Origin of the sequence: Evansella sp. AB-P1, assembly GCF_029688925.1 — a bacterium.
In the GTDB taxonomy this organism is placed as follows: domain Bacteria; phylum Bacillota; class Bacilli; order Bacillales; family Salisediminibacteriaceae; genus Evansella.
In genome coordinates, this window is sequence record NZ_JARUKY010000005.1 from 173,015 (window position 1) to 230,685 (window position 57,671).

General features: G+C 35.0%; 44 protein-coding genes (2 of these 44 running past the window's edge). 6 read left to right on the forward strand and 38 right to left on the reverse strand.

The genetic code is table 11. The features are described from left to right. The 15 genes from QA612_RS06845 to QA612_RS06915 all read right to left on the reverse strand — a co-directional run. A protein-coding gene (locus QA612_RS06845) for an SLC13 family permease (protein WP_278283034.1) crosses the window boundary here: on the reverse strand, window positions 1-1,745 show its 5' portion. 28 nt of this gene lie to the left of the window's left edge; the window shows 1,745 of its 1,773 coding nt (coding positions 1-1,745); the start codon lies at window positions 1,743-1,745; its stop codon lies off the left edge, out of view. A gap of 24 nt (window positions 1,746-1,769) precedes the next feature. Next, window positions 1,770-2,960: a sulfate adenylyltransferase gene (gene sat / locus QA612_RS06850; protein ID WP_481804417.1), complete on the reverse strand. Its 1,191-nt coding sequence runs from the start codon at window positions 2,958-2,960 to the stop codon at window positions 1,770-1,772. Window positions 2,961-2,973: 13 nt separating this feature from the next. Further along, the gene (locus tag QA612_RS06855; RefSeq protein WP_278283035.1) at window positions 2,974-4,365 is read right to left on the reverse strand and encodes a sulfatase family protein; all 1,392 of its coding nucleotides are present in this window, start codon (window positions 4,363-4,365) and stop codon (window positions 2,974-2,976) included. A gap of 100 nt (window positions 4,366-4,465) precedes the next feature. Next, a complete protein-coding gene (locus QA612_RS06860; RefSeq protein WP_278283036.1) occupies window positions 4,466-5,428 on the reverse strand; it encodes an AraC family transcriptional regulator in 963 nt (320 codons plus the stop codon). 44 nt (window positions 5,429-5,472) lie between these two features. Next, window positions 5,473-5,796, reverse strand: coding sequence for a hypothetical protein (locus QA612_RS06865; protein WP_278283037.1), 324 nt, complete (start codon window positions 5,794-5,796; stop codon window positions 5,473-5,475). A gap of 71 nt (window positions 5,797-5,867) precedes the next feature. Next, window positions 5,868-6,887: an ABC transporter ATP-binding protein gene (locus tag QA612_RS06870; RefSeq protein ID WP_278283038.1), complete on the reverse strand. Its 1,020-nt coding sequence runs from the start codon at window positions 6,885-6,887 to the stop codon at window positions 5,868-5,870. A 7-nt stretch (window positions 6,888-6,894) separates the two neighbouring features. Beyond that, a complete protein-coding gene (locus QA612_RS06875) occupies window positions 6,895-7,959 on the reverse strand; it encodes an ABC transporter ATP-binding protein (RefSeq protein ID WP_278283039.1) in 1,065 nt (354 codons plus the stop codon). 14 nt (window positions 7,960-7,973) lie between these two features. Next, window positions 7,974-9,146 carry an ABC transporter permease gene (locus tag QA612_RS06880; protein WP_278283040.1) on the reverse strand — a complete coding sequence of 391 codons (1,173 nt, stop codon included), beginning with the start codon at window positions 9,144-9,146 and terminating at the stop codon, window positions 7,974-7,976. Beyond that, entirely contained in the window at window positions 9,143-10,144 is a 1,002-nt protein-coding gene (locus QA612_RS06885) for an ABC transporter permease (RefSeq protein WP_278283041.1), read from the reverse strand. Before QA612_RS06885 ends, QA612_RS06880 begins: the two co-directional genes overlap by 4 nt. Before the next feature lie 79 nt (window positions 10,145-10,223). Next, on the reverse strand, window positions 10,224-12,167 hold the full coding sequence (locus tag QA612_RS06890) for an ABC transporter substrate-binding protein (RefSeq protein WP_278283042.1): 1,944 nt from the start codon (window positions 12,165-12,167) through the stop codon (window positions 10,224-10,226). 209 nt (window positions 12,168-12,376) lie between these two features. Beyond that, window positions 12,377-13,756 carry a sulfatase family protein gene (locus QA612_RS06895; protein ID WP_278283043.1) on the reverse strand — a complete coding sequence of 460 codons (1,380 nt, stop codon included), beginning with the start codon at window positions 13,754-13,756 and terminating at the stop codon, window positions 12,377-12,379. A 74-nt stretch (window positions 13,757-13,830) separates the two neighbouring features. Further along, on the reverse strand, window positions 13,831-14,820 hold the full coding sequence (locus QA612_RS06900; RefSeq protein ID WP_278283044.1) for a Gfo/Idh/MocA family protein: 990 nt from the start codon (window positions 14,818-14,820) through the stop codon (window positions 13,831-13,833). 26 nt (window positions 14,821-14,846) lie between these two features. Next, the gene (locus QA612_RS06905) at window positions 14,847-15,218 is read right to left on the reverse strand and encodes a sensory rhodopsin transducer (RefSeq protein ID WP_278283045.1); all 372 of its coding nucleotides are present in this window, start codon (window positions 15,216-15,218) and stop codon (window positions 14,847-14,849) included. Then, a complete protein-coding gene (locus tag QA612_RS06910) occupies window positions 15,215-16,237 on the reverse strand; it encodes a Gfo/Idh/MocA family protein (RefSeq protein ID WP_278283046.1) in 1,023 nt (340 codons plus the stop codon). The genes QA612_RS06905 and QA612_RS06910 overlap by 4 nt, the downstream gene beginning before the upstream one ends. A gap of 24 nt (window positions 16,238-16,261) precedes the next feature. Then, the gene (locus tag QA612_RS06915) at window positions 16,262-17,092 is read right to left on the reverse strand and encodes a sugar phosphate isomerase/epimerase family protein (RefSeq protein WP_278283047.1); all 831 of its coding nucleotides are present in this window, start codon (window positions 17,090-17,092) and stop codon (window positions 16,262-16,264) included. A 429-nt stretch (window positions 17,093-17,521) separates the two neighbouring features. Here QA612_RS06915 and QA612_RS06920 point away from each other — a divergent pair, with 429 nt between their 5' ends. Further along, window positions 17,522-17,881 carry a cupredoxin domain-containing protein gene (locus QA612_RS06920; protein WP_278283048.1) on the forward strand — a complete coding sequence of 120 codons (360 nt, stop codon included), beginning with the start codon at window positions 17,522-17,524 and terminating at the stop codon, window positions 17,879-17,881. A gap of 42 nt (window positions 17,882-17,923) precedes the next feature. Here the strand turns inward: QA612_RS06920 and QA612_RS06925 are convergent, their stop codons facing one another. The 8 genes from QA612_RS06925 to QA612_RS06960 form a co-directional block, all read right to left on the reverse strand. Further along, entirely contained in the window at window positions 17,924-18,121 is a 198-nt protein-coding gene (locus QA612_RS06925) for a hypothetical protein (protein WP_278283049.1), read from the reverse strand. Window positions 18,122-18,378: 257 nt separating this feature from the next. After that, entirely contained in the window at window positions 18,379-19,086 is a 708-nt protein-coding gene (locus QA612_RS06930) for a hypothetical protein (RefSeq protein ID WP_278283050.1), read from the reverse strand. Between the two features lie 208 nt (window positions 19,087-19,294). Next, window positions 19,295-20,464 (reverse strand): mandelate racemase/muconate lactonizing enzyme family protein, encoded by a 1,170-nt coding sequence (locus QA612_RS06935; protein WP_278283051.1) that lies wholly within the window; start codon window positions 20,462-20,464, stop codon window positions 19,295-19,297. A 187-nt stretch (window positions 20,465-20,651) separates the two neighbouring features. Then, a complete protein-coding gene (gene gucD, locus QA612_RS06940; protein WP_278283052.1) occupies window positions 20,652-22,109 on the reverse strand; it encodes an alpha-ketoglutaric semialdehyde dehydrogenase GucD in 1,458 nt (485 codons plus the stop codon). A 48-nt stretch (window positions 22,110-22,157) separates the two neighbouring features. Further along, entirely contained in the window at window positions 22,158-23,075 is a 918-nt protein-coding gene (locus QA612_RS06945) for a dihydrodipicolinate synthase family protein (RefSeq protein WP_278283053.1), read from the reverse strand. 150 nt (window positions 23,076-23,225) lie between these two features. Continuing rightward, window positions 23,226-24,203: a hydroxyacid dehydrogenase gene (locus QA612_RS06950; protein WP_278283054.1), complete on the reverse strand. Its 978-nt coding sequence runs from the start codon at window positions 24,201-24,203 to the stop codon at window positions 23,226-23,228. Between the two features lie 2 nt (window positions 24,204-24,205). Further along, window positions 24,206-24,892: a GntR family transcriptional regulator gene (locus QA612_RS06955; protein WP_278283055.1), complete on the reverse strand. Its 687-nt coding sequence runs from the start codon at window positions 24,890-24,892 to the stop codon at window positions 24,206-24,208. A gap of 113 nt (window positions 24,893-25,005) precedes the next feature. Beyond that, window positions 25,006-26,022: a bile acid:sodium symporter family protein gene (locus tag QA612_RS06960; RefSeq protein WP_278283056.1), complete on the reverse strand. Its 1,017-nt coding sequence runs from the start codon at window positions 26,020-26,022 to the stop codon at window positions 25,006-25,008. A 400-nt stretch (window positions 26,023-26,422) separates the two neighbouring features. Between QA612_RS06960 and QA612_RS06965 the strand changes: the two genes are divergently transcribed. The 3 genes from QA612_RS06965 to QA612_RS06975 all read left to right on the forward strand — a co-directional run bounded on the left by QA612_RS06965 (window position 26,423) and on the right by QA612_RS06975 (window position 28,273). After that, a complete protein-coding gene (locus QA612_RS06965) occupies window positions 26,423-27,265 on the forward strand; it encodes a fumarate hydratase (RefSeq protein WP_278283057.1) in 843 nt (280 codons plus the stop codon). Window positions 27,266-27,287: 22 nt separating this feature from the next. Further along, complete coding sequence (locus QA612_RS06970) at window positions 27,288-27,842, forward strand: Fe-S-containing hydro-lyase (protein WP_278283058.1); 555 nt, start codon at window positions 27,288-27,290, stop codon at window positions 27,840-27,842. Between the two features lie 182 nt (window positions 27,843-28,024). After that, window positions 28,025-28,273 carry a DNA alkylation repair protein gene (locus QA612_RS06975; protein ID WP_278283059.1) on the forward strand — a complete coding sequence of 83 codons (249 nt, stop codon included), beginning with the start codon at window positions 28,025-28,027 and terminating at the stop codon, window positions 28,271-28,273. Window positions 28,274-28,392: 119 nt separating this feature from the next. Here QA612_RS06975 and speD read toward each other — a convergent pair whose 3' ends face one another. The 11 genes from speD to QA612_RS07030 all read right to left on the reverse strand — a co-directional run bounded on the left by speD (window position 28,393) and on the right by QA612_RS07030 (window position 37,127). Further along, window positions 28,393-29,202 carry an adenosylmethionine decarboxylase gene (speD, locus tag QA612_RS06980; RefSeq protein WP_278283060.1) on the reverse strand — a complete coding sequence of 270 codons (810 nt, stop codon included), beginning with the start codon at window positions 29,200-29,202 and terminating at the stop codon, window positions 28,393-28,395. A 234-nt stretch (window positions 29,203-29,436) separates the two neighbouring features. Beyond that, window positions 29,437-30,183, reverse strand: coding sequence for a hypothetical protein (locus QA612_RS06985; RefSeq protein ID WP_278283061.1), 747 nt, complete (start codon window positions 30,181-30,183; stop codon window positions 29,437-29,439). After that, window positions 30,183-30,917, reverse strand: a complete 735-nt coding sequence (locus QA612_RS06990; RefSeq protein ID WP_278283062.1) for a hypothetical protein — start codon at window positions 30,915-30,917, stop codon at window positions 30,183-30,185. Before QA612_RS06990 ends, QA612_RS06985 begins: the two co-directional genes overlap by 1 nt. Beyond that, window positions 30,898-31,800, reverse strand: coding sequence for an ABC transporter ATP-binding protein (locus QA612_RS06995; RefSeq protein ID WP_278283063.1), 903 nt, complete (start codon window positions 31,798-31,800; stop codon window positions 30,898-30,900). The genes QA612_RS06990 and QA612_RS06995 overlap by 20 nt, the downstream gene beginning before the upstream one ends. Then, window positions 31,800-32,183: a GntR family transcriptional regulator gene (locus QA612_RS07000; protein ID WP_278283064.1), complete on the reverse strand. Its 384-nt coding sequence runs from the start codon at window positions 32,181-32,183 to the stop codon at window positions 31,800-31,802. Before QA612_RS07000 ends, QA612_RS06995 begins: the two co-directional genes overlap by 1 nt. Window positions 32,184-32,360: 177 nt before the next feature. Further along, window positions 32,361-32,879, reverse strand: coding sequence for a hypothetical protein (locus QA612_RS07005; RefSeq protein ID WP_278283065.1), 519 nt, complete (start codon window positions 32,877-32,879; stop codon window positions 32,361-32,363). 158 nt (window positions 32,880-33,037) lie between these two features. Beyond that, entirely contained in the window at window positions 33,038-34,492 is a 1,455-nt protein-coding gene (locus tag QA612_RS07010; protein WP_481804418.1) for a YVTN family beta-propeller repeat protein, read from the reverse strand. 173 nt (window positions 34,493-34,665) lie between these two features. Continuing rightward, window positions 34,666-34,899, reverse strand: a complete 234-nt coding sequence (locus QA612_RS07015; protein ID WP_278283067.1) for a hypothetical protein — start codon at window positions 34,897-34,899, stop codon at window positions 34,666-34,668. 37 nt (window positions 34,900-34,936) lie between these two features. Then, window positions 34,937-35,164 (reverse strand): hypothetical protein, encoded by a 228-nt coding sequence (locus QA612_RS07020; protein ID WP_278283068.1) that lies wholly within the window; start codon window positions 35,162-35,164, stop codon window positions 34,937-34,939. 27 nt (window positions 35,165-35,191) lie between these two features. Then, window positions 35,192-35,392, reverse strand: a complete 201-nt coding sequence (locus tag QA612_RS07025; RefSeq protein WP_278283069.1) for a DUF2933 domain-containing protein — start codon at window positions 35,390-35,392, stop codon at window positions 35,192-35,194. Between the two features lie 451 nt (window positions 35,393-35,843). Then, the gene (locus QA612_RS07030) at window positions 35,844-37,127 is read right to left on the reverse strand and encodes an aspartate aminotransferase type Ic (RefSeq protein ID WP_278283070.1); all 1,284 of its coding nucleotides are present in this window, start codon (window positions 37,125-37,127) and stop codon (window positions 35,844-35,846) included. 299 nt (window positions 37,128-37,426) lie between these two features. On the opposite strand from QA612_RS07030, the gene QA612_RS07035 reads away from it, so the two are divergent. Further along, window positions 37,427-38,236, forward strand: a complete 810-nt coding sequence (locus QA612_RS07035) for a Cof-type HAD-IIB family hydrolase (RefSeq protein ID WP_278283071.1) — start codon at window positions 37,427-37,429, stop codon at window positions 38,234-38,236. A gap of 51 nt (window positions 38,237-38,287) precedes the next feature. On the opposite strand, the gene QA612_RS07040 is transcribed toward QA612_RS07035, so the two are convergent. Then, window positions 38,288-38,794 (reverse strand): DUF6199 family natural product biosynthesis protein, encoded by a 507-nt coding sequence (locus tag QA612_RS07040; RefSeq protein WP_278283072.1) that lies wholly within the window; start codon window positions 38,792-38,794, stop codon window positions 38,288-38,290. Window positions 38,795-39,595: 801 nt separating this feature from the next. On the opposite strand from QA612_RS07040, the gene QA612_RS07045 reads away from it, so the two are divergent. Further along, on the forward strand, window positions 39,596-40,057 hold the full coding sequence (locus QA612_RS07045) for a hypothetical protein (RefSeq protein ID WP_278283073.1): 462 nt from the start codon (window positions 39,596-39,598) through the stop codon (window positions 40,055-40,057). Between the two features lie 245 nt (window positions 40,058-40,302). On the opposite strand, the gene QA612_RS07050 is transcribed toward QA612_RS07045, so the two are convergent. From QA612_RS07050 to QA612_RS07060, 3 genes are all read right to left on the reverse strand, one after another. After that, on the reverse strand, window positions 40,303-45,891 hold the full coding sequence (locus QA612_RS07050; RefSeq protein ID WP_278283074.1) for a bacterial Ig-like domain-containing protein: 5,589 nt from the start codon (window positions 45,889-45,891) through the stop codon (window positions 40,303-40,305). 880 nt (window positions 45,892-46,771) lie between these two features. Continuing rightward, the gene (locus tag QA612_RS07055) at window positions 46,772-52,300 is read right to left on the reverse strand and encodes a bacterial Ig-like domain-containing protein (protein ID WP_278283075.1); all 5,529 of its coding nucleotides are present in this window, start codon (window positions 52,298-52,300) and stop codon (window positions 46,772-46,774) included. A gap of 808 nt (window positions 52,301-53,108) precedes the next feature. After that, window positions 53,109-57,671: the 3' portion of a bacterial Ig-like domain-containing protein gene (locus QA612_RS07060; RefSeq protein ID WP_278283076.1), read on the reverse strand. It continues 435 nt past the right edge of the window; only the last 4,563 of its 4,998 coding nucleotides appear in the window; the start codon falls outside the window, past its right edge; its stop codon occupies window positions 53,109-53,111.

Here is a 57,671-nt window from a genome sequence, read left to right on the forward strand (position 1 = left end):
ATCGTTAACAAAAAATAAATGATACTCAAAGGGAAACCCGCTTTTAAATAATCTGAAAAACGGTATCTACCAGGTCCATAAACAATTAAGTTGGTTTGATAGCCAATCGGAGTCATAAAACTGGCTGATGCAGCAATTGCTATTGCGACGAAGAAACCAAATGGATCCACACTTAGATGTGTTGCAGTTGCAAATGCAATTGGAAACATCATCACAACAGCTGCATTGTTCGTTATCATTTCTGTAAATATAGCAGTCAATAAATATACACCTGCCACTGCGCCTATTATCCCGAAAAATTGCGTAAATTGAATGAGATAATTAGCTAAAAAGAATGCTGTTCCAGTTTTGTCCATAGCAACTCCAATACCAATAGAGCTTGCAATAAGGAGTAAAACATCAAAATGAACGAAATTTTTAGCTTGATCTAATGAAACTGTTTTGGATAATACTAACGCGATAACTCCTAGCACAGCAGCTTTAAAAATGGAAAGAATATTGAATGTTGCTAAAAGAACAATGCATAGTAAAACGAGGATAGAAAGATAAGCTTTTTTTGGCTGATTCACTGGTATGTTTTCAACCGTAGAAATAATGTAAAAATCGTTTGTATTTTCACCTCTTTTAATAAAATCATCACCTGCTAACAGCAATAAACTGTCACCAGGCTTTAACATAATGTTTCCAATTTTACTTTGAATCCGTTCTTGGTTTCGATGTACCGCAATGACCGCAGCATCAAACTTACTTCTAAACTGATTTTCCTTTACAGATTTATAAATTAATGTTGAATGATGTGATACTACCGCTTCAACCAAATTATAGTTACCATTTTTCACATCATTTAAATTTAATTCAGAACCTGTTTCCAACCTTAATCCTTGCATATTTTCTAATTGAAAGATGGTTGAAATAACTCCTGTAAAGATAAGGGTATCATGGGCTCTAATTTTCTGACGAGACGTAACCGGGTAAATTCGTTCTCGATCTCGTATGATTTCTACTAAATAAACCCCTTCTAAATTTCTAAGTCCAGCTTCTTTTATAGATTTTCCAATGTGAGGGAAACTAGCTTCTATATATGCTTCTGCAAAATACTCTTTCTTATTTTCTGTAAAAGTCTCCTTTATTGATTTAGTAGAAGGAAGTATTCGGTGACCTAACGTACTCATATACAAGATACCAAGTACACATGCAGGTATCGCAACTATTGCTAATTGAAACATCGAAAAGCCTGGCATTCCTAAATCTAGCATTAATCCATGTACTAAAAGATTAGTAGATGTTCCAATTAACGTAATCGTCCCCCCAAAGATAGCTGCATACGACAGGGGAAGTAATAGTTTAGAAGGAGATAAATTATATTTTTCACACCATTTTTTAACAACAGGAGTTAGCATTACTACAATAGGTGTATTATTTAAAAAAGCAGAGAACCCGGCTACTGGAAACATCATTTTCATCAAAACTCCTGTTGTTTTCATCCCTTTTCCTAATAACAGTTGAATAAAATGAAATAGAAAGTTACTTTGTTGAATAGCACCTGCGATAATAAATAATAATCCAACTGTCAACATTCCTTCGTTTGAAAAACCTTTTAAAGCCTCAGCTGGAGTCAATATGCCTGCAAATAAAAAGATGGCTAGAGCACAAAAAACGATAAAATCGGGACGAAAAAAATCTTTTACTAGGCAAACAAACATGAAAAATAATACAACCATCACGATTACCATATCTATCGTCATCGATTAACTCCCCTAATCAACGTTTCAGCTCTTTTCTTTCATCCCTTTAATGAGAATTTCAGCTACTTCTGGACGAGTAAATTCAACTGGAGGAACCTCTCCATTTCGCAGCATTTCTCTTACTTTCGTTCCACTTAAAACAACCCAATCTCTTTTATCATGTGGACAAGTCTTCGCGGATGCCATATTCCCGCACCTTTTACAATAAAAACTATGTTCAAAAAATAATGGTTGTATTCCTAATTCTGTGGAACTAAAATTGCTGAATATCTTCTGTGCATCATACGTTCCATAATAATCTCCCACTCCAGCATGATCTCGACCAACAATAAAGTGTGTACATCCATAGTTCTTTCTAACTATGGCATGAAACACAGCTTCCCTTGGACCTGCATAACGCATAGCAGCTGGAAATATAACGAGTCGGACCCGGTTTTGAGGATAATAGTTTTCAATTAATTTTTGATAGCTTTCCATCCGGATATGAGCAGGAATGTCGTCACTTTTCGTATCCCCAACTAATGGATTCAACAATAGACCATCGACGATTTCCATTGCTGATTTTTGAATATATTCATGGGCACGATGAACTGGGTTTCTCGTTTGAAATCCTACGATCGTCTTCCATCCTAAGTTAGCAAACATCTTTCTTGTTTCTTTAGGGTCCAAATAAAAGTTTTCAAATGGTTCATGGGACGGTCTAATTAATAGTTTAATAGCCCCTCCTACATATACATCCCCTTTGTTATAAATATTTTGGACACCTGGATGCTTCCTATCGTTTGTCAAATACACTTGCTCTGCTTCTAGTTTTTTATCATAAGTAAATTTATCTTGAACATGTAAAATCCCGTATACTTTCCCATTCTCACATATGAGGGCAATTTCTTCTCCAACTTCAAATGTCGATGCTTTTTCATCATTTACAGGGAGTGTAATTGGGATACTCCATACTGTTCCATCAGATAGTCTCATGTGTTCACGAACAGAAACATAGTCTTGTTCTGTCATGAAACCAGTTAGTGGACTAAATGCTCCAATCGCAATTAGTTCTAAATCTGACAAACTCCACGATGACAGTTCAAGCTTTTTCATCTGCTTACTTTTATTTAATAACTCTGTTCTTTCTCCCCCAGTAATAACACGATTAACTAGATTTCCCCCATGAGGCGAAATTGAAGATACGAATTGTTGAGCTGATATTGTAATTGTCATAACCTCCCCTCCATTATTTCGCTATTTTTTGATCAAATAACGCATCAAACTTTTCTCTACTAGGATTTTTTCTCCATTCGTCCCATGTTAATCCTACCTGTGATAAAATAACTTCGATTCGTTTACGAAATGGTAGTCCTTGCTTTTGTAGAACTTCCATCATTGGGTCTTTCCTATCTTGTAACTTTTCATCCACCCAACATTCAAGGTCTCTCTTTAATAAGTTTGTAATAGAAGGTTCTTGTTCTGCAATATTGACTGTTTCTTTAGGGTCATTTTTTAAATCGTATAGTTCAACTGGTGGCCTTGTAAAAAGACCAGAATCTATATTCTGAATAAACTTATAATCGTGTGTTCGTAAACCACGACTTGCCTGCCATGCACATTCACTTAAATAAATCTTCTCTTGCGTTCCATCTTCCTTACCATGAATAGAAGGCCACAAACTTTTACCATCTAGTTTTGACGGCTTATCAATTTGAAGTGCATCTAACACTGTTGGCATCATATCCACTTGCTGGACAAATCCTTTCACTCGTTTATTCGCTGGAATATGTCCAGGGAAACGCATTATCATCGGAATATGGACATTGTTATCATACAATCCACAATGGTCCCAGTAAATTTGATGCTCCGTTAGACTTTCTCCATGATCTCCAAATAATACGAACATCGTGTCGTCAACAATCCCTAATTCTTCTAAGTATTGGTCTAGTTCCTTAATTAAATCATCTAAATATCGAATTTCAGCATCATATAATGCATTGACATATTCTGCATCTGTAACAGGACCAAGTAAATCAAAATGGTGACGTTTGAAAAATGGATAAGCTAAATGGTTATAAGCAGGTTCCATACTTTTATTTGCTGGATTATACGGATTTTTGTGTTCAGGATAAAACTCAGGTATATACTTTTTAGGTGGTAAATAAGGTGTGTGTGGATCCCAGTAATGTAAAAATAAAAAGAAATCTTCCTGATGATGTTCTTTTAACCAAGTCTTTGCCATCTTATTAATTGTTGCCCCATCAATCCAACGGCGTTTTCCACGTGCATTCATATAATAACGATAGCCTCTAGCAAACCACTCTTTTAAATGATACAAGTTATCAACTGCTGCTGTAGTATAACCAGACTCATTTAACATCGTTGGTAGCCAATCAACAGGCTTTGGTAAATAGCTTAAATCAGACCCATGGGAAACAACTCCAGTTGTCAATCCAACTTTCCCAGTAAAAATATCCGTATGGGCTACTTCAGTTGGGACATCTGCTGCAAAGGCTTTCTCAAAAACTACTCCCTGAGATGCAATCTGGTCTATATATGGACTAGTATTATGACGATAGCCGTAACACCCTAAATGATCGGCCCTTAACGTATCAACTGATATAAATATGACCTTCATCTATTGTCACACACCTTTAATTTTGAATTTTGAAACTTTCATTCACGTAAAGTTTTATAATTCCATCTTATTTCAATTCACTTTGTTAAACATTGTTGTTTCAGACATTCTCATGGTCAATTACGTCATCAAATTCCACCCCATGATGAATCAGCTTTATATTAAGGTTTTGCTTCACATATCTTCGGAATTTTCCAGGGGGATATCCGACATACCTTGTAAATAATCTACTGAAAAAAGCTGGATCATCGTACCCTACTTTCACTGCTACTGTAATTACTTTATCGTTAGAACAAACAAGCATTTTTTTTGCTCGTTCAATTCGAATATGCTGAATAACTTCTATCACTGATTTGTTTAATTCTTGTTTAAATATACGGTTTAATTGACGAGAGCTTATATTAAAAATTTTCGAAATATTTTCCACTGTCAACTTTTGATCAAAGTGTCTTTCTAAATAACCACATATACGTTTTACTAATAGTTGTGAATTTTTAAAGGCTTCTGTTGAATCAGGAATGTCAGTATGCTTTTCTTGATAAAGACGGGAAAGTAATACGAGTAATTCAACTAACTGTAACTTAATTAAAGTAGAATAGCTCGTTTGGCGATGATTGATCTCTTTCAACATTTTTTCTAATATGGATACAATTTCTTCACTATCTTCACTTACGTTTAAACGATGATGAAATCGTTTTTTTTCGTCTAAAAATGGATGAACATAGAAATAATCCATAGATTGAGAGATTCCAAGTTTACTTAACCATGATTCATTGATTAATGAAGAGGAAAACAAACAATTGATGATTTCGATCTCATCATTTTCTTGTATGTTATAACTGTGTCGTTCTCCAGGATTAATAATAAAAACATCCCCTGCAGTAATTAAGTAACGTTGTCCTTCAAACATATGCTCTGCTTTTCCACCTACCACATACACTAATTCAATGAATTCATGACTATGAAGAGGTGGTACATCATCTTTCGTATGCATCTTTTTCATGATATAAAAAGGAAATGCTTCATCATTCAAATACTTGCTGTTAGGTATTCGAGTAGCCAACAAAATCACCTCACACAGTGAATTATTTATTTGTACTGACTAACCTATGAACACTCTCTTGATAGATCTTCTTCCCATCTTTGACGAACGATTTGTAATTGACTTAATACGACACGGCGTGTTTTTTCATCCTCTACTAGGTTCGTTTGTTTTAAATACCTTTCTAAATGTTTTAGTTTAGCCAAGTATTTGTTTAAAGCTTTCGTTCTTAATTTAATAATTTTATGCTCAGGTGCACCTAGCTCCTCTAAATTTCTTATTTTTTTATCGTAAGGTTTAGACCAGCTTAAGGGAACTTCTCCAGAACTTGTAATTACCTCTAGACTTTCATGATTTTCTCCAACAAATTTCTTTAATAGCACATTCATATACCATATACTTCCTATAGATAAAAATAGTATAAATAACACGGAAAGCACCATGACAATAACAATATTCATCATTGAAGATCAGCCTTTCCTTCTAAATCTAACTCCTCTACAAAATGACAAGCTGCGAAATGACCTGGAGCCACTTCTCTTAATTCTGGTGTGTCGACTTTACATCTATCCTCCGCGTATTTGCACCTTGGATGAAAGTAGCAACCTGATGGAGGATTTGCGGGATTGGCTACCTCTCCTTTTAAAATAATTCTCTCCTTCTTTACTCTAGGATCTGCTATCGGTTTAGCAGATAATAATGCTTCTGTATAAGGGTGTTTAGGGTTTGCGAATAAATTTTCTGTCGTTGTCATCTCCACCATCTTCCCTACATACATCACACCTACACGATCAGAAATGTGCTCAATAACACCTAGATCATGGGATATAAACAAATAGCTTAAGTTCAATTGATGTTGTAGCTGCTTTAATAGATTCAAAATTTGTGCCTGTACGGAAACATCCAATGCTGAAACAGCTTCATCACAGACAATTAATTTTGGATCCAACGCTAATGCCCTAGCAATCCCAATTCGCTGTCGTTGACCGCCACTAAAAGCGTGGGGATAACGTTCTAAGTGTTTGCTATTCAGTCCAACTAACTCCATCAATTCTTTCACACGTTTTTCCAGCTTCTGTCCCCGAGCAATGTTGTAACATGTTAATGGTTCCCCAACGATATTCAATACCGTCATTCGAGGATTTAATGATGAATAGGGGTCTTGAAAAATCATCTGTATATCTTTTCTAATATTTCGAAGTTCATGTCGATCTAGTTCTGTAATATCAACAATCTCTCCATCTCTACGTTTAAAGCGCGCAGCACCATTCGATGGCTCTACAGCACGGAGTAGGCACCGGCCTAAGGTGGTTTTACCACAACCAGATTCACCAACTAAACCGAAAGTTTCCCCTTCATATATTTTCAAATTCACATCATCCACTGCTCTCACTTGGCCAACAACTCGCTTGAAAAACCCTTTTTTAATTGGGAAGTTTTTTTGAAATGACTCTACTTCTAATAATTGATTTTCCTCCATGATCGCCTCACCCCTCCTCTTCTATTTCGTCCCACCGGACACAACGAACGTCGTGCTTTTCATTAACAGATGTTAATTGAATATCATTATCGTTACATACACCATCAACTGCGTACTTACATCTCGTATAAAATCTACAACCTTCAGGAAGATTAATAGGAGTAGGCACAGTCCCTTTAATAGATTCTAATTTTTCGTGACGATTTGCTGTTGAAGGAATCGACTTTAATAACGCTTTCGTATAAGGATGTAATGGGTTATGGAAGAGTGTGTCTACATCTGTATACTCCACCACTTCACCTAAATACATCACAGCAACTTCATCTGCTATTTCTGCAATCACCCCTAAATCGTGGGTAATGAAAATAACGGAAGTATTTAAACTATCCTTTAACTCATTGATTAGCTGCAGCACTTGGGCTTGCACGGTTACATCTAAAGCCGTTGTAGGTTCATCCGCAATTAGTATAGAAGGTTTACAGGATAACGCCATAGCAATCATCGCCCGCTGTCGCATTCCACCAGATAATTGATGAGGATATTCATCAAAGCGTTGCTCTGGATTGGACATCCCTACTTTCCTTAATGACTCGATTGCAATCTTTTTTGCTTCTTCCTTGTTTACGTTACTATGAAGTAAAATTGCTTCGGATACTTGATTTCCAATCGTATAGATAGGAGAAAATGCCTTCATTGGCTCTTGAAATATCATTGCTATTTCGCCACCTCGTATATCCCGCATTTCGGGACTATTCAGTGGTAAACCTATCACATTCACAATTTTATCGTCTTTCCCTTTTCGCCTTCTTTTAAGGAGAACTTCCCCTCCTAATTTTGCATGAGGAGGAACAATTCTCATGATTGTTTGTGCGGATAGACTTTTTCCACTACCACTTTCTCCAACTATTCCTAATGTCTTTCCTTGACGTAGTGAAAAACTTACACCTTCTACCGCTTTTAGTAGTCCTTCTTCTAAATCGAAGTGTGTCTTTAAATCTTTTACCTGGAGTACGATGTCACTAGTTAATTGATTATTAGTGGTAGTTACATCTATATTCATTTTATCTTCCAATTACAATCACCCCTTTACTTATATGGATCCGCTGCATCACGAATCCCATCACCTAAGAAATTAAACATCAGAACTGCATAGACTACAAATGCAGCAGGCCATAATAGCCAAGGATGATGAGCTAACGATTCAAAAGACTGAGCACTTTGGAGTAGTACTCCCCAACTTACGACAGGTGGTTGCAATCCTAATCCTAAAAAGCTTAGGGCTGTTTCACCGAGAATGACTGTTGGAATCGTAATCGTAACACTAACGATAATGTAACTCGCAAATCCCGGTAACAAGTGTTTTCCGATGATCCGACTGTTTGTAGCCCCAGAGAGTCGAGCAGCCATAATAAAATCTTCTTCCCTAAGTGACAATACTTTTCCTCGAATAACGCGGGCTAACTCTGTCCAACCAATTGCTGAGAATATAAGAACCATCCCTAAATACATTTGTATCGACGACCAATCTCGTGGTAAAGATGCAGCGAGTGCCATCCATAACGGAATCGTCGGAATACAAAGTATTAAATCAATTAAACGTTGAATTGCAGTATCAATTCTACCTCCTATATAGCCAGATATACCTCCTAATACTAGTCCGATGATAAGGGTAAAAATAATCCCTACAAACCCGAAGGATAGTGATACTCTAGATGCATAGAGAGCACGGGTAAATACATCTCTTCCTAGTTGATCAGACCCCATTAAAAACAATGGAACACTAGAATCTTCTAAGCCAAACAAATGAATATTTGTTTCAAATAACCCATAAAAACTATAAGTCTCTCCTCTTGTAAAGAATTGAATGTAATGTCGTTCAGATGTATCAGGTTCAAACGTTCTTCGAAACGTTTGAGGGTCTGTCACTTGCTCCATGTCGTAAACAAATGGTCTAAAGCTAAAGCCTCCATCACTGTCGTAAAAATGTATTTTTTGAGGTGGGGCATATCTGTAATCAGACCATCGTTCACCTGGTGTCGTTGGACTTATAAAAGGACTTAGGATAGCTATAAAAATTAACAATAATAACAACGGACCTGCTATCATCGCTGCTTTATGTTTTTTAAACTTCCACCAAATGAGCTGCCATTGTGTAGCAACTTGGTAATTCTCTTCTTGTTTCATCTCATCTTTCTTTTCTTTATTCTCAGGTGGGGGTGTTACACCAGGCATTTGCTGTTTATTTGGTTCTATTTTCATTCTTCTACACCCCCAAAACGAATTCTAGGATCAAGCCAAGCGAGTAATATATCGGATATTAACGTTCCTATGACAGTAAGGACACTAATGATTAACAAGAAACCACCAGCTAAATACATATCTTGAAACTCTAGTGCCCGTAGAAGCATAGGCCCTGTTGTTGGTAGATTTAAAACGATAGAAACAATAATTTCACCACCAATTATCGTAGGTAATGTCCAACCTATTGTACTAATTAATGGATTGATTGCTACTCTAACTGGGTATTTAAATAATAACTTTTTCTCTGATACCCCTTTTGCACGAGCAGTAATGACATATTGCTTTTGTAATTCATCTAATAACATCGCACGTGTCACACGAATTAACGCTGCTGTGGACGCTGTACCAACTACAACGACAGGAAGCCATAACCTTGGTAACATATCTAAAAACTTCGCAAAACTCCACGGTTCTCCAATAAACTCCGGAGAAAATAATCCTGTTAATGAAACTCCTGTTGTTGTAAATACTGCAAACAAGATTATAAGAGCAATGAGGAAGTTAGGAATTGCTAAACCAATAAAACCGATGAATGTAAAAATATAATCAAACACTGAGTATTGTCTTACAGCAGAAAAAATTCCAATTGGAAGTGCCACTGCCCAAGTGAATAGTAGTGTTAATGACGCAATAAGCATCGTAATACCAATACGTCCGCTAATAACTTCAGAAACTGGTGCTGCCCAGTTAAAAGAACGACCAAGATCACCATGAAAAATAATATTTTGAACCCAAGAAGCGTACTGAACAAAAAATGGCTGATCCAAGCCATACCGATCTCGCAAATGCTGAATATGACTTTCCGACACAGCAATACCTGCATTCTCCAATTCGCTTACATATGTTGTAATAAAATCACCAGGAGGTAATTGAATAACGAAAAAAACTAAAATACTGACAACAAATAATAAGGGTATCAATTGCAACAATCGATAACCGATAAATTTTAGTAACACGGCAATACCCCCCTCCTTCTCAGATAAGAAATATTCGGGCAATGGACGTTGCCGTTGCCCGATCAAAACTTCTAATTTACTACTGTCTAAAGAATACTTGCTCTAAACTAGCATTCACTGAGATTGCAGTTGCTCCACTTTCATCCTCAGGAATATTTCCTAAGTTTGCATTCACAATTAACGGCTGTTGTGCATTGGATACTAAATCGATATATAACACATGTTCTCCAATTAATTCTTGCATTTGAGCATCCACATCAACAGCTTCTTCTACTGGTACAGTAAATAATTTATCTAAGAGTCGATGGTACTCTTTCATAAACTCAGGCGGTTCTTCACCAATCGTTCCACCAGATTCATAGTAGTCACCCCATAATCTACCCCATTCATCACCACTATCTGGGTAGTACCACAGTGGTGTTGATTGCCAAACCATCGTTGCAAAAACTTCATTTGCAGCCCTTCTTGATTCCCGTAGATCATAATCAATTGTACGCATATTGACATTGAGATCTAATGCCCCCCAATATTCCAGCATTAATTCACCAATTGGTATAAATTCAGGTGAATTGTCGGAAAAGTCAAGATCAATTCTGAAATCTTCCCCAGAAGGTGTTTTTCTGTAGCCATCTGAGCCAACTTCCATTCCCATTTCGTCTAACAGACTGTTGGCAAGGTCCACATCATATTCGTGATCTGTAATAGTTGATGGTTCTGCAAAACCATAGTACATGGCGTCTACAATTTCTTCTCTATCGACCGCATGACTCAATGCTTTTCTAAAAGTAACATCTTGAACAACTTCTCTCCAAGATTCATCCTCATTTGTCATATTTAACATAATAGTAGCTGGAGATAAATGCATGTTCATCAACTTTGCTCTAAAACCATGTTGTTCCTCATTTTCACGGTACATTGGCATATTATCGATAGAAGTCCATTCACGGACAAAATCTGCTCCTCCAGAAATCGTTTCTAATACGATGGTTTGTTGGTCTTCAATAAGAATACTGTGTACTTCATCGATATATGGAAGTTGATTTCCAGCAGAATCCACCTTAAAGTAATAAGGGTTTCGACTAAAGACACGCATTCCATCGTTAATTTCTTCTAATACCCATGGATACAGAACAGGGAGTCCCAAACCATCACGACTACCTAAATCTCTAAACCGAACATCTTTAATACTGAAAAGCTGCACCCACTCGCCATCACCTAAGCCTTCTTCTTCAAGGAACTCTGCCATTTCCTCCACTGGAGTATAATCAGCATGGAATTGCTTTAAATAATGGGACGGTTTAAGAAGTTCAGTATATCCTCTCCATCCATTTGTCATTGCAATTCGAGCAATAAAACCACCATAGGATTCATTGAAAGAAATTTTAAATGAATAATCATCAAGTACTTCAAATTGCATCGGTTCTCCTTCAGCTTCCCCTCGATCTCGAAATACAATTGGGAAAGTTGGAGTAATTTCTTCATTAAACATGACATCTTCTATCGCAAATTGAACATCCTCAACTGTTACATACTCTCCATCAGACCAGCGAAGTCCTTCTCTCATATAAAAAGTAAACTCCGTTTGATCTTCATTTACTTCGAAATCTTTTAAAATATTTGGAGTAAATTCTTCAGCCTCTAATCCAGGCGTATTAATGAGTGGTTCATTTGCTGCTATAAAATATTCCGGGTTATCATCCACCCTGTTCGTCAACATTCTCAGTTCCCCACCGTATTGACCAATCTCAAAGTCAAGTAAGTGATCTGGAAATTCATTCACTACCTTTGGTTCTTTCGGTAGCCTTTCTTCTACCGATGGTAAGTCCATACCACTTAAATATGGTGATTCACCAAACTCCGAATCTGAATCATCATTTTGACTATTATTATTTGAATCATTTACTACATCGTTATTATTATCTTCTAAATCCGTTGCAGCATCTTCTTCAAAACAACCTATTAATAGAATAGAGAGGAATGGTAGTAACAAGAAACTAAAAAATAAAAACCTCTTACTTTTCAACGGAAATACCTCCATTTCAGTTTTATTACGTTTTAATATATTTAATAATTCTAAATATTCAATCTACTTTAAATCCATTTTATTCCTAATAGGAAACTTTTTCAATTAAAGCGTTTACAATAAGAAAAGGATAGAGTGCCTTAAGCTAGACAGCTTTCGTGGATACACCCTTATACATCTCCTTACAGTTTTGATAGATTTCTCAAACTCTACTTACTCTGAAGCTTTTTAGCAGTATTACGAGAACCGATATACAGGGAGTCATATGCTTGCTGGGATGTTTTCATTTCCACCCCCTTACCGTGCCAATCTGTGTTGGTATAAACAGGATTGATACGGTCAGTTTCATGCTCTCGTCTTTCAATATGCTTATACATTCTATTTTTTAATATTTCTACTACTTCTGGTTCTTCATCTGCTATATTATTAAGTTCTTTTGGATCATTGATTAAGTTATATAGTTCAACAGGAGGCTTAAAATGTAAATCAGGTTCTAAAGCAACAATGAGTTTCCATTCTGGTGTTCTCCAACCATGTTTTCTCATCCAAGTTGCTTCTGTTAAATAGTACTCGCTTTGCTCTTCTACTTTTTCATTTTTAAATAATGATGTTAAGTTTCTCCCATTAAATTCGATGTCTGTATCAATTCCGATAATATCTAGAATCGTAGGCATAACATCCTTAATATCGGTACAATTATCATACCTTTTCCCTTCTGGTACCTTACCAGGGAATCGAAAGACTAACGGAATTTTTAAATTACAATCATATAGACCATGATGGTCATAATAGCATTCGTGTTCATTTAATGTTTCACCGTGATCTGAAGTAATTACAACTAAAGTTTCTTCTTCTATTCCCAATGCTTCAACTTTTGTCAAAATGTTTTGAATACACGCATCCATGTAAGCGATTGCCCCATCATATTGAGCATCAATGTATTCAGAATCTGTACAACCGTCAGGAAACCATGATTTAAAGTAGTCTGCAAAAGGTTTAAAATTATATACCTCTTCTAAAGATTTATTATTTGGGTCACATTCGTCCTTTCCATAAAATACCCTTTCAAACGGCCCAGGTGGTAAATAAGGTGAATGTGGGTCCATATGACGCATAAATAAGAAAAATGGTTTGTTTTCTTCTTTCGCCAATCTTTCTAATTCAGGAATAGCTACCTTATTTAAACTTTCAGCCTTTGGACTTCGACCTGTTTGTTCGTCTATTCCCCAGCCTTCATAATCTAAATAGTTTTGAAAGCCTCTTGCTGAGGGATTTCCTGTAAATCCAATACAAGTAGTATTGTAGCCTTCATCCCCTAACACTTCTGCTAAAGTAGTGACATGATTCCCTAATGGACCTTTATGTCTTAGGGCAACCACATCTGTCCCAAAACAATCCATTCCTGTTAGCATACAGGCATATCCAGGAGTCGTTGGTATACTTGGTGAAATATGATTTTCAAATACAACGCCACCTTTTGCATATTTATCAATATTTGGAGTTGTTTGACGTTCATATCCATGTAGACTCATATGTTCACTCCATAAACTATCAATGCCGAAAAGCAAAACATTAGGCTTTTTTCCCATTTAATATCCTCCTACAATTGTTGTTATTTTATTTAGAATTTTCAGACTAATAACCTCAAAAAAATTTATGATTATTATATTTCTATTATTTTCCCTGTCTCCCAAGATTCAATTGCAGCTTCGATAATTCGTTGGGCCCTCAGTGCATCTTCCCCTGAACCATCTATTTCTGTATAAGGTGTTTTTGCATCTAACTGATCTACCCAAGCATCAATTCTACTTTTAAATGTTTCACCAAATGATCTCATGCCACCTAAATAACTATATTTTTCCGTTTCAATACTATCTCTTGAATAGTAAGTAAGCTGTTCACAAGCGTCTTCTAAGACGAAGCGTCCTTTAGAACCCACAACTTCACACTGCTCTAACCCATAACTTCCTCCTGCATCATAACTCCCTACTAAACTACCTATCATGCCATTTTTAAAATAAAGGAGTACTTGTGCATTTGACCAAATTTCTCTTCCTTCACCCTTCATCATAAAAGCCGCTACTTTCGAAACATCACCCGCAAAGTATCTAATGACATCAAAGGAATGTGGATGCAAAGCACGCATATGGAACCACGGAGAAGATTCTGCCGGATTATTAATCCACATCCGCATATTAATCATGTGCAGCTTTCCTAATCTCCCAGCTTCTACCCATTCTTTAGCACGCAAAGCCGCTGGAGTAAATCGATGATTCAAGTTAATAGCATATGGGAGCTCTTTCGTACGAGCTAGTTCTACCATTTTTTCCCCTTCTTCAATACTATTAGAGATAGGTTTTTCACCTAAAACAGGAATTCCAGCTTCTAATAACTCCATTGTTGGTTCAAAATGCTCACTGCCATTCTCTTCTCCCTTTGTACACATACTACATGTATCTAATTCAATGCCGCTAGATAACATTTCTCGAACACTGTAAAATGCTTCCCCTCCGTATTTTTTTGTTGCAGCATCAGCCTTTTCCTTATCGATATCACAAATTGCAACGATTTCAGTTTTGTCATTTTCTTTATACACTTGGGCATGTCGACTACCGATGTTACCTACACCTACAATACCTACTTTTAAAACCATGCTATTCCTCCTTTCAAGTTTATCCTTTATATATCTTCTGCTGGATATGCCATTGTCGTAAATAATGCTAATGCTTGTTGAGAAGTGTCTAGCCGACTATGTTGGACAACTAAAGGAACATTACTATCTAGCTTGATCGCATACGGTACACCTCTAGGGATTATTTGATTATTTTTATCCTTGAGCTTATCTAAACGGATATGATGTGTCCGTTGAGAGCCACAGGAAGTAACAAATTCCTCCATTGGTTCACGATCTTCAAAATAGAATGTAAGTCGAATATCGGCTTCATCATTCGTTAAATTAAGTACGCAAACTGCTTCGTGACTCACTTCGTCACCAGTACTTTTCGGTTGTAAAAATCCATCTGGGATAATCCAGCTTTTTTTTCCAATCATATTTTTTCTGTCACCTCTCTAACTTCAGACAAATCTACTACTGCACCGTTTGCTTTTTGAGATAAAATAGCAGCTTCAATCACTTCTTGAACAGCTAAAGCTTCTGTTCCAGATGCTATAATGTTTTCTGGAGGAATTCCTTGTTTAATTTCATCTATAAAGTGATAAATTCTATTTCTAAATGTTTCTCGAAATGTTGCAACCCCACTCATTATAGAATTACGTAACGTCAGAATCTCATCACTTTCGTGGGGATAAAAGGTAAATTTTTCATAAATATTATCAATCTCAAAACGCCCTTTATCACCTGCAACTTCACAATATTCAATTGGGTGTAATTTAGACATATCGTAGCTACCTGTCAAATGACCTACTGCACCATTTTCAAATTCAACATTAATTGATACCGTTGACCAAATATTTCTACCAGGTGCTTTCGTCATAAATGATTGAACTCTTCGAACATCTCCTGCAAAATAGGACATGACATCAACTGAATGGGGGTGCAAAGCTCTCATATGAAACCATGGTGTCTGATCTTTAGGACTTTTTATCGTGAGCTTCATATTTACAAACAAGAGATTTCCTAACTCCCCTTTTTCAATTAATTCTTTCCCTTTATAAGCTGCTGGTACGAATCGATGATTCATATTACAACCTAACCGAACACCATATGCTTTTGCATGTTGAACCATATCTCGTGCTTCCTGAAGACTATTAGATAATGGCTTTTCTACAAGCACATCTTTCCCTGCAGTAATGGCTAGCATTGCTGGTTCATAATGATGACTACCATTTTCTACCCCTGAAGTTGCGATGCTTACTACATGTATCTCCTCTTTTTCAAGTAATGTTGATAAATCGGTATAGGAAGAAACATTAAATGTTTCACCAACCCTGTTTGCCCGTTCTTCATCTAAATCACATACAGAAACGAGTTGTACATCAGGATGTTCATCATAGAAACGACAATGGTGATAGCCAATTTTATTTACTCCTACAACTGCCACTTTAATCATTGGATTCATCATCCTCTACCAAAATTAATGACTTTTTACTTTCTTACTTTTTGCTTCTTGGAATAAACGGTTTAAGTAACCATGACTTTCTCCAGCAATTGCCGCAACTTGAGGAAGGGTATACTCTTTTGCTCCAATGATTTCTAACACTGTTGCACCGTCATATCCAATGTCTACAGTCTTTTGTACCACTTGAGCTAATGGTACTGTTCCACGTCCTGCGGTTTGGAATTCAGGTGGTGCAATTTTTAACTGTTCCACAATCGTATCTCGAATGTGCATATGAATAATATGGTCTTTTAACACTTCCATTGCTTCAATTGGATCATCACCGACACGCCCAACATGCGTTGCATCAAAATTGATTCCTAAACCTGGATGCTTTACTTCTTCTAATAAACGTAAAGTTGTTCTCGTGTTGTAAATACTTTTTCCATAATGAATTTTTAATGCAAATTTAATTCCACAATCGTAAGCTGACTGACTCAATACTTCAATTGCGCGAAGAGACGCTTCCATTTGTTCTTCATCATTTGATTTCCCAGCACTACTGAGAGTAACCATTGGTATTCCCAACTTGGAAGCCCTTTCAAAAACACGTTTTGTTCGTTCTCTCTTTTCCTCTACTAAAATATCTGTCGCAGCTTCCACACAATAAAGGTCTAACTCAGCTTCTTCTACCATTGATTTAATATCCTTTAATTCTTGATCATTTGCCTTATCACTTAAGTGAACTACCATACTTTCAATGGATGATAATTCTACACCTGTATATCCAGTGAATTTAATATGTTCGATTGCCGTTTTCAAATCATAGCCAGCAAAAAGTACTGTATTTACTCCTAATTTTATCATGCTACTCATCTCCTCCAATTTATTTTAAAATTGTACTTTAGGATGGTGAATCTTTCGTCTCCCTCCTGTTGTCTTTAATTTTATATGACGAATCTGCCTAAAACACAGTCAATTTGGACATAAATATGTCCGTTTCAGACTTTTTAGAATTTTCTAAATATATGAAGGTGGATAAGCTAAGGAAAGAAAAGCATCCTTTGAATTGAAGAGTAACTAGTTTCTCACATGTGTAAAGAAAGGTTAGTTTAGTTGGAAGATAGGACTGTTTCCCTGAAAAGACAATAATTTAAAATGAGTTTGAGTATTATATTATTATAAATATGTTAAAAATTTTGAAAGAGGTGATGTACCTCACTTCCTCCTTTCTTTTTCTCCTTTACGATATAGTTAGAAATTAAAATTTGATTACATTAAAGAGGAGGAAGAAAAATGAAAGTAAAAGTATCCATAATATTGCTAGCCCTATTCATGTTGTTATTAACCGCTTGTGGTGGTGACAATGAAAACTCTGCTGGTGGTGGAGGTAGTGATGATGCTACTGAAATAAATGTTGCTTCTTACAATTGGGAGTTTGATCAAGAAACGTATACAGCATCAGCAGGAGAAATTACAATCAATCATACAAATGAGGATGGGTTTCACGGAATTGGTATTGAAGGTACAGATTTTTCTATTAATGGAGATGGATCTGCAACAGTCAATTTAGAGCCTGGTGAATACACAATATATTGCAATATTCCTTGTGGCCAAGGCCATGATGATATGGTAGCAACGTTAATTGTAGAATAAGAAAAAAAGGATCAACCTACTATTCACTAGAGGTTGATCCTTTTACATGATATAAAAATATACAATTGTAAATATTAAGGCTGGGACAAAGGTAACGACGTAAATTAAAGATAACAATATCATTCTTTTCTTCGTTGTCTTCGTATATGTTTTGTCTTCTGGACGTACCCCAATGATGATCGTAGTAATTAAGGCTAGTAAACAAATAATTCCACTTACAATAATTAATATCAAATACATTTATGTATACCTCGATTCTTATTTTAGAAATATATTACTAAAGCATAAAATAAGTAAAATAGATTTTTCTATAATAACATTATTGATAATTCTTACTATATATAACTTAGAAAGTCTACGCAACTAATTAAGATTAACGAAAAAAGGTGTAGTCACTTAAGGTTTTTTGTTTCTTTGGATGAACCATTCTAAGCTACTACACCATTATAAAAACGTTCTCTGTCCTTCCGTCTATACGGAAAAAAATTTTCATTTCATTACTTTTTAATAACCTGTTCGGTTCTTTCTATTTTATCCTGTAGTCTACTTACATCTTGCCGTAAATCATAAATTAAATTAGTAAGATTCTTTTGTTCTGCTAATTGATTATTTTCCAGTTCAAAATTAAATTCTCTCATTTTGAATAAAAGATCAGCTTGAATTTTATCGTTTTCGAGGTGAATTCCACTATTTTCATTTACTTCCTTTTTCGTTTCATCTATTCTTCCAGCTAACTTCTTCATTTCTACTTCAAGGTCATCCTGTAGTGTTTGTAAACGTTCATATACACCTTCTAAGAGTAACGTTAATATTTCATGTTCGTTTGCTATGTTTATGTTATTCGTGTCTTGAGCAGCTTGAAGTTCGTGTATACTTGTTCTTAAATCCTCATACTCTTTTCTGAAGGTAATATACTGATTTTTTTGTTCTTCTTGTACAAACTCTTTTAATTGTACAATGGAATCATTATGATTATCGTTGAATTCGTATAACTGTTGTACGATTCTTTTTATTCTTTCTCCAAGATCACTAGCTGTGACATTTAAATCCATTACATTTTCAGAAATACCTTTATTCGTATTTTCTAGGTTTGATATAGACTTTAGTATTTTATTCTCATAATAAAGGGACTGATTTGGATTATTAATAATCTTCTTCCTTTTGAATAGTCCTGGAACAGCCTTAAAAAAAATGTTGTTTTTCATATTCCATACCCCACATCGTTTATTTTTTCCTATGAAAAGCAATGCAATATTACTATATGAGGAATATAGGTGAATTGACATCGTTCATTCGTGTATATGGGCAACACAAAAAAGGATGTGGGCATTAGGGTAACTCATCCATCCCCTTTTTGACACATCCTTAATTGTCTAAACTTTTCTTATTATTTTTTCAAAATGGGCTAAAGACTTATGCTTTTGTTTGAGCAGTTCGGTCTTGAAGTTGATGTACTGAAACCTCGCCCCAACTTAAATCATCAACTTTATATTTTTCAACTTTTTCCCAGTCAATCTCCATACCTAATCCAACCTTACTTCTATCTGGTACGATTAAGTAGCCGTCTTCGTACTTCACTCCTTCTTTAACGATATCACCAACATATAGTTCAGGTCCGGTTGGATCAGAAGTGTAATTTAAGTTTGTTAACGTACTACCTAAATGTGCCATAGCTGCAGTTCCAATAGACAATTCTTGTGTTGTACCAATCAATACACTTTTACCTGCTACAGCAGCTGTTTCAGCAGCTTTTTTCGCACTAGTAATTCCTCCAATAAATACAGGAGATACATTAAAGATATCTACAGAGTCACGCTTTATCATTTCATATTGTTGACGGAAGCTCCATACGTGCTCACTAACAGGATAATCTGTTCTCATTCTAAAATGATGTAATCCATCAAAATCGTTAGCAAATGCTGGACTTTCCACTAATTCAAAGTCATATTTTGATAATCGCTTTGTTGCTTGTAGGGCTTGCTTCCAATCTAATAAATGACTGAAATCAAGTGATTTAATTTTTACTTTTGAACCAAATTCACTTTTAACACCTGCTAAGAATGCTTCATCAGCATCGACGTTCTTACCAACATATAATCTAAACGTATCAAAGCCTTGGCTTAATCTTTTACGAACAACTTCGATATTTTCTTCTACTTCTTCCATAAAACGATGTCTGAAAATTGGGAAGCATACTTTAATTTTTTCATGGTTTCTGCCACCAATCATATCTGCTACAGATATGTTTAATGATTTACTACATAAATCATATAATGCAGCGTCTACACCACTTCGAATAAAGTTTCCTTTTTCATAGTAATACATTGCTTCAGGGAAATTCCCTAGAAGCTCTTTATTAATTAACGATATATCAAATGGATTCTTTCCAACTAGTATTGATTTCAAAACGTTTGCTAGATCATTTACATCAGGTGCATACCTTGGTAGATGAGAAAAATCAGACATTTCTCCAAATCCAGTTACACCTTCATCCGTAAATAGTTCAATAATTACATGTTTATTTACAAACCCTGTATGTCTTGGAACACCTACTACTGTTAATTTTAAATCTACTATTTTCATCCTGTACCCCACCAGTCTTTATATATTCTTTACACTTCTTACTAAAGGAATAATCAATACACTTTATCACATTCGTGTAGGGTTCCCCTCCCTACAATTTGTTCCGTAATACTATTACACCCCCGTGACTATTCCTTAGAAGAAGTGAAGTAATTAAATCTTTAAGTAAACTTCTTTTTTCTGTTCGTTATTGAACAGGGGTGATCGTTACTGTTTTTATGGATGTGAAAAATTCCTTAGCAGCTTCTCCTTGCTCTCTAGAGTGGGAGCTTGAAGCTTTCATACCACCAAATGGTGCTTGTAGCTCAACTCCAGCACTTTCACCATTTACCTTAATAAGTCCTGCATCAATTTCATTTACAAAGGTAAAGGATTTCCCAAGATTGTTTGTAAATACAGATGCACTTAAGCCGAATGCATTGTCATTCGCTTGTTCTAAACCTTCTTCAAGATTCGAAACTTTAATTAAGCATAAAACTGGACCGAAGATTTCCTCTTGTGCAATAGACATGGAATTTTTTACATTTTCAAAAACTGTTGGTTCTACATAGTAACCATCCTTAAATGCTTCATCCGTTGGTGTTTTTCCTCCAAAGATAAGTGATGCTCCTTCTTCTTTTCCTTTTTCCACATAGCTTAACACTGTATCAAGCTGTGATTTTGATGAAAGTGGTCCCATGTAAGTATCTTCAGCTAAACCAGGACCGATTTTAATTTTTGATACTTGCGCTAGAACTTTTTCTTTAAACTCATCGTATACACTTTCGTGAATGTATACTCGACTTGTTGCTGTACATTTTTGTCCAGTGTGCTTCATAGAACCACTTACTGTTAGGGTAGCTGCCAAATCTAAATCTGCATCATCAAGGACAATAACAGGATTTTTACCTCCCATTTCAAGCTGATATTTCGCGCCCCGTTGGATGCAGTTTACAGCAATATTTTTCCCTACTTCGTTTGACCCTGTAAAGGTGATAGCATTTACATCCGTGTTTTCTATTAAACTATTACCTACCCGTGATCCTCTTCCTGTAACAATGTTCACTACACCGGATGGGAATCCAGCCTCAGCAAAGGCTTCCATAATTTTTACAGCAGTAATGGCTGTCTCAGATGCTGGTTTTAAAATAACTGTATTACCATAAACTAAAGCAGGAGCCATCTTCCAAATTGGAATGGCAATTGGGAAGTTCCATGGAGAAACGACACCAACAACACCAACAGGTACTCTCGTTGTATATAACAAGTTATTACTAGCTGCTGAAGGAATATTATCACCAATTTTACGATATCCTTCTTGTGCATAATATCTTAATATTGCTACACCACGTGCTACTTCTCCCTTTGTTTCTGCTAAGGTTTTCCCCATTTCAAGAGTTGCAGTTGTGGCAATATCATCGATTCTTTCTTCTAACAAATCTGCTGCCTTACGTAAATATTCTCCTCTTTCTAGAGGGGATGTATTTTTCCAACCTTTTAACGCATTTTTAGCAGCGGTTACTGCTTTATTAACATCATCAGAAGTAGAGCTTTGTACTTGACCTACTTCCTCTGTATAATTTGCTGGATTTTTACTTACCATTGTTTCATTACTTTGGGATGTAATCCATTCACCATTAATGTAATTTAAGTATGTCTTACTCATTTTATATTCCTCCTAATAAAACTATTTCTTATTGTTGATACCAAAGTATTATACTTTTTGTGGTTTTAAGTCCCAGCTTGCAATAAGTTCTTGAAGTTCTTTTTTATCTTGCTCTCCTAGTGGGGCAACAGGCTCTCTCGTCACTCCTGCGTTTAATCCTACTAATTCCATTGCTTCTTTCACCACAACAACGTTATTTCCAGCAGCATACTTAGCTCTTAAATCTTCAAATGGTACAAGCTTATTCCAAATCTTCCAAACTGTTTCATCATCCTTATTTTCTAAAGCTTCTAATAATTCAAAAGATGCTTCAGGATATAAGTTAACTAGTCCAGAAGTAAACCCAACTGCTCCGGCATTGTAGAAAAATGGGGCCCATTTTTCAGCAGTTCCACAAATCATTGCTACATTATGTTCAGCTGGCATCTTCTTCACAGCCTTTGCAAATCTAGGAAGGTCATTAATAGCATATTTCACCCCAACAAGCTTTTCTAATGGTGCTAATTGAACAAGTACATCATCACTTAAGCTAGCATCTTTAAAGTAAACAATAGCTGGTAAATCAACTGCTTCAATGATATTAGTAAAATACTCCACAGCACCTTCTGTTGTAATATATGGGTGGATTGGCATATGAATCATAATGCAATCTGCCCCAACTTCCTTTGCATGTTGTCCTAATTCAATAGCAGTTTGTACAGAATATCCAACACCAGCAACAACCACAGCTCGGCCATTCACTTGTTCTGTAACTACTTTCATTTCTTCCTTCGCTTCCTCAACTGTAAGGGCGTAAAATTCACTCGTGTTTCCACAAGGGACAATTACTTCTAGACCTTTTTTAACGAGGTATTCTGCATTTTCTTTTACCCCATCCCAATCTATTTCCTTCGTGTCTTTGTGAAATGGTGTTACAGTAATACCTGAAATCGTTTCTAATTTCTTACTAAATTGTTCATAATACATATGGATCCGATCACTAAAATGTTATAAGTCTATTTATTTCAATAGAGATTTTAGCGATCGTTTCACCTCCTTGTTTTTATGGTTTATTTTAATAAAATGTAAACGGTTACTGTACAGCCTTTTTATTCCTTACTCTGATTAAGCACCTCCTTAAAAAGAATCTTGTTTAAGAAATTCTCTATTTACACAAACAATAGGTTCCTGTTTATTCTTTACTCTTACAATTTCTTTAGCTGGGTCCATGGCCATACGGATCATTGCTTCTTCTGTGTGTGCAGCCATATGTGGAGTCAATACGACATTATCTAACTTCCATAATGGATGGTCCATTGGCGTAGGCTCCTGTTCAAAACAGTCGAGAGCAGCTCCGGCAATTTTATTCGATGCTAAAGCTTCATATAACGCTTGTTCGTCTACTAATCCACCTCTTGCAGCATTAATGAGGAATGATGTTTCCTTCATTTTCTCAAACATTTCCCTATTAATCACATGATGTAATTCTGGTACATAAGGGACATGTAATGAGAGAAAATCAGCTTGAGATACTAGTTTTTCTAACGAAGGTTCTAACGTGATGTAGTTTTCATCCACTTTTTTTATAAATGGATCATAAGCTACTACGTTCATATCAAAGCCAAGTGCGCACTTTTTAGCAACAAGCTTCCCGATATTACCTAATCCAATTAATCCTAAAGTTTTGCTACTTAGCTCTGAACCTATGTATCTATTTCTAGCTTGATAGTCTCCTTCTCTTACTGCGTGGTCACCTTTTACAATTTGATGACTTACAGCAAGCATTAATCCTACAACATGCTCTGCTACAGAATTTATATTTGCAGCTGGAGCATTACACACAAATATGTTGTTTTCCGTTGCAGCTTGAATATCTACATTATCCAGACCAACACCGTGACGTGCAATGATTTGGAGTTCTTTTCCCTTTTCGATAATATCACGGTTAATTTCAGCTGTTCGTACTAAAATAGCGTGACAATCCTTTACACGTTCTATAAGTGTTTCCGAGTCATATTTGTCTGGAACAATAGCCTCACAGCCATTTTCTTCTAGATAGTCAATTCCTTCTTTTGCAATTGGCTGAGGTACTAATACTTTAAAAGACCTCATCATTGTTACACCCCTTTGTTTTTTAATACGTCTGTAACCGTTCTCAAAATATGTTGTTTTAATAGTTGCTCTGATAATTCCGGATTTCTTGACTTTATAGCATCAAATATTTTCCGATGCTCAGAATAACCTGCTTTTATTTCTTTATTTTCCATTAATGCTCTTCGACGAAATGCTTTATCGAAGCTAGAAATATTCATTAATACTCGACTAATCATACTATTTCCGGCAGCATCGCTTATCATTTTATGGAACCTTGTATTTTCCTCAATTAAATCATCTACTTCTTCATTTTCCAGTAGTGTCTCCATTTTTTCAATTTGCTTTTCGAGTTCCTTTAATTGTTCATCAGATGCTTTAGCTGCGGTTAATCTTGCTGCCAAACCTTCAACTACTCCACGAAGCATTTGAATTTCTTCAATATTCGTCTCTGCTAATTCTGATACAAACGTTCCTTTTCTAGGTAAAGTCTTAATCAAGCCCTCATGCTCTAAAATTCGAAAGGCTTCCTTAATTGGTGTTGTACTAATACCCATTGCTTTAGATAAGTCCCGTTCTTTCAAGCTATCTCCTGGCTTAAACTGACCAGTAATAATTGCTTCACGTAATGATTCAATCACTACTTCTCGTAATGACTTGACATTTTCAGTTTTATTTGATAAAAATTGAAAAACATCTTCTTTTCCATTCATATCCTTTACTCTCCATTCGCAATGTGATATCTGATATATCACATAATAACATAAAAAAAAGAAAAAATGGAGTTTTTATTAAAATCTCCATTTTTTTTATTTAAATTCATATATTAAGAAGCGTTTTTATCTTTAGCTTTCATTTGAATTTGGCTAACTTTAAAGGACTTTACGATACGTACAACCTTCTCCTCTAGATTGGTAAAGTAATAATGAGCAATTTTACCTGAAACCGAAGCAAGAAACTGTTGGAAAAGAATTGCCAACACAATAGGAAATGCGACGGACGGTGGAAAGTAGGTTACGGCCAATGCAGCTCCAGCCCCATTGTTTCTCATTCCACTATTAAACATAAAACTGATAGCTACTGCCTTATCCCAACCAAAAATCCGAGCAGTAATTAATCCAATCAAATATCCACCACATGCAATGAAAAATACAATTGTGCCAATAAGAATGACTCTTCCATCAATGCTTGTAAAATAAGGTGAAACAACAGCAGCATTTATTAGTATTACAAAAATGACACCTAACTTTGAAAAAGGCGCTAATGTTGACGACACCTTTTTTGTATTTTCACCAATAACCTTAGTAATGATAATCCCTAATATGGATGGTGCAACAATCATCCAGAATAAGCCTGACATTAATCCAAATGTGTCCATTTGCACTTGATTTCCAACTAATAAGCTTAAAGTAAGTGGAACAACTATAGGTGATATCATTGTATTTACTAATACAATAGAAAGGGTTAGAGCTCTGTTTCCATTATAAATGGATACCCACATTAAGGACACAACACCTGTTGGAATGATAAATGCAAGTAAAAGTCCCGTAATTGTATCAGGATCACCACTAAAAAATAAGTGACCTGCACCAAAAGCCACAGCTGGTATAAGAACTTGTATTAATGCAATACAAGCAACTATTTGAAGGGGCTTTGACATGGCTTTTTTTATTTCCTTTATATTCAACCCTAAACAACTTGCAAAACTAATAAATGCAAAAATCCAAGTTACTAAAAAAGAATATGTTTGAACGAATGTAAAGACAGTGACACCTAATACTACCGTTGTAGGCGTAATAATTGGCATCCATTTTTGTAGAAATGCGTTTAATTTTTGTAGCATAGTTACTACTCCTCTCCAATTTACACTTAAATGAATCTTTATGTTTACATGCTTTTTTATACTATCACACAAATAACAACGTTGTTATTTGTTTCTATCTAAGGTTTTAGAATCATTAATAAGAAAATCTGTATTAATATTCTATTAAAACATTATCCATTTAGAATTTGTACCAACAATGTAAATGCTTACAAAATCACATGATAACATTAAGGTTGATCATAAAATAGAAAGCTGTGAAACTTTTAAACATTCATGTGAAAGGTTGATAAAAAAAATAGAAAGCTATATACTTAATAATAACAACGTTGTTAAACATAAGCAAGGACAATTTGAAACGTTTTTTAATGATTTTATAACTGTAGTATCCATATCACATAGAAAGGTGGATTTATTATTTATGCGTAACATTCATGTTGACAAAATTACTGAAACCGTTGCCATTTCGTGTTGGGAAGCTTGTTATTATTTACCTGAAGATATTCTTAATGGATTTCAAGAAGCAGCAAAAACGGAGGAGTCACCTCTCGGAAAGTCAATTTTAAACCAATTAATTGAGAATGCAGAGCTTGCTGCAGTAGAAAACAGACCTTACTGTCATGATACTGGTCTTACTGTAGTTTTTGCTGAAGTAGGCCAAGACGTGCATATTGAAGGCGGAGATTTTTATGAAGCTGTTCAAAATGGTATAAGAAAAGGGTATAAAGAGGGTTACCTTCGAAATTCTATTGTGGGAGATCCTTTACTTCGAAAAAATACTAACGACAATACACCTGGAGTTGTTCATACAAAACTCGTACCAGGAGACAAAATTAAATTCACAGTTCTACCTAAGGGTGGTGGTAGTGAAAATATGAGTGCAATGAAATTCCTGCTACCTGGAGAAGGTGTTGAAGGTGTTAAAAAGTTTGTTATTGATACCATTGAGGCAGCTGGTGGAAAAGCTTGTCCTCCTATCGTCGTTGGTGTTGGGATTGGCGGAAGTTTTGATAAGGTAACAGAGATCGCAAAGGAAGCCATATTAAGAGAAGTTGGATCACATCATGATGAACCACATATTGCTGAGCTTGAAAAAGAATTATTAGACGACATTAATAAAACTGGGATTGGACCTCAAGGGCTAGGTGGCTCTAATACTGCATTATGGGTGTCTATTGAAACTCATGGTTGTCATATTACTGCACTCCCAGTGGCTGTAAATATTCAATGTCATGCTGCACGAAAAAAATCCGTAGTAATCTAACTTGAAAGGATGGTGTTACCTAATGACTGCAATAAATATTACTCCTCCATTAACGAAAGAAGATGTAATGAAGCTAAAAGCTGGTGATGAAATTCTTCTTAATGGAACTATCTATGTAGCTCGAGATGCTGCACATAAGCGCTTATTAAGTAATCTAGACAATGGTGAAGATTTTCCTATCGACTTGAAAAATGAAATTATTTTTTATGCTGGCCCAACCCCCCCTAAGCCTGGTCAAGTTATCGGCTCCATTGCACCTACTACAGCAGCACGAATGGATCCATATACACCACCCATGTTTGAATATGGTGTGAAGGGTGTCATTGGTAAAGGACCAAGAGGTGAAAATGTAAAAGAAGCGTGTAAAGAACATAGTGCAATTTGTTTTTCCGCTATTGGTGGACTCTCAGCTCTTCTTGGTGAAAGAGTTAAATCTGCAGAAGTTATTGCTTACGATGACCTCGGACCAGAAGCAATCCGAAAGCTAGAAGTAGAAAATTTCCCTGTATTAGTCGTTTATGATGCTCATGGAGGAGACCTATACGAACAAGAAATCGCAAAATACAAAAAAGCGTAGTGGGGACGGTTCTACTGAGTTTTTTCAACTATTTTTAAAAATACTATTCTAAAAGAGGCTGGGTCAACAAATTCTGTTGACCCAGCCTCTTTTATGTTTTTTTAAGACATAAAAGTTCTGAAACGATGGACAAAATAAAAGTTGTATTAAAGGGAATAATAGGTAGTGGAGGTGTAATTAAAATGACTCAACCATACTTATGTCCTAATTGTAAAACAAACCGTTCGCGATTCAACCTTATTGAACAAGTTGCAACACCAGTAAAATTGGACCCTAGATCCGGTGAAGTGGTAAACGAATACACGAATGATAATTTAGACCCTTTTCATCTTGCTTACAAAGGACCTGCTGTAAAAGTACAATGCGGCTCCTGTGGACTTGTTGAAGATGAACACTCTTTTGTTAAATTTGCTGAGCATAGTCAAAAATAGAGTTTGTAAGTAAATGTATGAATCCCTTTATGCCTCGTGATTAAATATGTAAAAAGCACTTAACCACCATTGCGTTAAGTGCTCTTTCTTCATAAAACTCGTTCTCCATTTTCTTGACTCTACCTATTAATATTTTTACCGTAATATATTTCATCCATTTCACATTGTAGCCTTTCCGTAATTTCTTCCATTTCGTCATCTGATAATTTATCTTTAGAATAGCCGAATAAATAGTTGTTAATATCAAACTCCTTTAATTTACATTTCGTATGGAAAATATTTTCCTGATAAATATTAACATCAATCATATCGTACTGCTCTTTTATTTCATCAGGAATGTAATTTTGTATGGAGTTAATTTCGTGATCGATAAATAGCTTATGTCCACTCTTATCTCTTGTAAAACCTCGAACACGGTAATCCATTGTCATAATATCCGTGTCAAAAGAATGAATTAGATAATGTAAAGCTTTCAAAGGTGAGATTTCACCACATGTAGCCACATCAATATCAGCTCTAAACGTACTTATTCCCTCATCTGGATGGTATTCAGGATATGTATGGACAGTTATATGACTCTTGTCTAATCCCATGACGACTGCCTCCGGTAATGGACCAGGAGATTCTTCATAGGATTCATTTGGTACTTCAACAACTGGCCCCTCTGACACTAAGACTGTTACACTTGCACCTTGGGGCACAAAATGTTGTTTTGCTACATTTAGTACATGAGCACCTATAAGCTCCGCAACATTCTTCAATATTTTAGTAAGCCTATCTGCATTGTATTGATTATCAATATACTTGATATACTTTTCTCGTTCTTCCTTTGTTTTTGTATAGCATATATCATACATATTAAAGCTTAATGATTTCGTAAGATTATTAAATTCATGTAATTGAATTCGCTGTTCAGGTGTTAAAGACAATTTTAATAACCCCTTTGTGAAAAATACTCATAGTTTTTATCGGATGCATACTAATCTTGATGGCTAATTTACCCATCTATTCCATTATGATACCCAAACTTCCATATAAAAAACTCCCAAAATTAACGATATTGGATTTTTTATATGGAAGTATCCACTCATTTTTTTCGTGAGAAGATAAAATATGAGGGTGTCACCAAAAGCTAGGCTTTAGGACACCCTCTAAACAGTATATTAATCCACGTATGTTTCATCATTTATGAAGTGGATATTACCTGAAGTACTGGTTACTTCTACTTGCTCAGGAACAATAACGTAAATAATATCATGCCCCATTCTTTGAACAGACAATGATGCTGTTGTACTCAAATCACTTCCATCTTTCTCTGCAAATTGCGCTATAGTAAACTCTCTTCCAAAATCCGCTATTCGTATTTCTGTTTGTTCAGGAGGAATTACTGTTAGTGTATGATTGGATAATGTTATTTCTGTTGAAGATAATTTTTCTGTGAAGTCCTCTCCTTGTATATATAGACCTGTTGAATAGTGAGTGGCTATTATTTCAGAGGCTACACCCTCTTTTTTCTCAACAATCATCATTATCCCCCCATAATCACTAGTGACATTTTCAAGAAAGAGCTCTTCTTCTTCAAATGGAAATTCCAAATGTTTAGAGACTACTACACCATCCACCTCATCTATCTTACCTTCGAAAGCAGAATCATAAAAGTTATCAATAAATGCTTCATTAGTTACTCTATCTTCCACCTCTGAAACTACTGAAGTTTCCGGGAAATCTTGTACAGGAAGAATGAAAAAAGTAACTCCTCCAAGAAGCAATACAATAACATAACTACTAAGCATCCACCTTAATCGTTGACCATAGATAAACTTCTTTGTTCGACTATTTGACTGTTTTACAAAAGTATAAGATGTAATGACGATAATGAGTATAATCATTAAAGGTATAAAAGCTCCCATTATTGCCTTACCTCCAATCTATTTGAGATTAGGATAGACACCATATAAAAAAGTAATGATGTACCAACTACTTTTAATATAAATAGGAAAAGTGATGATTCATGTATAAAAAAGCTAACAATTTCGGAAGGCAGTTTTGCATTTGGTCCCCAAACGAACAATAATCCAAAAAAGACGATTGGTAAGATGAACTTCATCATCTTGTGTAATTGAGATAGAACACCAACAAAGTAACCGAGAGAAGACAATAATATTAAATAAAAAACTGTTCCACTTATGCCAATGAATAAGTCCGTTACCCCTACATGACTTCCGATAATTTCTCCTCCAAATCGAAAGTACATAATTACTTTTAGTAATAGACCCATGAGCATAGATGTAACTCCAGCAAAAATACATGCCGTTATAAGAAAAGCAATGCTAGACAAGTGGCTAGTCACACGATTTGTTACAAAAGAAAAGTCACTGTTTCGATATGGTTTTGTTGTCATTGTGATTGAAATAATAAAGGCCCACATCAACGAGAATACAATCACCATACTTCCAGAATAAGTCGTCACTTGTAAATTTACCGTGGAAGAACCAAACCCCATAGAACCAACACCAAGAAATGAGAAGAAAAGGGCGAGTATTTGAACAAACATAAGTGCACTTAAGGCATTTAAATAAGCATTTAATTTATACTTGTATAGAATTTTAGTAGTTTCGAGCACATTAGTTTCTGTTAAATACATCATCAATTCCTCCTTTCGTTCTGTTCGTTAAGTAAACACAAAGATCATCCGTTGGAACAGAACTTATTTCTATTCCATTTTCTTTTGCTCTTTGTAGTAATTCATTCGGAAAACTATTCTCTACTGCTACATAGGTTGTGTCCTTGCCAACTGTATTTCTATAAAACACTTCCTTACCTTGAATAATCTCTTTTATTACATTTGACTTTCCTTTAAGTCCTATCGCCATTTCTTTCAGTTCATCCACTGATTTATGAAGAAGAAGGTTCCCTTCTTTTATTAGTAAGACATCCTCAAGTAAGTCCTCAATTTCGTTTAGTAGATGACTAGATATAATAATCGTCCGTGGATGATCAATGTATTCCTTTAATAATGCCCGGTAAAAGTCCTTTCTTACAGAAGAGTCCATACCAGTTGTTGGTTCATCTAAAATTGTTAACTTGCAACGTGCCGATAAACCAACGATCGCATTAAAGGTGCTTCTCATCCCTTTAGACAAACTTCCATGTAATTGATTGTCATGGAATGAAAAATAACGAAATAGTCTTAATGCTAGATCCATATCCCAGTTTTTATAGAACATTTTCGCAGAGTGTAAAATTTCTAAAAGTGTTAATGATTCCGGTAATGTCATTTGATCATCAATAAAAATCATATTAGAGGAAACTTTTAAACTATTAAATGGATCCTCTGTTAATACGTTCACTTCCCCTGTCGATTTATGCAAATATCCAGCTAATATTTTTAACAATGTTGTTTTCCCTGCACCATTTCTTCCAATTAAACCAGTAATTTTATTCTCTTCAATTGTAAAGGAAAGATCTTCAATAGCATTTGTATTTCCATAAACTTTTGAAAGCTCCTTACATTCAATGACATTCATTAAACATCCTCCTCACGTTGTTTTATCGTTGTTTTAATCATTTGAAATAGCTCATCTTCACGAACATGCAAGCGTTCAGCTTCTAATACTAGTTCATTTACCATGTTTTTTAGTGTTTCATTTTTTCGTTTCGTAAGTATAATTTCTTTCGCGTCAATGCTAACAAACATACCAAGCCCTCGCTTTTTGTATAGAATTTTTTCATCGACTAACACATTTAATCCCTTTGCTGCTGTTGCAGGATTAATATTTAACATTTCTGCAAGCTGATATTGAGAATAAATCTTTTCATCTGTCTTAAAGTTTTCAGATAATATTTCCGTCTCTAACCATTCTGCAATTTGAATATAAATTGGTTTACTATCCGTTAATTTAATGATCAAGCTTACACCTCCTCAAACACAAACACCAGAGTAGTGCATTAGTGGTGTAATGCACTGTATAATTTAAATGTATAGTATTTTGGAAATTTAATCAAGTATTTTTTAGAAAACAAGTTGAATCTATAAAAAAAACGATACCTTCACTAAAAAGGTACCGCTGATCATATACAAATTTTATTAATAATCACTAATTACTAAGTCACCATTTTCCTGATATTCAAAGAATAAGTCTGCCATGTGTTGTTGAACTTCTTTTTCCCACTCTTCTTCTTCATCTTCGTCAGGGAGCTCAAATACTGAATGAATATATCGTTGAATATATGTGTCTCTTGTTAAATATGTTTCACTCCACAATTCAAAATATTCCTCAGGAGTAATGCCTAACTCTTCTCCTTGTCTTTCATAAAAATTTTCCATATCTACATCTTGAATTGCATTATAAAAAGGCTCTTTTAGTTCCTCAACTTCCTCTTCTGTAACAACAATTCCAGTTTCTTTCGCTTCTTGAACAATAACTTCTTCTCTTAGGAAAATATCCACATAATCTGTTCGAATAGGGTACTGTTTTAAAACATCTTCAAATAGGATCTCTTCCCCCATTAGTACAGCAACGACCTCGTCCTTCTCATAATCAATACTTTGATTACATGCAACTAAAAAAATCACACTAAATAATATAACTAGTTTATACTTCATAACAAACCCTTTCTATTCAGAAAATTTACTGTTTAACTTTTAAACATAATATATTATAACGTATATACAATTCAAAAATCGACATTTAACTAGTAAAATTTTATGAATAACAAGATTACCCTAATGCTAAAATAGACTTTGTGAAAAAAAAGGTTCTTTTATTGTAATTCAATTTCTATGTTCTTTTCACCAATAAAAGGTCTAAAAAGAAGGGTTAGTGTCGTATCTTTATTAACTAATAGAGGTTTTCTATCAATAGTTTTATTAAACAAAGCAATATACTGTGGATGATGAGAGTCATTACTCACTACAATCCAATTTGCTACTTCTAGTTCATCGTTAGAGGTAGTTAACAAGCGAGTATTTTCTTCAAATGGTATCGTAGATAAATCCCCTGAATGAGTTGACATATCAATCTTTAATGCAAAATATTTAGAAGGATCCATCCCTTCTATGGTACTATCCAATAATTGAGTATCTTCGTCATTATATGGAGATAAAAACTGAGCAACAACTTCTACACCGTCTACAAATTCACTACCGTGCCATTGGTACCGTGTAGCATTTTCCCTATTCCAGTCTTCATTTATTTCAAGCTCTATATCGTAAGGAAGCATTCCCTTTAATGTCATTTCATGTGGTTCTACCCCTAAATCTAACTCTTTTATCACACTATAGTTACTTCGATTAATAATGATTAGACTATTCGACTCACGATGTGTCACAAATGCCAAGTCACCTTCAGGAGAGAATGAAATATGATTCGCATACGATCCAGTCTCAATTGTTGAAACTAATTCCCTTGTTTCTGTATCAATAACGGAAACATCATTTGAGTGATTATTTGCTGTCCAAACTTCTTTTCCATCTGGGGAAACAGTTACTCCATGGACACCTTCCCCAGCTTCAATTTCATCCACTACTTCACGGGTAATCATATCAATAACAGATATAGAATTAGAACGAACATTTGCAGTATAGGCGAAATCGAAATTAGGACTTAATGCTACTTCATTTGGAACCTCTCCTACAGGTATCGTAGCTAATAACTGATATGTATAGGAATCTATAACACTTACCGAATTACTATTGACATTCGTTACCCAAATTTGTGATCCATCATTTGCTACAGAAACATGTGCAGGACCATCTTCCGTTATAATCAATGAAACTACTTCAAAGGCTTGCGTATCCACTACTGCTAAGTAACCACCTTTTTCACCAAGCCCAGGACTTAACGACACATAAACATACTTCCCTGATGGATGAATATCAATGCCATGAACTCGTTCATTAAAACTGAGCTCATGAATAGTTTCTTGAGTTGAGACATCTAGAGCATATAATTTATTTTCACTAGAACCTGATCCATAATATATCGTTTTTTCATTAGGAGAGATAGCGATACCGTGAGATAGTTTCTCTTTATTCAGTGAAATAGATTTAACAGGATAATCTTGTTCTAAATCAACTACAGATATTGTTCCATCCCCTGCATTTGCTACATAAAATATTGGGGAATAAAGAGCATCTTCTGTATTTACAAAAAAGAAAGTAACACTCCCTATAACAATTACAAACGATATTACGATTAATGAAATTACTTTTTTCAACATTTTCCCCTCCAAGTTTTTAACCTATTGTAATTTGTTGATACTAGACTGTATTGAAATATGAAGCTAATAAAATAGTAGTAACATTGAAAAAGAAGGTGAAATCACCTATCACCTCCTTGAATAACAAAGTAAGAATTTAGAATTCCCCTAAAAAGACAAAACCTTTTGATTTACGAAGTTTTTTTATTAATCTCCATACTTTTTAGTTCCTCATGCATAGCTTTGTTTTCGTTCATTAATCTATTCATTTTATCATTAATTAATTGCTTTTCTTCATCAGTCAGATTATCACCTGTTGATTGATTATTCTGTTGATGTCGTCGTGCATAAGAAACACCTTTCCAACAAATGAATAAACAAACTCCTTTTAGAGCAATTATTAATAAAAGCAACGTATTATTCATATACACTCTCCTTTAACTTACTTAAACAAAGCTTCTTTTACTTTAATTCACGAATTTTACTTTTTAGTTGTTCATTTTCTCTTTCTATTTCTTCTAATTTTGCTTGTATTTGATGATAACTATCTGTGGAATCATTGTTGGAATTATCATTTTGAACCGTTTTCCCACAGCATCCTCCACTTGAAGGCTTCATTTTTTTACTACACATTACTATCATTCCTACTAAAATAATAAAAAGAATAACAGTAATAATTGGCGAATTCATCAGTATCCTCCTTTAAAACTCTATTTGTTATCGCGACCTTTTTAAATCTTCAATCTCTTTAGCTAATGCTTGATTTTGCTGCACTAACGTATTCAGATTTTCTTTCAACTCTTTATCTTGATTTGTTTTGCTAGAACTGTTATTGTTTCCAGACATTTTCATTATTGCTATAACCATAATTACCATCATGATCGGACAAGCGAGTAAAGCTAAGTAAGCTAAATCCATTTGAACTCCTCCTTCGATTATTAATCAACTAAAGTATATAACTTAAATATGAAAAAACTGTGAATCTATATTTTTTTAACAATTATTGCATTATAGTTTATAGCTTTTCAGTAACTTAAAAAACCTGTCCTTTATATTGATAAGGACAGGTTTCTTCATTACTTTATTTCATTTTAATAAGTGAGTTAATTTCAACATTTAATATTTCATTCTAAAACATGTACATTTATAAAATAAAATTAAATTTAATTCGATCTCCGATTCAAACGGATCAATTACGCCGTCCTGGCTCCTGCGGGCACGGCCTCAACTAATTTTTACGGCTAAACACCGTCAGAAATGGATTTTCAGCTAGTACTGTTCCCACTAGAGGCGCCGTCTTCCACTATAATCGAAAATAACGTTCGTCTTTTTCAATTAATTTTTATTTATGAAATTCATTCAAGTAATGTTATTTAGAGAGTAGTTTATTAATACTCGCCAATTGAACACAAACACATAAAACATTCATTGCTTTTTCAAGCTCTTCTAATGAAGGGAATGTAGGTGCAATACGGATATTTCGATTTCTCGGGTCTTTACCATATGGGAATGTAGCTCCTGCACCAGTTAAGGTTACACCTGCTTCTTTCGCCAAATTTACAACCTCTTTTGCGCAATCATCTAATGTATTTAAACTAATGAAATATCCCCCGTTAGGGCTATGCCAAGATGCTATATCCTTATCTCCTAATTCTGATTCTAGCTTACTTAAAACCATATCAAACTTAGGCTTAATAATCTCAGCATGCTTTTTCATATGTGCCTTTAAGTTTTCTACATTTTTAAAGAAACGGATATGGCGCAGTTGGTTAACCTTATCTGGACCAATCGTTTGCATAGAAATTTGTTTCTTGAAGAAATTTAAGTTATTTTCACTTGATGCTAATACACCAATACCCGATCCAGCATAGGTGATTTTTGAAGTGGAGCTAAACATGAATACACGATCAGGATGACCAGCTTCCTTACAAGCATCTAAAATATTTTTTAACTGATCAGGTTGTTCTGTTAAATGGTGAACAGTGTAAGCGTCATCCCAGAAAATACGGAAATCATTTGCTTTTGCTTCAAGCTGTGCAAAGCGATCAACCACTTCATCAGAATAAGTGATTCCGTCTGGATTACTATATTTTGGGACACACCAAATACCTTTGATAGAATCGTCCTCTTTCACAAGCTTTTCTACTTGATCCATATCTGGACCATCATCTTTCATATCAACAACAATCATTTCAATATTGAATAATTCACATATTGCAAAATGACGATCATACCCAGGACTCGGACAAAGGAATTTCACTTTAGGAAGTTTGCCCCACGGTGTTTCACTCCCATAAACTCCGAAAAACATGGCCCTTGATACAGTATCATGCATCAAGTTTAAGCTTGAATTCCCACCAACCAACACTTCACTTGGATTAACATCTAATATTTCCCCAAAAAATTTCTTCGTTTCTGGTAAACCATCTAAACCACCATAGTTACGTACATCCGTACCATCTTCAGCCTTTAAAACATCCTTCGAAGAAACAACATCAAGCATTTCGTCGGAAAGGTCTAATTGCTTAGGACTTGGCTTTCCTCTAGACATGTCTAATTTTAACCCTTGACTTTTATATGTATCATATTTGTCCTGCAGTTTGACTTGAAGCTCTTTCAACTCATTTTCACTTAACGTAGTAAAGTCAGTCATAATATGATATTCCTCCCTTTATTTTATATATAAATCATAACGTAACTTTCGTCAGATGTGTTAAAAAATATTACACAATTTTTAATTATTTCGTGACTTATTTGTAACGAAATTGTTCTAGTATATTAATAACGTATTAAAAACCTATAGTTACTATCATAACATGTTAAGAAAGTGATGGAAATTATGTCCTTAGACAATTTTACAAATTAAATATTCTTAGTGAATTAGGCTTTGCATAGGAGTGACGATTATTGATATAGTAAAAAATAAGATTTTAAATTTAAGGGGCGGTAGCTTTGAAATATAAAATGATTATACTTGATATGGATGATACACTTCTTTTAAATGACCATACAATTGGATCTCATACGAAAAAGGCTTTATTAGACGCGCAAGAATTAGGGGTTAAGGTAGTTCTCGCTTCTGGACGACCAACACCTGGCATAAGAGAATATGTGAAAGAGCTCCGCTTAGGAGAATACGGAAGCTACATACTCGCTTTCAATGGTGCTAAAATATTTAATTGTAAAACGAATGACGAGCTATATAGTAGTCATTTACCTCCTGAAACGGTACACAAGCTTCAAGAATTAAGTAAGCGTGAAAATGTAAATTTACATACTTTTGTAAAGGATACGATTGTAACGGAAAAAAATAATAAATATACTGCTATCGAAAGTAAGCTAACTGGAATACCTATTAAAGAAGTGAAAAGTATCGTTGAAGCAGTACAAGAACCAGTTGTAAAAGTTTTAATGAGTGAAGAACCAGAAAAATTAATGAAAGTAGAAAAAAAATTAAAGGAAGAATTAGCTGGACTGTTAACCATCTTCCGTTCCAAACCTTACTTTTTAGAATTTATGGAGGAAGGCGTAACAAAAGGGGCAAGCTTACAAATATTAATCGATAAATTAGATATTAGCAAAGAAGAAATAATTGCAGTTGGTGACAGCTATAACGACTTAGAGATGATTGAATTAGCTGGTTTAGGTGTAGCCATGGGCAATGCACCTGATGATATAAAAGAAAAGGCTGATTATGTAACTGATACAAATATTAATGAAGGTGTCGCAACTGTAGTGGAAGAGTTTATATTAAATAAGTAATCAGAAGTAAAAAAACACACCAATTTGGTTATGGTGTGTTTTTTCTCTCTTCTAAAATAACATAAAAATTCCAACAAAAATGATAACTACCCCAATAATTCGGTTTAATAAAAGAAAGAAATCACTAGGTTCAGCATCTTTAAGCTTCCAACCTATTTCTAAATACCATAAGACATATGGGAAGAACAAACCAATAGCCCCCAATAAGATTACAAGTACTCCCAATGGGTTACCTGATATAATTGTATTTCCTTCTGTAGGGTTTCCATGCATTTTTTCAAACTGTTCAATGGCTTCTTCACCAAGAATTTGGTAGCTTTCACTTGGACTAGAACCTCCTCCAGTAGTGATATTCCCTCTTCTTTCATGAAAATAAGTCTCACCACTTTCAAAAGTTACCTCATATCGATAACTGTCACCTTCACCTCGAAAGTGAACTGTAACTATTTCACCATTTGATAATTCAATTTTTTCCATAACGTTTGCATCTGTCAATAATGGCTGTTGGAAAAAGGAAAGTAATAAAACAAACATCATTATACTAGTTTTCCCTTTCATTCAAACCCTCCTAACCTAATATTTCAAAGCTTTCAATAAGTAAAACATTATGTTTCATATCTACTAATTTATGTATTTTTATAAAATACCTGAATACGTGATGAATTAAACAATTAAAGAGTCTTAAAACACTGTTAGAATAAGGATATGAACTATTATTTAGTTCAAATTCTTATTCAAAAGGTAGACTTCCCATGCAAGCAATACTTGCACCATGAAGGATGAAAATATTCATCAGGAAGTTCATCCGTTCTATGCGGAAGCTTTCCGCGGGCAATGCCTCAGCCTCCACACTATACATTTAGTATACTGCTAAAGTACATTGTCCTGTCTCTGCCTCTGCAAGTGTTGCTCTGATGTTATATGCGTCGAGACAACTCGAAGCTTATTCGTGAAGCATATGCTCGTCGCTGGAGTCACCGCATTCACTCCTGAACTAACGCTTATTTTCAGGGTAGATGCTATGATTAAATTTTATTAGAAGACTCAGGAAACCCTTTCCACGAATGCTGCTTTAGGTTTTGTCTAAAACGGAACTTTCAAAGCGATCCTCTCAACTAATCGTTCCTGAAATAAAATCTGCTCCGTCTATTAAGCACGGTGGTGTAATGACATCATATATAGCGAGTTGGTGGATGGCATATCAACATCCTTATCACGGATTCAGGTAATAAACAAACTAGTTTGTTATCCATTTCAATGATGAATGATTGACTTTATCCTGTAAAGAATAAATGGGCTTTTGTATTAAAAACATTAAGGTCAAATTAGAATAGGATAATTTTAGAGGGTGTGGTGATGGTGTCTAAACAAAACAATAATGAAAAAGCATTACAAACGATAAGTAATATTCATCGAAATCTTGCCATTATTACAGCAATCCTATTGTTAACTGGACAAATTACCATCATGGGGGTGTTTGTAACACCTCGTGGGTTTCGTGTAACCTTAGCTGGACCTATTACTGGCATAAGAAGAATTGAAAGTCCTACTGGGAATCCAATTGTTAATCTTGGGATAGACATTATAGATATTTTTATTGCAAAATTTTTACTTCTAGATCAATTTTCCGTAACAGGTAGTGCCTTGACACCTGAAGGATTTACAATAAATTGCGGTGGACCATTATTAGGTGTGCCGAGAGTAAAAGCAAAAATACCAAGAATTCAAAACTTGTTTAACGACTTAGATAATTTTAATAAATTAGTTTGTGACATCTTCAATATTGACCCAAGCGTTGCAAATAAATATAAAAAGAGGTGATTTTTATGGCCTTACATGATCTTCCCGTTTTAAAAAATACAAAAACTGGTGCTTTTATTATTGGCATTTCCATTATAATGTTTATTTACTTCTTTACAGACTTTAAAGATGAATAGTATCCATATATGTATTTAACTAATTAGAATCTACAACTAACTAAAAAAAGAGACGGGAATTCTCAGTTGATGAGAATTCCCGCTTTTATTTTCGATTAACATTTCATAGTTTATTAATCGTTGAAAAAATTATACTACTTCTTTTTCTCTACGACCTCTGTAAAGGTAGAAGGCCATTCCTGCAATGATTAGTGCAAGTCCGATAAGTAGGAAGTTGTACATGTTAGTTGCTGTATCTGGCAACTCATCCCCATCTTCCTCAGATTTTTTATCTCCATCAGAATCTTTTGCATCATCATCGTCTTTTGAAGAGTCATCACCTTTCGTATCGCCATCAGAAGAATCGTCACCGTTTGTATCGGATCCGTTGTCTCCGTCAGTTGAACCATCACCGTTGTCGTCTCCGTCAGATGAGTCGTCTCCAGGTGTGTCATCACCATCATCGATAGTAGCTGCTAATTCATCAAATGCTCTTTGTAATTCAGCAAGCTGATTCATTAAGTCAGTAATGATGATTAATAAATCAGCATTATCTGCTTCAAGACTTGCATAAGCAGCTTGAAGGTTTTGAAGTGCAGCTTCAAGTGCAGCTAGTTCAGAAGAATGAGTATCTTTGAGATCATTGATTTGCTGCTCTAGCCCATCAATTTGTTGTTGTAGCTCATGTCTAAGCTTTTCAAGTTCATCAACTTCCATTACTGTGTACATACTGAAATGAGTTGCAGGATAGTAGAAAATACCACCTTCATAATATCCGCCTACTCTTTCTTCCCACTCATCACCATTGAAGTAGAATACTTTCAAATCGTTTACATTTGTAACATCACTTACGATTTCAAATTCTAAAACAACTGGATTTTCAGAGTCAAATTCCATTTTACTAGAATTTTCAAGAACTGTGAAATCATAAACTTTACTTCTTAGCTCAGTAGCAATTGGAAGACTATCAGCATCAACTTCTACACTATCGATACTAATAGAACTATCTCCATCACCAGTAAATGCTGAGAATGGTAAATTAAATGTTAACCCTGGTTTTGTTATTTGTAATGAAGCATTTCTTAATTTTAGTATTTCTATTTGTCCCTGTGAGAAATAGAAGTTTGTTACTTCCATATCAGGAATAATTAATACTCCATCTTGTGCTACATTATAAACTTCATTAGTAGAGATAGTAGCAACTCCATCTTCCCCTACTATAGGTTGAGCTGTTACTTCATCTACTTCTACTGGCGTAGGATACTCAGACTCAAAATATCTATCCCATACATTCGTCCAGTTAGTAACTCCATTTGCAGTTTCTTCCTCAATTAGAGTTAGAATTGTATTCATTGTTTCCAAACCAGCTAGACCTTCTAAATTTGGTGCTTCACCTGATGCATTAACAGTTTCTGTACCGTTAAATAAGTAATTAGTATCAGATGCTAAATTAGATGGATAGCTATCACTATTTCCTGATCCAGTTTGGATTGAAATGAACCCATCAAGTGTAAAATCATGTGTTACACCAGAATATACACTTAGACCTAAGTTACGGTTATTATCTATTGCAACATTATCACCGGTCACAATTAACCCTGGGTTACTGTTATTACTGAAGCCAGTATTTCCATTCCCCCATGCAACACTGTCTCGAATAACATGTGGAACATGGATTCCTTCTCCACCCATCTTAAATCCGTTTTTATCTCCTCCTCCAACAGTTCCGTCTGTTAACGTACCATTATCAAAGGCAATATTATTTTCAAAGATTACTGTTCCAATAGGACCCGTACCAAGCTTTGCATATAAATCATAACCATCATCCACATTGTTATGTGCAATATTTCCTATAAGAACGTTTCCTTCACCTACTGTAAGCTTAATAGCAAATCCGTCTGCATTATTTTCAGCAGGATCTCGGTTATCGAATGAAACATTGTTTAATAGTAAGTTATGAGATGGCCAATCTTCAATACTATTAGCACCATCTAATCGGCTAATTTGTATTCCAGAATCTCCATTTTCATAGAATCTTGAATTTTCAACAATGTTATGGTTACCACCAATGTGGTATCCTTTACGGTTACCACCCGCACGTGCAAAGTCAATACCCTTCACATGCCAGTAATCTCCTTGGTGAAGCATTCCATCATGTCTACGATCAAAGTCAAACACAGGTCTTGCTCCTGGTTCTGCAAAGAGATACTTCATTGCATCTGGTCTACCATCATTATACGGTCTAATACGAAGGGCACCATCACGTAAATAGTAACCATCCTTAACTATAATTTTTTGTCCAGGCATAACATAATCAATTGCTGTATCAATATCTAGTTCATTATTGTAAGTCCCAGTTCCGTTACTTGTACCCTCAGGTGATACATATAGATTTCCAGTACCATTTCGGAAAATCTTATTCGTAACTGTAAAGTTTCTTACAATTCGATCATAAGAAGTTAAATACTGTGTATCATCTGGTAAATAAGTAATACTAAAGTTTGTAGTACTATTTGCATTTAATGAAGATTGAACTGGGAAGATATCTCCAGCTTCTACTTCAACATTTTCTGCAATATAGTCCATTCCTTGTCTTACTGATACAACACCATCTGCATTTGCTCTTAACAATAAATCGTATTCAGTTAAAGGTGTTTTTTCAAGAGATAAAATACTGAAATTTGGTGTAACTGCTTCTGATGGCGGATAAACTCTTGGAGCATCCGTTGCTGCTGCAGTTACATTAAATTCGATGTTGCTTACTTCTATAATTGCTTCACGAGCAACATAAAAACCAATATACATTTTATCATCTTGAACATTTAAGATTTCTGGCTCAAAGATGATATCTTCATATACATTTACTCCATCATTTAGAGTTCCTACAAAACCACTATTTGTTTTAGCAAGAGTCAAACGATAAGTTTGTTCAGGGTATGTGTTGTCAATTGAAGGACGTTCTTCCTTCAACATTCTACTTGTTCTACCTTGACTCCCCTCGCCATCTGGAGCTAATACACCAGTCCTAGCGAATACCTGAGTTCCATTAGGCTCTCTCGTTCCCCCTGAAAATCCACCGACAGCAGCGAAATTTGAGGAGAATACACTAGAATCATTAGGTGCTCCGTTAGCATCTCGCGCCATAATACCGAAAGACTCTTGACCATCATGAGGCGTTTTTGCATAATGAATTACTTTAAAATCTGCAGACAATTCAAAGTTATTTTCCGCAGCGTCAAGTTCAGTATAATAATAAGTAATTCCATCATGGTCATCTGTAATTTTCCCTGCATTTGCTCCAGGAGTTGCCTCTAGATAAATAGTACCATCTTCATATTTATCCCACTTATTTCTGTTAGTTCCAATAGATTGTCCGAATCTAATAAAATCAAATTCATGATCAACTTCTTCTCGAACTGTTACATTATAAGAAATTGCATCAATATCATTAATACCAGGCTTGATAACAATTTCATAAGTACCAACCGCTGAACTATCAAAAGAAGATGAATCTACTGAATAATTGTCCTCTGAAAAGATATCCACATCTCCATTGTCATACACTTGTGATACTTCTAAACCATCCTTATTGAAAGCGTCTCCAATAAAGAATGTTGTTTGAGGATAATTAGTTATTGTAAGAGTTTCAAGTTCTCTTTCCTTTACATTAAGAGGAAGAACTACTTCAATACCCTTATGAGTAATAATAACTTCTTTATCTCCTGCAGTAGACGTATCTAATCCAGAATCAGTGAATTCATTACTCATTAATCTCACTTCAGATCCATCATCATAAATTGCATATACTACAATTCCAGAAAGATCTAACTCATCACCAAGGAAATACTGTTCTTTTGCTGGTGGTGTTCTTATTTCTAATTCGGAAATAAGAGCTTCTCCCACTTCAACTTCAAAGTTTGTTACAACATCAGGAAAGTCAATATGACTCACTTCAACAATCTTAGTTCCTGATTCATTAAAAACAAACTCAGCGTCTAATTCAACTCCATCTATGGCAAAGTTGAAAGAATCACTTGATAATACAGCATAAGTAAACCCTTCATTATATTCAGCAACAACTTCTAAACCTTCAGGGTCAAAACTATCACCAATAAAATATTCTGTTTTAGCAGGGAAATATTGTATTTCTAAACTTGTAATGTTTAGAGCAACAATTTCTAATTCAATAGTTGCTGTAGAGCCTCTAAAGTTAATTGTAATAGTGTTAGTGCCTACTTCACTGCTATCAAAACCAGTAACAATATAATCTTCTTCTGAAATTACTGATTCTGTACCGTCAGAATATTTAGCACTTACAACTAAACCAGTAAGGTCTAAAGCTTCACCAACTAAGAACTCAGTATTCATTTCTGAGGAATCTACCTCTAAAGATTCTACTGTTGTCGTATCTACCGTAATGTCATAGTTACTAAAAGTAACATCTGCACCACGAGCTACATATAGTCCAGCAAAAATGGAATCTGTAAATATATTTTCATCTTCAGGTTCTATAATTCTTGTTTCACCATTAAGGTTTACAACATACGAATTACCAGCTTTACTAATTGATAAATCATACACATCACCGATAATTGGATTATCAGTTTCTATAGGTACTTTAGTTAATGACCTTGTACTTTCTGCAGGATTGAAAAATTCCTTATAGAATGCTTTAAAGCCATCTCCATTATTCATATCAAGTGCACCTAGAGATACATAGTTTGCTTCGTGACCACCTGAAGCTCCGTGAGCTCCAACTTCATCCCTGAGCATTAAACCAAATGAAACTTGATTGTTACTACTATTCATACTATTAATTTCTAATTGGGTACTAATTTCAAAGTTTGCATCAACTGGAACTTCTTTATAATAATATGAAATTCCATCTACATTACTTGAAATCTTTCCACCGTCTGCTACGATTCTTATAGAATTTTCGTCAGGAAAAGTAGGATCAAAGTTTCTTAATTCAATATTAGTATTGTCACCAAAAGCACTAAATTCCCAATCTCCAAGCTCAACCTGTCCTTCAACATTTAGACTAACATCACTAAAAGTTACAGTAGCATTTCTTGCCACGAATAATCCAGCGTAATTAAGTTCACCAGAGTAATCTTGAAGTACTTCTGTTTCACCGTCTACAGTTAACTGGAATAAATTACCTACCTTTCGGATTGTTAATTCATATTCTTCATCAATAACAATTTCTCCGAAGGCTAGATCTTCAGGCCACTGGTAACCAGATGTACCTTCTCTATAAAAGCCTCTTACTTCTTGACGCAAACCACCTAAAGCAACATATTCACCTTGAAAACCACCTTCACGCCCATCCATAACATTACTTCGAAGCATGAGACCAAAAGCAGTTTGGTTATTATCTACAACCATTTGTTCAACATGAACCGTTGCACTTAATTCAAAGTTTGCATCAGGATCTACATCTTTATAGTAATAAATTAACCCTTCATCATTTCCAGCAATCTTACCACGATTATTTGATACTCTCATATGAACTGTATCATCTTCGTTTTCCGTGATTTCAAAGTTGTCAAGAATAATATCATTCGTACCAATATCACCCATGACACTTCCTTGCCAGTCACTAGAAATATTTACTACTGGTAATTCTTCCTCTTCATCATCGACCGCCACATCTGCAGCTAAAACAGTTAAATTCATATTCGATAGTAATAAGAGAACTGTCATCATTATTGCGAAAAATCTTTTATGCTTCCTCATATAATCCTCCTCTTTTTCTAATCTACTATGAAGTTGTTAGTATAAAGAATAAGTAGTAATCTAGTAACCTCCCTTCTAAAATAGTTTTCCTCAAAATTAATATTTGAGAGTATATGTTTCATCACAATCTATTAAGTCCTTGTTAATAGATATGATGTTGAAACCTATTTACATAACATTTATCGGAGTAAAAAGGTAGATTTAATCGGAATTATGAATAATTTATACCCTTTGAAATTAGGCAGATTTTAGACATAACAAATAAACCATCTACATTAACGAACTTGTATAATTATTCGATTATAAGTAATAAATACATTAGTAAATAAGGGTTGAAAAAGTAGTAATTGAATAATAAAAAGTAGTAATTTATTCATTCATTTTTGTGTGAGGTTCCTAGATGACTGTTTGGAGTTGCTGCTACCAATTCACTTTAACGTTGTTTAAATGAACTGACAAACAACAAAAAATTGAGAATGGAGGCAATATGCTTCACGTCTATTAATTTAGTCTAATAGACAAGTTGCATAAAGTATATTGAATTACTGAAGAAATTAATCAAATATGTAAATTTATAATCTTTCACTTATTGAATACTAACAACGTTGTCAGATTCAATTTAATTGTAAACGTTTACAACATGGGTGTCAATTAAATTTTCGCAAATTTTGTGTCATAAAATCAAAATATAGGATAAATTAGACTTGAATAGGAAATAAAATTTGTAATTACATAAAATTATGATAATTTACTAGTAATATGGACTTATGAATTCTACAAAATAATCAAATTTCATATTGAAAAGGCGTGAATTCTCAACATAGAGAATTCACGCCTCGATTTTTAATAATAATCTATTTAAGACTATTATTTTATAATATTAAACTAATTCCTTTTCTCTACGACCACGATAGAAGTAGAATGCCAATCCTACAATGATTAACGCTAGACCGATGAGTAAGAAGTTATACATATTCGTTGCTGTATCAGGAAGCTCATCTTCTTCATCCGTTCCTTTAGAAGAATCTCCTTCTCCATCTTTAGAGTCTTCATCATCTTTTGATGAGTCATCACCTTTTACATCATCATCGTCTTCTTTTGATTGATCATCTCCTCCATTTGACGTATCACCATTATCATCACTTGGAGAGTCATCACCCTCTTCTAAACTTGCTGCTAGTTCATCAAATGCCTCTTGTAATTCTCTAAGATCATTTTCTAATTCAGAAACACGATCTTCTAAATCTTCGTTTTCTAATTCAAGATTCGCATAGGCATTTTCTAGTTGCTGAAGTTGAGCTGTTAAGCTAGCAAGTTCAGCTGAATGACTAGCTTCAAGGTCTTCGATTTGATCTCTTAAATCGTTAATTTGCTGTTCTAATTCTCTTCTAAGAATTTCAGCTTCATTAACTTCCATTACAGTATACATACTAAAGTGAGTTGCAGGATATGAGAATACACCATTACTAAACGTACCTCCATCCTTTTCTTTCCACTCATTTGTATTACTATTGTAATAGAAAACTCTTAAATTATCTGGGTTAGATACATTCTCTGTATCTACTTCGAATTCCAGTAAAACTGGGTCATTTTCAAAATTACCAGTAAGACTAAATTCATAAACGGAACTTACTAAATCAGAGTAATCTGGTGTTGGAGTATTCGAAAGATCTTCCACCTCATTTATCGTAATATCTTCCGTCAACACCGCTGCTGGTACTCTTGCTTGTAATCCTGGTCTAGCAAGTTGAACACTTACGTTCTTTTCTTGTAACATTTCAATCTGTTCAACTGTAAATGAGAATGTTGATACATTTAAGTCTTGAACATTAATAGTAAGTACTCCGTCTCTACCTACTGTATCAATACTATCATTTGAGATAGTTACTGTGTCGCCATCAACTTCAAGATCAGCTTCCACAGGATATTCAGAAGCATAATATCTATCCCATACATTTGTCCAGTTTGTATCTCCATTTTCGTCTGTTTCTTCTTCAATAAGAGCAAGAACTTTATTCATTGTCTTATAACCTGTGTGGTTTGTATAATCGATTTCTTCACCAGAAACATTCACAGTTTGAGTACCATCGTATAAATAGTTGCTATCTGACGCTAAATCAGATGGATAACTATCACTTGAACTTCCTTCTTCCGTCTGGATTGAAACGAAATCTTCTAAGGTGAAGTCGTGCGTTACACCTGTATATACATTCAATCCTAGGTTAGTGTTATTATTGTACGCAAAATTGTCACCTTTAACGATTAAACCAGGATTACTATTGTTCGTGAATCCAGTATTCCCATTATTCCATGCAACACTGTTATGGATTTCATGAGGTACATGAATACCTTCTCCACCCATCTTGAATCCATTCTTATCTCCGCCTCCAATAGTTCCGTCTGTTAACGTACCATTATCAAAGGCAAGATTATCTTTAAAAATAACTGTTCCAATTGGTCCTGTACCTAGCTTTGCATATAAGTCATATCCATCGTCAACGTTATTATGCGCAACGTTACCGATCAGCTTATTTCCTTCCCCTACCGTTAGCTTTATCGCAAAACCATCAGCATTATTTTCAGCAGGGTCTTGGTTGTCGAATGATACATTGTTAAGAAGTAAGTTATGAGACGGCCAATCTTCAATATTATTAGCACCATCTAGACGGCTAATTTGAATACCAGAATCTCCGTTCTCATAAAATCTTGAATTTTCAACAATATTATGGTTACCACCGATGTGATACCCTTTTCGGTTACCACCTGCACGGGCAAAGTCAAGACCTTTTACATGCCAGTAGTCCCCTTGGTGTAACATACCATGATGTCTATTATCGAAGTCAAACACTGGTCTAGCTCCAGGCTCTGCAACAAGATATTTCATTGCATCAGGAGTACCATCGTTATACGTTCTAATGCGTAAAGCATCTTCACGTAAATAGTGTCCATCTTTGACTACAATTGTTTGACCAGGCATTACATAATCGATCGCCGTGTCAATGTCTAACTCATCGTCATATGCACCTGTAGCAGCACTCGTACCTTCAGGTGATACATAAATATCTTCCGTACCATCTCTTAAAATACGGTTTGTTACTGTAAAGTTTCTGATAATACGTTCGTATGATGTTAAATATTGTGTATCATCAGGTAAGAAGCTAATACTAAAGTTTGTATCACTGTTCGCATCAAGTGAAGTAGGAACAATGAATATTTCACCTTGTTCTACAGTTTCGTCACGTAAAATGACTTCTGTACCTTGTCTAACTGTAACGACACCGTCAGCATTTGATTGCACTTTTAAGTCATAATTAGTTAATGGTGTCTTATCAAGAGATAATACATTGAAATTTGGTGAAATAGCTTCTGCAGGAGGATCAACTCTTGGAGCATCTGTCTCCGCATCCGTTACAGTAAGTTCATAATTACTTACTTCGATTGTTGCTTCACGAGCAACATAGAAACCAACGTACATCGTATCATCTTGAACATTTAAGATTTCAGGTTCAAAGATAATGTCTTCATAAACATTTTCTCCATCATCTAATTTTCCAACAAACCCACTATTTGTTTTTGAAAGTGTTAAATGGTAAGTTTCTTCTGGATATGTGTTCTCAATAGAAGGTCTTTCTTCCTTCAACATTCTACTCGTTCTACCTTCACTACCTTCACCATCTGGAGACATTACACCAGTTCTTACAAATAGCTGTGTACCATTAGCGTTCCCTGTTCCACCAGAAAAACCACCTACTGCAGCAATATTCGAAGAGAATACACTTGAATCCCATGGTTCACCTATTGCATCTCTTGCCATAATACCAAATGATTCTTGTCCATCATGTGGAGTTTTAGCATAATGTTCAACGTGAATATCTGCAGATAATTCAAAGTTATCAGCTTCTGCATCAATTTCAGTGTAGTAGAATACAATTCCGTCGTGGTCACCAGTAATCTTACCAGCATTCTCGCCTTCAAACGCTTCTAGACGAATTGCACCCTCCTCTGTTACTGAATAGCTATTTCTATTTTCACCAATAGACTGACCAAACACGATGAAATCAAATTCATTAACTGCTTCTTCTCGCACTGTAACAGCAAATGAGATAGGGTCAATATCAGAAGAATCAGGAACTATTTCAATGTCATATGTTCCTGTTTGCGTATTGTCAAAGGCATCAGAATTAACTTCATAGTCATCTTCAGAGAATAATTCTACATCTTCATTATCATAAAGCTTTGAAACTTCAAGTCCTTCCGCACTAAATTCATCCCCTACATAGAATGTAGTTGTTGGGAATTCCGAAACGAAAAGTGTTTCTAATTCTCTTTCTTTAACATTTAATGTGAGAATAGCTTCTACACCTTTATGAGTAATAACAACATCTTTATCACCAGCGGTTTCTGTATCTAAATCAGACACATCATACTGATCTGGTACTAGTCTTACCTCAGAACCGTCATCATAAATTGCATAGACAACCATTCCAGAAAGATCTAGTTCATCTCCTAAGAAATATTGTTCTTTTGCAGGAGTAGTTCGAATTTCTACTTCAGTTAACTCAGCATCTGCTACTTCTACTTCAAATGTTGCTACAACACCTTCTGCAGAATTGTCAGCTAAAATAGAAACTGTTTTTGTTCCTGGGCTTGTGAATACATAGTCTTCCTCTACAGGTTCACCATCGATTTCAAAGCTGTATACATCACTGGATAGCTCTCCACTATCAAATCCATCATTGTATTCAGCAATAACGACTAAACCTTGTGGATCAAATTTATCCCCGATAAAGTACTCTGTGTTTGCAGGGAAATAACGGATACTTAAATCAGTTACAGTTAAATCTACAATTTCTACATCAAATGTTGTACTTACACCGCTATAGTTTAATGTAATCGTGTTTGTTCCTAATTCACTGCTGTCAAAGCCAGTTACGATCACATCGTCAGCAGAAATTTCAGTTTCTCCCCCATCAGAGAATAAAGCGGTTACAGAAATGCCATCTAAATTTAATTGTTCACCGATTAAATACTCCGATTGCATTCCATCAGTATTTACTTGTAATTCCTCTACTGTTCTAGTATCCACATTAATTTCAAAATCACTGAAAGTAACTTTTGCATCACGGGATACAAATAAACCAGCACTCACTTCATCAGTAAATAAGTCTTCTAATGTAACCGTCTCACTTTCACCATTTGAAGTGACTACATATGTGTCGCCTGACTTTTGAATAGATAACTCATACTCTTCACCAGTTGAAGGGTGTGAGAAAGCATCAAGTTGTTGACGACTAGGTACTCCATCATGGTTATAGTAACCTCTCATGTCTTCACGGTCCCCGCCCACAGCTATGTAATTTGCTGTTTGTGTAGAGCCGTCTCCATGTTCACCAACTTCATCTCGTAACATTAAACCAAATGAAACTTGGCTCGCACCTGTATATCTTTCTACTGTTGCTATTGTGTTAATTTCAAAGTTTGCATCAGCTGGTATATCTTTGTAATAGAAGGAAATACCTTCGTTATCACTAGCAATCTTACCACCTGAAGCATCGATTGTAACTGAACCGTCTTCATTTTCTATTGGATCAGGATTTCTTACTGGATCACTATCAATACTAGCATTTTCACCAAATGCACTGAATTCCCAGTCGCCAAGATCAATTTGACCTTCAACACTGAAGTTAACATCACTATAAGTAACTGTTGCATTTCTTACAGCAATTAAACCAGCATAGTTGATTTCACCTTCATAGTCATCGATAACCTCTGTTTCACCATCAACAGTTAATTCAAAGATATCTCCAACTTTTCGAATACTAATATCATATTCTTCGCCAACTACAACATCATCAAAAGCTAACTCATCAGGATAAACATAACCGTCATCATGTAATTTGTGGAACCCTCTAACCTCTTGGCGAAGTCCACCTAGTGCTACATAATCACCAGTAAAACTATCCATTTCAAATGGATAACGATTGTGCTCTTCTACTGCATTACTTCTAAGCATGATACCAAAAGCAGTTTGGTTATTATCTGTTACCATGCTTTCTACTTTTGCAGTGGCACTAATCTCAAAGTTCGCATCTGGATCCACTTCCTGGAAATAATATACAAACGCTTCATCACCACTTGCGATTTGTCCTCGGTTACCCGTAACACGCATGGTAACGTCACCATTATCATCTTCAGTTATTTCAAAACTATCATAATCAAAATTATTCGTCCCAACATTACCATGAATCGCACCAGTCCAGTCACTATCTTCTGGAATCTGATTAACTTCAGTACGTTCGTCCGTCTCATCACTATTCTCACCATCATCAGCGAAAACAGTTAAATTCATCGGAGAAATTAGTAATAGAATGGACATTACTATTGCGAATACATTCTTATGTTTCCTCATCAAATCCTCCTCTTTTTAGTAAATAGTTACTAATTTGAAGTTTTTAGTTTGTTATGAGTTGTAAAAACTACAAGTTCCCTCCTTTCTGATACATTATTAATCTCTCAAAATATGTAATCAATTTTTGAGAGTCTATGTTTCACCGTGTTCTAAAAGGAGAACACGGATTGAAACCGATAACATTTCCCGGAAAAAACACAAAAATATGTAAAGCGGATAATCAATTAAACCTACTTTTTATATTAGTATACTTGGTTATATTACAAAGTTTGTGCAATTAAATTAATCCATTAAAACAATTTTAAGAAAACTAATATTATTCAAAAAAACAAAAGTTAAATAGTTAAAATTATTGTTCTTTGGAAAGACTGAAATAATTCAATAATTCTTTTAGAGCAGTTTTGGGATTTTGCTTGTGAAAACCGCTTGGCCAAAAACACCATTAAGTTTGATAAGCCATTGAAAAAACACACGCACAATACAGTTAAGAGGTATAACTGCTTGCGAATTGAACGTAGTTTATTAAACTATTTTCGTCAGTTGCACGTAACAAAAAATGTTTAACCTACGAAGGAAATGTCATTTATAAGAAGAGTTATAAAAGACATCGAATGAAAAAATTTGATGGAGTTGTTAGTTGTGAAAACGTTGTTATATATTCAATTATTATTGTAAACGGTTTCAAAAAAGGTGTCAATTACTTTTCTGAAATATTTGTCATTATGAAATGAAAATCATCTTAATAAGTTATAAAAAAGGGAGAAACCTCAATATATAATGAAGTTTCTCCCTTAATATTACTTTAATATTATCTTTGTGCTAGTTTTCTATTTCTTTCTCTTAAATAGAACATAATGCCTGCAAGTGCTAGAATTAATCCAATTAAAAGATAATTGTACATGCCTGTTGCTGTATCAGGAAGCTCGTCTCCGTTATTATCAGTTTCTTTTGTAGACTCGCTTTCCTCTTTTGATTCCTCTTCTTTAGCATCAGATTCTGTTGAAGATTCTTCTTCATTTGTTGCATCATCTTCTTTTGAAGAATCGTCTTTTGGTGTTTCACTATCACCATTATCAGAAACTGCTTGTTCTTCTAATGCTTTCTGAAGACTATTAATCATTTCTTCTAAATTAGTAATTTGACTTTCTAAATCATCATTTTCTGATTGAAGATTTGCATATGCTTGCTCAAGTTGTTGAAGTTGATTTTCAAGCTCTTCAATTTGAGCTGAATCCTCTAGTTCGGCGATTTGCGCTTCTAAATCTGCAATTTGGTTTTCTAAGTCTGTAACTTGACCTAGTAATTCCTCAAGCTGTATTTCAAAAGCTCTTTCATCTGCACCTTCTAAGAAATCAAAGTATACATCCCATACACCTAACCAGTCGATTTCACCATCTGGATTTCTATCGAATTCAGTGATAACTTCTAATGCTTGCATAATATCAAGAGGTAATTCTTCTCCAGCTTTATTGAATGATTCACCATTGTGAGAGAAGTAATTGTTATTTGCTTCAGCATCAGCTGGATATGCGTCTGAATACGTTCTTCCATCTGTATAGAAAGATAGGAATCCATCGATTGTAAAGTCTTCTTCAATACCAGAGTACGTTGTAAACTGAATGTTATTATCAGCATTGTTAAATGAGATATTATTTTCAGCAATTACACCTGGGTTACTGTTACTTGTGAAACCAGAGTCACCGTTCCCCCAAGCAATACTATTACGGATTGTATGTGGTGTGTGAATTCCTTCTCCACCAAGCTTAAATCCGTTCTTGTCACCTCCACCAACAGTACCATCTGTTAATGTACCGTTGTTAAACGCTAAGCTGTCTTCAATAATAACTTGTCCGATTGCACCTGTACCTACTTTTGCATATAAGTCAAAACCATCGTCTACGTTGTTATGAGCAATTACTCCTCGTAATACGTTACCTACACCTGCAGTAAGCTTAACAGCAAAACCGTCTGCATTATTTTCTGCTGGGTCCATATTATTAAATGAAACACTGTTTAGAATTAAGTTGTGTGAAGGCCAATCTTCAATATCCGTTAATGACGTATCTAATCGGCTTATTTGTAAACCAGAATCACCATTTTCATAGAACCTTGCGTTTTCTACGATGTTGTGGTTACCACCGATATGGTATCCTTTTCTATTACCGCCAGCACGTGTAAAATCCATACCTTTTACATGCCAGTAGTTCCCTTCATGTAACATTCCGTCATGTCTGTTTTGGAAGTCAAATACTGGGCGAGCACCCTCATCAGCAACCATATACTTCATTGCATCAGAAGTACCGTCATTAAAGTTACGAATACGCAGAGCATCGTCACGTAAATAGTGACCGTCTTTAACAATAATAGTTTGACCAGGCATTACAAAATCAATAGCTGTATCGATGTCTAGCTCGTTATCGAATGCACCAGTCGCAGAGCTAGTACCATCTGTTGATACGTATATATCACCTGTTCCATCTTGTAACACACGGTTTGTAACTGTAAAGTTTCGAATAATACGATTATACGAAGTTAAATATTGTGTGTCATCTGGTAAGAAGCTAATACTAAAGTTTGTATCACTGTTCGTATCTAATGTAGTTGGTACTGTGAACATTTCACCTTGTTGCACTGCTTCATCACGTAAGATAACTTCAGTCCCTTGTCTAACTGTAACAATACCGTCAGCATTTGCTCTCACCTTAAGGTCATAGTCAGTTAATGGTGTTTTATCAAGAGAGAACACATTAAAGTTTGGCGAAATTGCTTCAACTGGAGGTTCCACTCTAGGAGCATCCGTTGCAGCATCTGTTACTGTAAACTCAATATTATTTACTTCAATTGTTGCTTCACGTGCTACGTAGAATCCAACATAAATTTTGTCATCTTGAACGTTTAAGATTTCTGGTTCAAAAATCATGTCTTCAAAAACATTTTCACCATCGTAAAGTTTACCTGTATATCCACTGTTTGTTTTGCCAAGCGTTAAACGGTAAGTTTGATTTGGATACGTGTTCTCGATTGATGGTCTTTCAGGCTTAAGCATTGTGCTTGTTCTACCTTCACTTCCATCACCATCTGGAGATAATACTCCAGTTCTTACGAAAAGCTGAGTTCCGTTTGGTTCATTTGTACCACCAGAGTAACCACCAACAGCTGCGATATTACTTGAGAATACACCTGAATCCCAAGGATTCCCAATTGCATCTCGTGCCATAATACCAAAAGATTCTTGACCGTCATGAGGTGTCTTCGCATAATGCTCTACATGAATGTCTGCAGATAATTCAAAGTTGTCTTTATTTGCATCAATTTCAGTATAGTAGAATACAATACCATCGTGGTCACCAGTAATTTTACCAGCGTTTTGTCCTTCAAACGCTTCTAAACGAGCTGCCCCGTCTTCCGTATAACTATAATCATTTCTATTTTCAGAAATCGATTGACCAAATACGATAAAATCGAACTCATACTCAGTATCTTCACGAACCGTTACAGCATACGTAATTGTTTCGATATCAGAATTACTTGGCTTAATTTCAATGTCATAAGTTCCTACAGCTGCGCTATCAAATGCACTAGCATCAACAAAATAATTGTCATCTGTGAAGTATTCAACATCTTCATTGTCATAAAGCTTAGAAACTTCTAGTCCCTCTGAAGTAAACTCATCACCTACGTAAAAAGTTGTTTGAGGGTATTCAGAAACGATCAGCGTCTCTAATTCCCTTTCCTTCACGTTAAGTGTTAAAATAACCTCTGCGTCTTTATGAGTTATTGTTAGGTCTTTATCACCAGATGTTTCAGTATCTAAATCAGTTACTTCATATTCAGCTGGTACTAATCTAACTTCTGAGCCATCATCATAAATTGCATAAATAACGATTCCAGAAAGGTCTAACTCATCACCTAAGAAATATTGTTCTTTTGCTGGAGCCGTTCTAATTTCTAAACCAGTAAGTTCAGCATCTGCAACTTCTACTTCAAATGTTGCTTCGACACCTTCTGCAGAATTGTTAGCTAAAATTGAAACTATCTTTGTTCCAGGGCTAGTAAAAACATAATCTTCTTCTACAGTCTCCCCATCAATTTCAAAGCTGTATTGATCACTTGATAATTGTGCATTAGAGAACCCATCATTATATTCTGCATGAACGACTAAACCTTGTGGATCAAATTGATCACCAATAAAGTAGTCCGTTTTAGCAGGGAAATATTGAATGTTCAAGTCAGTAACTGTTAAGTCTACGATTTCTACATCGAATGTAGTACTTACACCACTAAAGTTAAGTGTAACCGTGTTTCTTCCTGTTTCACTACTGTCAAAGCCAGTAACGATCACATCATCAGCAGAAATTTCTGACTCTGATCCATCTGAGAATAGAGCATTTACAGAAATACCATCTAAGTTAATTAATTCACCAATCAAGTATTCTGTTTTCATATTTTCAGTATTTACATGAAGCTCATCTACTGTTCTAGCATCTACATTAATTTCATAGTTATTGAATGTAACAATTGCATCTCGTGCAACATATAAACCTACATAGATTTCATCGTTAAACATCTCTTCTAAGTCGATCGTTGTATTATCTCCATTTGCAGACAATACAAACGTATCACCGGACTTACGAATAGACAATTTCTGGTTTTCCATACTTGCTGGTTCAGAGAATGGATCAAGTCTTTGAATCTCACCATCTTGATTGTTATAGAAACCAATCATATCTTCTCTGTTAGCACCTACAGCTATATAATTTGCTGTTTGATTTGCATTATCACCATGTTCACCAATTTCATCTCTTAGCATTAAACCATAAGAGACTTGGCTCTCTCCAGTGTATCTTTCTACAAGAGCATCTGTAACAATTTCAAAATTCATATCTGCTGGAACTTTTTTGTAAAAATAAGAAATACCCTCATCATTACTAGCAATTTTCCCACCAAAAGCTTCAATTGTAACAGAACCATCTTCATTTACTAATGGATCAGGATTTCTAACTGGATCTTCAATACTAGTATTTTCTCCAAACGCACTGAACTCCCAATCGCCTAAGTCAATTTGACCTTCAACACTGAAATTAACATCACTATAAGTAACTGTTGCATTCCTTACAGCAATTAAACCTGCATAATTAATTTCACCTTCGTAGTCATCGATAACCTTTGTTTCACCGTCAACCGTCAGTTTGAAAATATCTCCGTCTTTACGGATGCTTAAATCATACTCTTCGCCAACAACAAGATCATCAAAGCCTAATTCTTCAGGCCAAACATAATTGGAATCTGCTAGTTTATGGAACCCTCTAACCTCTTGTCGGAGTCCACCTAAAGCCAAATAGTCACCTGTAAAAGAATCCATTTCAAATGG

Bases quoted from the DNA above. Each gene is read 5' to 3' on its own strand.
- sat (WP_481804417.1), bottom strand. From the start codon at position 2,960: ATGACAATTACAATATCAGCTCAACAATTCGTATCTTCAATTTCGCCT.
- QA612_RS06855 (WP_278283035.1), bottom strand. From the start codon at position 4,365: ATGAAGGTCATATTTATATCAGTTGATACGTTAAGGGCCGATCATTTA.
- QA612_RS06865 (WP_278283037.1), bottom strand. From the start codon at position 5,796: ATGAATGTGCTATTAAAGAAATTTGTTGGAGAAAATCATGAAAGTCTA.
- QA612_RS06870 (WP_278283038.1), bottom strand. From the start codon at position 6,887: ATGGAGGAAAATCAATTATTAGAAGTAGAGTCATTTCAAAAAAACTTC.
- QA612_RS06880 (WP_278283040.1), bottom strand. From the start codon at position 9,146: ATGAAAATAGAACCAAATAAACAGCAAATGCCTGGTGTAACACCCCCA.
- QA612_RS06895 (WP_278283043.1), bottom strand. From the start codon at position 13,756: ATGGGAAAAAAGCCTAATGTTTTGCTTTTCGGCATTGATAGTTTATGG.
- QA612_RS06900 (WP_278283044.1), bottom strand. From the start codon at position 14,820: ATGGTTTTAAAAGTAGGTATTGTAGGTGTAGGTAACATCGGTAGTCGA.
- QA612_RS06905 (WP_278283045.1), bottom strand. From the start codon at position 15,218: ATGATTGGAAAAAAAAGCTGGATTATCCCAGATGGATTTTTACAACCG.
- QA612_RS06910 (WP_278283046.1), bottom strand. From the start codon at position 16,237: ATGATTAAAGTGGCAGTTGTAGGAGTAAATAAAATTGGCTATCACCAT.
- QA612_RS06915 (WP_278283047.1), bottom strand. From the start codon at position 17,092: ATGATAAAATTAGGAGTAAATACAGTACTTTTTGCTGGCTATGATTTG.
- QA612_RS06920 (WP_278283048.1), top strand. From the start codon at position 17,522: ATGAAAGTAAAAGTATCCATAATATTGCTAGCCCTATTCATGTTGTTA.
- QA612_RS06925 (WP_278283049.1), bottom strand. From the start codon at position 18,121: ATGTATTTGATATTAATTATTGTAAGTGGAATTATTTGTTTACTAGCC.
- QA612_RS06930 (WP_278283050.1), bottom strand. From the start codon at position 19,086: ATGAAAAACAACATTTTTTTTAAGGCTGTTCCAGGACTATTCAAAAGG.
- QA612_RS06935 (WP_278283051.1), bottom strand. From the start codon at position 20,464: ATGAAAATAGTAGATTTAAAATTAACAGTAGTAGGTGTTCCAAGACAT.
- gucD (WP_278283052.1), bottom strand. From the start codon at position 22,109: ATGAGTAAGACATACTTAAATTACATTAATGGTGAATGGATTACATCC.
- QA612_RS06945 (WP_278283053.1), bottom strand. From the start codon at position 23,075: ATGTATTATGAACAATTTAGTAAGAAATTAGAAACGATTTCAGGTATT.
- QA612_RS06950 (WP_278283054.1), bottom strand. From the start codon at position 24,203: ATGATGAGGTCTTTTAAAGTATTAGTACCTCAGCCAATTGCAAAAGAA.
- QA612_RS06955 (WP_278283055.1), bottom strand. From the start codon at position 24,892: ATGAATGGAAAAGAAGATGTTTTTCAATTTTTATCAAATAAAACTGAA.
- QA612_RS06960 (WP_278283056.1), bottom strand. From the start codon at position 26,022: ATGCTACAAAAATTAAACGCATTTCTACAAAAATGGATGCCAATTATT.
- QA612_RS06965 (WP_278283057.1), top strand. From the start codon at position 26,423: ATGCGTAACATTCATGTTGACAAAATTACTGAAACCGTTGCCATTTCG.
- QA612_RS06970 (WP_278283058.1), top strand. From the start codon at position 27,288: ATGACTGCAATAAATATTACTCCTCCATTAACGAAAGAAGATGTAATG.
- QA612_RS06975 (WP_278283059.1), top strand. From the start codon at position 28,025: ATGACTCAACCATACTTATGTCCTAATTGTAAAACAAACCGTTCGCGA.
- QA612_RS06985 (WP_278283061.1), bottom strand. From the start codon at position 30,183: ATGGGAGCTTTTATACCTTTAATGATTATACTCATTATCGTCATTACA.
- QA612_RS06990 (WP_278283062.1), bottom strand. From the start codon at position 30,917: ATGTATTTAACAGAAACTAATGTGCTCGAAACTACTAAAATTCTATAC.
- QA612_RS06995 (WP_278283063.1), bottom strand. From the start codon at position 31,800: ATGAATGTCATTGAATGTAAGGAGCTTTCAAAAGTTTATGGAAATACA.
- QA612_RS07005 (WP_278283065.1), bottom strand. From the start codon at position 32,879: ATGAAGTATAAACTAGTTATATTATTTAGTGTGATTTTTTTAGTTGCA.
- QA612_RS07015 (WP_278283067.1), bottom strand. From the start codon at position 34,899: ATGAATAATACGTTGCTTTTATTAATAATTGCTCTAAAAGGAGTTTGT.
- QA612_RS07020 (WP_278283068.1), bottom strand. From the start codon at position 35,164: ATGAATTCGCCAATTATTACTGTTATTCTTTTTATTATTTTAGTAGGA.
- QA612_RS07025 (WP_278283069.1), bottom strand. From the start codon at position 35,392: ATGGATTTAGCTTACTTAGCTTTACTCGCTTGTCCGATCATGATGGTA.
- QA612_RS07030 (WP_278283070.1), bottom strand. From the start codon at position 37,127: ATGACTGACTTTACTACGTTAAGTGAAAATGAGTTGAAAGAGCTTCAA.
- QA612_RS07040 (WP_278283072.1), bottom strand. From the start codon at position 38,794: ATGAAAGGGAAAACTAGTATAATGATGTTTGTTTTATTACTTTCCTTT.
- QA612_RS07050 (WP_278283074.1), bottom strand. From the start codon at position 45,891: ATGAGGAAGCATAAAAGATTTTTCGCAATAATGATGACAGTTCTCTTA.
- QA612_RS07055 (WP_278283075.1), bottom strand. From the start codon at position 52,300: ATGAGGAAACATAAGAATGTATTCGCAATAGTAATGTCCATTCTATTA.